Source organism: Streptococcus varani (assembly GCF_001375655.1).
GTDB lineage: Bacteria > Bacillota > Bacilli > Lactobacillales > Streptococcaceae > Streptococcus > Streptococcus varani.
On record NZ_CTEN01000003.1, the window covers coordinates 230,686 to 288,356 of the forward strand.

Annotated in this window: 57 protein-coding genes and 9 pseudogenes (2 of these 66 only partly in view); 17 read left to right on the forward strand and 49 right to left on the reverse strand. The window is 39.2% G+C overall.

From position 1 onward, the window contains the following. The 13 genes and pseudogenes from BN1356_RS07180 to BN1356_RS07245 all read right to left on the reverse strand — a co-directional run. Window positions 1-2,220, reverse strand: partial view of a PBECR4 domain-containing protein gene (locus BN1356_RS07180; RefSeq protein WP_245620318.1) — the 5' portion only. 2,250 nt of this gene lie to the left of the window's left edge; 2,220 of the gene's 4,470 nt are visible here — the first part of the coding sequence; the start codon lies at window positions 2,218-2,220; the stop codon falls past the left edge of the window. 132 nt (window positions 2,221-2,352) lie between these two features. Then, window positions 2,353-4,122 carry a group II intron reverse transcriptase/maturase gene (ltrA, locus tag BN1356_RS07185; protein WP_245620319.1) on the reverse strand — a complete coding sequence of 590 codons (1,770 nt, stop codon included), beginning with the start codon at window positions 4,120-4,122 and terminating at the stop codon, window positions 2,353-2,355. Window positions 4,123-4,853: 731 nt separating this feature from the next. Then, window positions 4,854-5,888, reverse strand: a pseudogene (locus BN1356_RS07195) (CHC2 zinc finger domain-containing protein); the annotation flags it as partial. 18 nt (window positions 5,889-5,906) lie between these two features. Continuing rightward, complete coding sequence (locus BN1356_RS07200; protein ID WP_093650727.1) at window positions 5,907-6,164, reverse strand: hypothetical protein; 258 nt, start codon at window positions 6,162-6,164, stop codon at window positions 5,907-5,909. A 123-nt stretch (window positions 6,165-6,287) separates the two neighbouring features. Then, window positions 6,288-8,654: a MobP2 family relaxase gene (gene mobP2 / locus BN1356_RS07205; RefSeq protein WP_093650728.1), complete on the reverse strand. Its 2,367-nt coding sequence runs from the start codon at window positions 8,652-8,654 to the stop codon at window positions 6,288-6,290. Window positions 8,655-8,673: 19 nt separating this feature from the next. Beyond that, on the reverse strand, window positions 8,674-9,234 hold the full coding sequence (locus BN1356_RS07210) for a hypothetical protein (protein ID WP_093650729.1): 561 nt from the start codon (window positions 9,232-9,234) through the stop codon (window positions 8,674-8,676). Between the two features lie 10 nt (window positions 9,235-9,244). Next, a complete protein-coding gene (locus tag BN1356_RS07215) occupies window positions 9,245-9,700 on the reverse strand; it encodes a hypothetical protein (protein WP_093650730.1) in 456 nt (151 codons plus the stop codon). 12 nt (window positions 9,701-9,712) lie between these two features. Continuing rightward, window positions 9,713-10,504, reverse strand: coding sequence for a DNA/RNA non-specific endonuclease (locus BN1356_RS07220; protein WP_093650731.1), 792 nt, complete (start codon window positions 10,502-10,504; stop codon window positions 9,713-9,715). Then, a complete protein-coding gene (locus tag BN1356_RS07225; RefSeq protein WP_093650732.1) occupies window positions 10,501-10,851 on the reverse strand; it encodes a hypothetical protein in 351 nt (116 codons plus the stop codon). The genes BN1356_RS07220 and BN1356_RS07225 overlap by 4 nt, the downstream gene beginning before the upstream one ends. Continuing rightward, window positions 10,844-11,179 (reverse strand): hypothetical protein, encoded by a 336-nt coding sequence (locus BN1356_RS07230; RefSeq protein WP_093650985.1) that lies wholly within the window; start codon window positions 11,177-11,179, stop codon window positions 10,844-10,846. Before BN1356_RS07230 ends, BN1356_RS07225 begins: the two co-directional genes overlap by 8 nt. Window positions 11,180-11,606: 427 nt before the next feature. Beyond that, a complete protein-coding gene (locus BN1356_RS07235; RefSeq protein WP_093650733.1) occupies window positions 11,607-11,873 on the reverse strand; it encodes a hypothetical protein in 267 nt (88 codons plus the stop codon). 57 nt (window positions 11,874-11,930) lie between these two features. Next, window positions 11,931-12,886, reverse strand: a pseudogene (locus BN1356_RS07240) (transposase). A gap of 270 nt (window positions 12,887-13,156) precedes the next feature. After that, window positions 13,157-14,161 carry a hypothetical protein gene (locus tag BN1356_RS07245; protein WP_093650734.1) on the reverse strand — a complete coding sequence of 335 codons (1,005 nt, stop codon included), beginning with the start codon at window positions 14,159-14,161 and terminating at the stop codon, window positions 13,157-13,159. A gap of 78 nt (window positions 14,162-14,239) precedes the next feature. Between BN1356_RS07245 and BN1356_RS12880 the strand changes: the two genes are divergently transcribed. Then, on the forward strand, window positions 14,240-14,620 hold the full coding sequence (locus BN1356_RS12880; RefSeq protein ID WP_245620320.1) for a hypothetical protein: 381 nt from the start codon (window positions 14,240-14,242) through the stop codon (window positions 14,618-14,620). 506 nt (window positions 14,621-15,126) lie between these two features. On the opposite strand, the gene BN1356_RS07255 is transcribed toward BN1356_RS12880, so the two are convergent. From BN1356_RS07255 to yghU, 14 genes and pseudogenes are all read right to left on the reverse strand, one after another. After that, on the reverse strand, window positions 15,127-15,480 hold the full coding sequence (locus tag BN1356_RS07255; protein ID WP_093650735.1) for a hypothetical protein: 354 nt from the start codon (window positions 15,478-15,480) through the stop codon (window positions 15,127-15,129). Window positions 15,481-15,491: 11 nt separating this feature from the next. Continuing rightward, a complete protein-coding gene (locus BN1356_RS07260; RefSeq protein ID WP_093650736.1) occupies window positions 15,492-15,722 on the reverse strand; it encodes a hypothetical protein in 231 nt (76 codons plus the stop codon). Beyond that, entirely contained in the window at window positions 15,706-16,161 is a 456-nt protein-coding gene (locus BN1356_RS07265) for a thioredoxin domain-containing protein (RefSeq protein WP_093650737.1), read from the reverse strand. The genes BN1356_RS07260 and BN1356_RS07265 overlap by 17 nt, the downstream gene beginning before the upstream one ends. Then, a complete protein-coding gene (locus tag BN1356_RS07270) occupies window positions 16,161-16,571 on the reverse strand; it encodes a hypothetical protein (RefSeq protein WP_093650738.1) in 411 nt (136 codons plus the stop codon). The genes BN1356_RS07265 and BN1356_RS07270 overlap by 1 nt, the downstream gene beginning before the upstream one ends. Before the next feature lie 10 nt (window positions 16,572-16,581). Then, complete coding sequence (locus BN1356_RS12885) at window positions 16,582-16,785, reverse strand: hypothetical protein (RefSeq protein WP_093650739.1); 204 nt, start codon at window positions 16,783-16,785, stop codon at window positions 16,582-16,584. A gap of 301 nt (window positions 16,786-17,086) precedes the next feature. After that, window positions 17,087-18,580: a primase C-terminal domain-containing protein gene (locus BN1356_RS07280; protein WP_093650740.1), complete on the reverse strand. Its 1,494-nt coding sequence runs from the start codon at window positions 18,578-18,580 to the stop codon at window positions 17,087-17,089. 38 nt (window positions 18,581-18,618) lie between these two features. Next, window positions 18,619-18,801, reverse strand: a complete 183-nt coding sequence (locus BN1356_RS07285; protein WP_093650741.1) for a hypothetical protein — start codon at window positions 18,799-18,801, stop codon at window positions 18,619-18,621. Then, window positions 18,798-19,466: pseudogene (locus BN1356_RS07290) on the reverse strand (DUF2786 domain-containing protein). Before BN1356_RS07290 ends, BN1356_RS07285 begins: the two are co-directional and overlap by 4 nt. Beyond that, window positions 19,459-19,623 carry a paraquat-inducible protein A gene (locus BN1356_RS07295; protein WP_093650742.1) on the reverse strand — a complete coding sequence of 55 codons (165 nt, stop codon included), beginning with the start codon at window positions 19,621-19,623 and terminating at the stop codon, window positions 19,459-19,461. Before BN1356_RS07295 ends, BN1356_RS07290 begins: the two are co-directional and overlap by 8 nt. A gap of 10 nt (window positions 19,624-19,633) precedes the next feature. Beyond that, window positions 19,634-20,122 carry a modification methylase Sau96I gene (locus BN1356_RS07300; protein WP_093650743.1) on the reverse strand — a complete coding sequence of 163 codons (489 nt, stop codon included), beginning with the start codon at window positions 20,120-20,122 and terminating at the stop codon, window positions 19,634-19,636. Window positions 20,123-20,357: 235 nt separating this feature from the next. Then, the gene (locus BN1356_RS12630) at window positions 20,358-20,519 is read right to left on the reverse strand and encodes a hypothetical protein (RefSeq protein ID WP_176694250.1); all 162 of its coding nucleotides are present in this window, start codon (window positions 20,517-20,519) and stop codon (window positions 20,358-20,360) included. 12 nt (window positions 20,520-20,531) lie between these two features. Continuing rightward, window positions 20,532-21,461, reverse strand: coding sequence for an FAD:protein FMN transferase (locus tag BN1356_RS07305; RefSeq protein WP_093650744.1), 930 nt, complete (start codon window positions 21,459-21,461; stop codon window positions 20,532-20,534). Continuing rightward, window positions 21,445-22,392 carry a DHH family phosphoesterase gene (locus tag BN1356_RS07310; RefSeq protein ID WP_093650745.1) on the reverse strand — a complete coding sequence of 316 codons (948 nt, stop codon included), beginning with the start codon at window positions 22,390-22,392 and terminating at the stop codon, window positions 21,445-21,447. The genes BN1356_RS07305 and BN1356_RS07310 overlap by 17 nt, the downstream gene beginning before the upstream one ends. A 76-nt stretch (window positions 22,393-22,468) precedes the next feature. Next, window positions 22,469-23,260: a glutathione-dependent disulfide-bond oxidoreductase gene (gene yghU, locus BN1356_RS07315; RefSeq protein WP_093650746.1), complete on the reverse strand. Its 792-nt coding sequence runs from the start codon at window positions 23,258-23,260 to the stop codon at window positions 22,469-22,471. A gap of 230 nt (window positions 23,261-23,490) precedes the next feature. On the opposite strand from yghU, the gene BN1356_RS07320 reads away from it, so the two are divergent. The 6 genes from BN1356_RS07320 (at window position 23,491) to rplS (ending at window position 28,182) form a co-directional block, all read left to right on the forward strand. Further along, window positions 23,491-23,943, forward strand: a complete 453-nt coding sequence (locus BN1356_RS07320; RefSeq protein ID WP_093650747.1) for a flavodoxin — start codon at window positions 23,491-23,493, stop codon at window positions 23,941-23,943. 112 nt (window positions 23,944-24,055) lie between these two features. Next, window positions 24,056-24,325 carry a 30S ribosomal protein S14 gene (gene rpsN, locus BN1356_RS07325; protein ID WP_093650748.1) on the forward strand — a complete coding sequence of 90 codons (270 nt, stop codon included), beginning with the start codon at window positions 24,056-24,058 and terminating at the stop codon, window positions 24,323-24,325. 117 nt (window positions 24,326-24,442) lie between these two features. Further along, entirely contained in the window at window positions 24,443-25,906 is a 1,464-nt protein-coding gene (locus BN1356_RS07330; protein WP_093650749.1) for an IS1182 family transposase, read from the forward strand. 26 nt (window positions 25,907-25,932) lie between these two features. Next, window positions 25,933-26,223, forward strand: coding sequence for a chorismate mutase (locus BN1356_RS07335; protein ID WP_093650750.1), 291 nt, complete (start codon window positions 25,933-25,935; stop codon window positions 26,221-26,223). Then, complete coding sequence (locus BN1356_RS07340) at window positions 26,210-27,406, forward strand: chloride channel protein (RefSeq protein ID WP_093650751.1); 1,197 nt, start codon at window positions 26,210-26,212, stop codon at window positions 27,404-27,406. Before BN1356_RS07335 ends, BN1356_RS07340 begins: the two co-directional genes overlap by 14 nt. 428 nt (window positions 27,407-27,834) lie before the next feature. After that, window positions 27,835-28,182 (forward strand): 50S ribosomal protein L19, encoded by a 348-nt coding sequence (rplS, locus tag BN1356_RS07350; RefSeq protein WP_093650752.1) that lies wholly within the window; start codon window positions 27,835-27,837, stop codon window positions 28,180-28,182. 919 nt (window positions 28,183-29,101) lie between these two features. Here rplS and tnpA read toward each other — a convergent pair. After that, window positions 29,102-29,535: pseudogene (gene tnpA, locus BN1356_RS07355) on the reverse strand (IS200/IS605 family transposase). Window positions 29,536-29,669: 134 nt separating this feature from the next. Between tnpA and BN1356_RS07360 the strand changes: the two are divergent. Beyond that, window positions 29,670-30,389: pseudogene (locus tag BN1356_RS07360) on the forward strand (IS982 family transposase); the annotation flags it as partial. A 55-nt stretch (window positions 30,390-30,444) separates the two neighbouring features. On the opposite strand, the gene BN1356_RS12635 reads toward BN1356_RS07360, so the two are convergent. The 11 genes and pseudogenes from BN1356_RS12635 to BN1356_RS07415 form a co-directional block, all read right to left on the reverse strand. Beyond that, window positions 30,445-30,774, reverse strand: coding sequence for a hypothetical protein (locus BN1356_RS12635; protein ID WP_093650754.1), 330 nt, complete (start codon window positions 30,772-30,774; stop codon window positions 30,445-30,447). Window positions 30,775-30,982: 208 nt separating this feature from the next. Beyond that, window positions 30,983-31,894, reverse strand: coding sequence for a DNA-binding protein WhiA (gene whiA / locus BN1356_RS07370; RefSeq protein WP_093650755.1), 912 nt, complete (start codon window positions 31,892-31,894; stop codon window positions 30,983-30,985). Continuing rightward, on the reverse strand, window positions 31,891-32,865 hold the full coding sequence (locus BN1356_RS07375; protein ID WP_093650756.1) for a YvcK family protein: 975 nt from the start codon (window positions 32,863-32,865) through the stop codon (window positions 31,891-31,893). Before BN1356_RS07375 ends, whiA begins: the two co-directional genes overlap by 4 nt. After that, window positions 32,862-33,749, reverse strand: coding sequence for an RNase adapter RapZ (gene rapZ / locus BN1356_RS07380; RefSeq protein ID WP_093650757.1), 888 nt, complete (start codon window positions 33,747-33,749; stop codon window positions 32,862-32,864). The genes BN1356_RS07375 and rapZ overlap by 4 nt, the downstream gene beginning before the upstream one ends. A 34-nt stretch (window positions 33,750-33,783) precedes the next feature. Then, the gene (locus BN1356_RS07385; protein WP_093650758.1) at window positions 33,784-34,506 is read right to left on the reverse strand and encodes a DUF1003 domain-containing protein; all 723 of its coding nucleotides are present in this window, start codon (window positions 34,504-34,506) and stop codon (window positions 33,784-33,786) included. Window positions 34,507-34,840: 334 nt separating this feature from the next. Continuing rightward, the gene (locus BN1356_RS07390; protein WP_093650759.1) at window positions 34,841-35,218 is read right to left on the reverse strand and encodes a RidA family protein; all 378 of its coding nucleotides are present in this window, start codon (window positions 35,216-35,218) and stop codon (window positions 34,841-34,843) included. A 13-nt stretch (window positions 35,219-35,231) separates the two neighbouring features. After that, window positions 35,232-36,329 carry an iron-containing alcohol dehydrogenase family protein gene (locus BN1356_RS07395; protein WP_093650760.1) on the reverse strand — a complete coding sequence of 366 codons (1,098 nt, stop codon included), beginning with the start codon at window positions 36,327-36,329 and terminating at the stop codon, window positions 35,232-35,234. A 247-nt stretch (window positions 36,330-36,576) separates the two neighbouring features. Further along, on the reverse strand, window positions 36,577-37,920 hold the full coding sequence (gene asnS, locus BN1356_RS07400; protein ID WP_093650761.1) for an asparagine--tRNA ligase: 1,344 nt from the start codon (window positions 37,918-37,920) through the stop codon (window positions 36,577-36,579). A 24-nt stretch (window positions 37,921-37,944) separates the two neighbouring features. Next, window positions 37,945-38,316, reverse strand: a pseudogene (locus BN1356_RS07405) (VOC family protein). A 1-nt stretch (window position 38,317) separates the two neighbouring features. Continuing rightward, window positions 38,318-39,499: a pyridoxal phosphate-dependent aminotransferase gene (locus BN1356_RS07410; RefSeq protein ID WP_093650762.1), complete on the reverse strand. Its 1,182-nt coding sequence runs from the start codon at window positions 39,497-39,499 to the stop codon at window positions 38,318-38,320. Further along, on the reverse strand, window positions 39,496-39,831 hold the full coding sequence (locus BN1356_RS07415; protein ID WP_245620321.1) for a cell wall elongation regulator TseB-like domain-containing protein: 336 nt from the start codon (window positions 39,829-39,831) through the stop codon (window positions 39,496-39,498). Before BN1356_RS07415 ends, BN1356_RS07410 begins: the two co-directional genes overlap by 4 nt. A gap of 303 nt (window positions 39,832-40,134) precedes the next feature. Here BN1356_RS07415 and BN1356_RS07420 point away from each other — a divergent pair, with 303 nt between their 5' ends. The 3 genes from BN1356_RS07420 (at window position 40,135) to BN1356_RS07430 (ending at window position 42,041) form a co-directional block, all read left to right on the forward strand. After that, window positions 40,135-40,578 (forward strand): MarR family winged helix-turn-helix transcriptional regulator, encoded by a 444-nt coding sequence (locus BN1356_RS07420; protein ID WP_093650764.1) that lies wholly within the window; start codon window positions 40,135-40,137, stop codon window positions 40,576-40,578. A gap of 111 nt (window positions 40,579-40,689) precedes the next feature. Beyond that, the gene (locus BN1356_RS07425) at window positions 40,690-41,241 is read left to right on the forward strand and encodes an NAD(P)H-dependent oxidoreductase (protein WP_093650765.1); all 552 of its coding nucleotides are present in this window, start codon (window positions 40,690-40,692) and stop codon (window positions 41,239-41,241) included. Window positions 41,242-41,495: 254 nt separating this feature from the next. After that, entirely contained in the window at window positions 41,496-42,041 is a 546-nt protein-coding gene (locus BN1356_RS07430) for an NADPH-dependent FMN reductase (RefSeq protein WP_093650766.1), read from the forward strand. Window positions 42,042-42,076: 35 nt separating this feature from the next. Here BN1356_RS07430 and BN1356_RS12890 read toward each other — a convergent pair. The 4 genes and pseudogenes from BN1356_RS12890 to yaaA all read right to left on the reverse strand — a co-directional run. After that, window positions 42,077-42,255 (reverse strand): annotated as a pseudogene (locus BN1356_RS12890) (IS5/IS1182 family transposase); the annotation flags it as partial. Beyond that, window positions 42,247-42,771 (reverse strand): annotated as a pseudogene (locus BN1356_RS07435) (ECF-type riboflavin transporter substrate-binding protein); the annotation flags it as partial. The pseudogenes BN1356_RS07435 and BN1356_RS12890, both read right to left, overlap by 9 nt. 20 nt (window positions 42,772-42,791) lie before the next feature. After that, window positions 42,792-43,640: an SAM hydrolase/SAM-dependent halogenase family protein gene (locus BN1356_RS07440; RefSeq protein WP_093650768.1), complete on the reverse strand. Its 849-nt coding sequence runs from the start codon at window positions 43,638-43,640 to the stop codon at window positions 42,792-42,794. Window positions 43,641-43,793: 153 nt separating this feature from the next. Continuing rightward, on the reverse strand, window positions 43,794-44,525 hold the full coding sequence (gene yaaA / locus BN1356_RS07445; protein ID WP_093650769.1) for a peroxide stress protein YaaA: 732 nt from the start codon (window positions 44,523-44,525) through the stop codon (window positions 43,794-43,796). An 89-nt stretch (window positions 44,526-44,614) separates the two neighbouring features. Here yaaA and BN1356_RS07450 point away from each other — a divergent pair, with 89 nt between their 5' ends. From BN1356_RS07450 to BN1356_RS07465, 4 genes are all read left to right on the forward strand, one after another. Further along, window positions 44,615-45,052 (forward strand): DUF1836 domain-containing protein, encoded by a 438-nt coding sequence (locus tag BN1356_RS07450; RefSeq protein ID WP_093650770.1) that lies wholly within the window; start codon window positions 44,615-44,617, stop codon window positions 45,050-45,052. A 1-nt stretch (window position 45,053) separates the two neighbouring features. Further along, complete coding sequence (gene trhA / locus BN1356_RS07455) at window positions 45,054-45,704, forward strand: PAQR family membrane homeostasis protein TrhA (protein ID WP_093650771.1); 651 nt, start codon at window positions 45,054-45,056, stop codon at window positions 45,702-45,704. Between the two features lie 204 nt (window positions 45,705-45,908). Further along, window positions 45,909-46,748, forward strand: coding sequence for a Cof-type HAD-IIB family hydrolase (locus BN1356_RS07460; RefSeq protein WP_093650772.1), 840 nt, complete (start codon window positions 45,909-45,911; stop codon window positions 46,746-46,748). Continuing rightward, entirely contained in the window at window positions 46,735-47,991 is a 1,257-nt protein-coding gene (locus tag BN1356_RS07465) for an aminotransferase-like domain-containing protein (RefSeq protein ID WP_093650773.1), read from the forward strand. The genes BN1356_RS07460 and BN1356_RS07465 overlap by 14 nt, the downstream gene beginning before the upstream one ends. 396 nt (window positions 47,992-48,387) lie before the next feature. Here BN1356_RS07465 and BN1356_RS07470 read toward each other — a convergent pair whose 3' ends face one another. The 4 genes from BN1356_RS07470 to BN1356_RS07485 all read right to left on the reverse strand — a co-directional run bounded on the left by BN1356_RS07470 (window position 48,388) and on the right by BN1356_RS07485 (window position 53,612). Beyond that, on the reverse strand, window positions 48,388-50,127 hold the full coding sequence (locus BN1356_RS07470; protein ID WP_093650774.1) for an ABC transporter ATP-binding protein: 1,740 nt from the start codon (window positions 50,125-50,127) through the stop codon (window positions 48,388-48,390). Next, window positions 50,124-51,881 (reverse strand): ABC transporter ATP-binding protein, encoded by a 1,758-nt coding sequence (locus BN1356_RS07475; RefSeq protein WP_093650775.1) that lies wholly within the window; start codon window positions 51,879-51,881, stop codon window positions 50,124-50,126. Before BN1356_RS07475 ends, BN1356_RS07470 begins: the two co-directional genes overlap by 4 nt. A 375-nt stretch (window positions 51,882-52,256) precedes the next feature. After that, a complete protein-coding gene (locus BN1356_RS07480; protein WP_245620322.1) occupies window positions 52,257-52,538 on the reverse strand; it encodes a transposase in 282 nt (93 codons plus the stop codon). 225 nt (window positions 52,539-52,763) lie between these two features. After that, on the reverse strand, window positions 52,764-53,612 hold the full coding sequence (locus BN1356_RS07485; protein WP_093650776.1) for a DegV family protein: 849 nt from the start codon (window positions 53,610-53,612) through the stop codon (window positions 52,764-52,766). A gap of 185 nt (window positions 53,613-53,797) precedes the next feature. Between BN1356_RS07485 and BN1356_RS13115 the strand changes: the two are divergent. After that, window positions 53,798-54,055: pseudogene (locus BN1356_RS13115) on the forward strand (TetR/AcrR family transcriptional regulator); the annotation flags it as partial. Window positions 54,056-54,422: 367 nt separating this feature from the next. Here BN1356_RS13115 and BN1356_RS07495 read toward each other — a convergent pair. Further along, a complete protein-coding gene (locus BN1356_RS07495) occupies window positions 54,423-56,027 on the reverse strand; it encodes a hypothetical protein (RefSeq protein ID WP_093650778.1) in 1,605 nt (534 codons plus the stop codon). Further along, entirely contained in the window at window positions 56,024-56,770 is a 747-nt protein-coding gene (locus tag BN1356_RS07500; protein ID WP_093650779.1) for an ABC transporter ATP-binding protein, read from the reverse strand. The genes BN1356_RS07495 and BN1356_RS07500 overlap by 4 nt, the downstream gene beginning before the upstream one ends. A 217-nt stretch (window positions 56,771-56,987) precedes the next feature. On the opposite strand from BN1356_RS07500, the gene BN1356_RS07505 reads away from it, so the two are divergent. Continuing rightward, on the forward strand, window positions 56,988-57,671 hold the 5' portion of the coding sequence (locus tag BN1356_RS07505) for a transporter substrate-binding domain-containing protein (RefSeq protein WP_425423528.1). 132 nt of this gene lie beyond the right edge of the window; the window shows 684 of its 816 coding nt (coding positions 1-684); its start codon is at window positions 56,988-56,990; its stop codon lies beyond the right edge, outside the window.

A 57,671-nucleotide genomic window follows, 5' to 3' on the forward strand; every position in this document is an offset into this window, starting at 1 on the left:
ATCCTCATCTCCAGACTTAATAGCTTTATCCAAATCTAAAGAATGAAGTTTTGGAACTTCAGACAGATCTCCAAAATAGAATGAATCCGATTCTACAATTGCTGGCAATTCAGGCAAGACTTTTAACTTATCAAATGCTGCACCTTTATTGGCTAAGAGAATTGTGTCAAAAGCACCATTACCATTAGCAAAATCTTCCAATGTTTGCTCTGCTGACTGACCTTCCTTATATGGAAATACGCCTGTTAAGTGCTGAAATTTATCTTTATCAAATGACACTTGAAGTGTCTGTATAGAAGCATTTTCTTGATAAAAGTAGTATATTTTACTATCTGCTAATTCATTCAGATACCAGTTAGCAACTTGTTGTAGCGTACCAGCATAGCGATTCAATTTCACTAAATCCTTATTACTAACAGCATGATAATGACGCTTATTAATTGACTTCCCATCCTCATTTATGCTAAAATGCAGTAAAGGCTGAGGCTGAGTTTGGCTTGGTGACAAGTCATTCAAAGGTTGCGATACGTTCGCTTCAGGTAGAGGTGCTGCCTCCTGATTTTCAGGAAAATCCCCGATTGTACCCTCAGCGTTTTTTTGTTGTCCAAAAATACTATCCGTCTCTTGAGTCATTTCAAGGGGGTTTTCTTTTGCTTCTGAAACAGAAACCTCCTCTTGGGTGGATTCTACTATCTGATAAGACTGTGATTCAATACGAGATATCAACATTTCTACGCCAGATCGACTAAGAACCACTTCACCGTCTTGTTCCATCAGGTAATGATAAAAAGCATTGGGAGTTGTCACAAAACCATAAGTATAATCCTTGATACCTGCTTCATTCAAGGGGTATTCTAGCATTCGTTCTATAGACTGCGACAGATTATTGAATGTTCTAGTGCCATAATAAGCTCCGAACTGTTCAGCTGATAGACTTTCAAGTTGTTTATTTGTTAAGTACGCAGCGACAGCGAGTTCTCCAATAAATCGGGTTGAAATATCTACTCCTAGCGTGCGTTGGTGCGGTTTCAAAGCTTGGTATAGGGAATCTTGTTCCACCGTGCCTTTGTTTTTATACAGATCAACGGTCTTATCATCGATAGAAGATAAAATTGGTCGAAGTGGCCCTAAAACCTCTAGTCGCTTATCAGTCATGTATTTGAGTGGGTGGCTATTCCCTAGATTGCCAAAGACATTATACAGGTAAAAATCTGTGTCAAAAGTGATAGATATTTCTCCTGCTTTTATACGAGTTTCTAATTGCTTCACTAATTCTTCATTTCCTTGTTTAAGAACATCATAGGTCACAATTTTTGGTTCACTCGCTAAGGATTCTGTATCTTTATGTTGGATCAAAGGAGAATCAGAGGATTTTAGTTCGTATTTATCAACAATTACTTTAAATGTATCTTCATAGTAATCAAGGACCTTTTCCCAAATTTCAGGAAGATTGGTTTGTAGTTTTGTTAGAAATTCCACTTTTTCCAAATCCGAAAACTCTTGATCAGAAAGATAATCAAGAATACCGTCTCTATCGAGTACATGACCTTCAAGCGAGAGATAACCTGTTGCACCATCATTGCTTGAGTCTTCAACATAGAGTTCTGCTCCAGCTACTCGATATTTTCTATCTTCAAGCATGCCGTGGAACTCCTCTAAAACAAAATCTTCAGCATCCCGATTATGAAGCTCTTCATCATGCCACAAATAATATCCAGTATCATCTTTGATAATATCAGCAATAATCTCTTCCACTTGACGCAGATAGTCATTTGGTTGCGTAGATTGATGGGACAACTCTGGTATCATCTGGTATTCTGTTTCCAACCTCTGGACAATTTCGTCGTAGGTATTGTAGAGTTTCTCCCCAGCAGAACCATTAATTTTTATATAGTCTTCTCGAGGTATTCTCTCATAACCACCTAACAAATAGTACAGCGTACGTAACTCTGTCCCGGTTCCACTGTACAAATGAATCAGCGAGTGATCACTATTGTTATAAAGACCGTTAGTGAAGTTTTCTGATTTGCCTAGATAAATACTTCTGTTTCTATCTTCGTTATGCAGTAAAACAAGATGGTCTGGATAGATCGCTTGTAAAACACGAGGGGAATCTATCGCATCAACTAGCGGATGAGTTGCAAGTGAAGGATCAGTATTCGGGTTATCTAATTTCTGATCTCCCTGACCTAAACGACTCGTGTCAGAGAAATTTTTCAAAATATATAGCGATAGGTAACCCTTTAAATCTTATTTCCTTTGCAATTGAAAATAAGTATTTTCTCTAGGTTTTCCCCCGCTCCACACCGTACGTGCGACTTTCATCGCATACGGCGTTCCAACTTGTTCTAATTAATTAATTTTAGTTAAATTACATGTTTCACGATATTTATTGAGCTTCTCCATCTGAACCTTAGTTAGATGGAGAAGCTTTTTATAACGTTCAATCGTTCTTTCATCTTTGGCATGGATAAGTTTATGAACCCATTGATGGACAATGATCAGATTAGAAAAATCATCTCCTCCACCTAACCTTCTTGGAAGTATATGATGACAATGGACCTCGGCAGCTGTTAGAAATACACCACTCACCGCACATTTCCCTTTTTGCATGGAATACTTTGAAATGCGATTATCTTCATATTCAAGTGAAAAGCCAATATTCTCAGAACTTTGTAGTTTCTGTATTTCGTTGAAAATGGATTGGTCTAATTGCTTATATGCTTTCATACGACCCTGTAAGGTATAATCGCTGATTTCTTGGTTCATAGGGACTTTCAGTCGCCATTGAATATCTGCAAGAGGGTAGAGATATAAACCTGCAATTTTATAGGTTCGCAAATTATTCTTATAGAATTTACGATAAACAGGCGGTGGATGTCGAGCTGTTTCATATTTCCCGACATTTTGTAAACGATTGAAGTGGGTAAATGAGAGAGAATAGGCAATTTTTGAAAAGTCGATATTGACGCATGTAGCCATTCTGTAATAATTATGAATGCCTAAAATGTAAGAATTATAAGCTTTGACATTCTGCCAGCTCGGACTTTTCTGCAATAGTTTCAAGTGTTCTTTCACTGTTTGTTTAATTCTTGCCTTATTCTTTTTGGAAACATGTGTGCTTGCCACATACTTTCCTTTATTTTGTATGGCTCTTAATTCAAAACCTAAGAATTCCGAACGTCGCCTCTTCAAATTAGTAACTTTAGATTTTTCTGGTGAAATTTCTAATTTGAGATGGTTATTCAAATACCCTTTGACTGCTTGAAATATCTTCCAAGCTTCTTTATAAGTTTTCGCAAAGATTTTAAAATCATCTGCGTAGCGTACAATATACATTTCCTTGAGGTTGGAATGTTTTCTGAGCTGACGCAGCCCATTCCATTTGCTTTTGTATGGGTATTGCGTCGGAAAGTTCTCCCACTGGCTACTTATCCATTGGTCTAAATCATTCAAGACAACATTAGATAGCAAAGGAGATAGAATACCTCCCTGAGGTGTTCCTTTGGTCGGAATCCCATGTTTATCTATAGGCGCTTTTAACATCTTTCCAATAATAGCCAGTACACGTCTATCCTTTATCCCTATCGTATAAAGTTGACTCAAAAGTTTCTTATGATTGACATTATCAAAGAAACTCTTAATATCGACATCTACAACATAGTGGAAGGTTGACTGATTCATCAGGAAAGAACACCTCGTGATAGCATCCTGAGCAGACCGATTAGGACGAAAACCATAAGAATGGTTGTAAAATTTTGCTTCACAAATTGGCTCCAACACTTGCTTGAACATCTGTTGTATTAGGCGGTCTTGCATCGTTGGTATCCCTAATGGTCGAGTTTTCCCATTTGCTTTGGGGATTTCCACTCGTTTTACAGGCTGAGGGCTATAGTTCTGCAAAGCTTTTCTAATTTCTTTGATAAAGCATTGTTTATCTTTCAGTTTAAACTCTGAAATGGTTTGTCCATCTACTCCAGCAGTTTTTGAGCCTGTATTCGCCTTTATCATCCGATAGGCTAGTAGGATATTATTTTCCGAAATGATGTGGTCATAGAGATTCAATCCTTTTCTACAACCTTGTTTACTCCGCTCATACAACCAATCAAAAGTATATTGCATATTGTAATATTCGAAATATCGCAATTTCGTACTCACCGATAGATTACTTCTCCTAACTTTTGTTAGTCCTATCCTCTTACTCGACCCTGTGAGTTCATTTAACTATTATTAATTTTTCAATGAACAAGTCTTGAGGCTATCCCCCCACTCATTTTCATGAGTTTCAACAGTACTGTGCCTCTACTCTCACGAGAATTAAGAAATTTCAGCGTTTGCCTTATACTCAACACTCCGTTAACAGACGTTTCATTAAGTGTTTCTCGCTTTCCACGTTCCAATGATTCTAGCTGTACATCAATCCTTAGGTGCTTACTATGAGCCTGAACATTTATCACATCATTGTTTGTGATTCCGAATTTCATGGGAACGACGCTTACTTTTCGGTAATGTTCTTTGCACACGCAACCCTCTATCTTTCGAGTAGAGTCGACTTATAGACCCGTACATTCGCAAGTTCGTCAGTTTCTCAATAGAAACATTCTCACCATAGATTGTTTTTAGCATTCCGACATATCCGCAACCGTATAGAATGCGCATTCTACTTAGGTTTTGTTCTGCCGACTTTACCTGGCTTCACACCTTCATGTGCTGTTACGCATGAACGCATGCAGGAGTATCAAATCAGTTGTTTCAGCCAACATGACGGCTTTCATTCCAACTGTCAAATCATTAGTTGTCATTCACTTTTTTTGCGTGAATCCTCTCTTTTTGCGTTAAGCACTTATAGAGAAACGTGTCGCACCATTCCAATCTGATTTTTCTTGGCCAGGTTGCAAGTTCGGCATGGCCTCTATGACAGCTGCTCCTTTGTCACGTAAAGAAGAAATAAAGTTACGCCCGCCTTCGTCATTGTCTACTGCTAGAGTGATCCAGTCTGCATGTTTTCCATCCGCAAAAAAGTTATTATCAATCGCCGTCTGCAATCCTTCAGCTAATTCATCATGACTCCACCGTAGCGGTCGTCCTGAAACATCCGACTGTAGTTGCGCTACGTGTCGACCTACGACTGCTTCCTTCAAACCATCCATTGAGATTAGCCGCACATCTTGGAGGCTGTTTCGATGCAATTCATAGTAAGACATGAGATCAATAGCACTCTCCGCAAAGATAAGACGGTTAGGCTGACCAATATCCACGTGCATACCCGTAATACCATCTGAATTTCTGACAATATTCTTAGCATAGCCACGCTCAGGCCACTTCTCCCAATTTTCTTCAATCCCTTGTAGAGTTGCCCCAACAATCTCTCCTGAGAAATCAAAGGACTTAAAAACAACAACTGGTTCAATACTGCCATTGACTTTAGCATTGGCTTGGGCTAGTACTCCTTTTTCTAGGAAAAAATCAATCGTTTCATCTGAAAGACCACGTTGCTCTTTTAGATAGCTTCTACCCGCTTCAAATGGCTGTTCATAAGGTTTCAGATAGTAGTTAAAAGATTCCTGTACTCGCTCGGCTATTGTAAATTCCTTGAAAGTCCCATCATTGAGATAATCGATCGCCTGATTAAAATTAATCTCTTTCATGGTCTGGACCAAAGCAATGACATCGCCGCCTTGATGACGTGAGAACCAGTTCCACATGTTCTTGTCAGGTGAAATAACCATCGAATCATGTTCTTTCCAACGATAATCTCTCCCTGATTGAAACAACTCCATGTTCAATTCACTAGCAACGTCTAAAATATCCCGAGATCTAGCGTGCTCTACTCTCTCTCGACGACTCTTTCCACGTGACCATGGTTGGTTTGTGTGTTCTTCTACCATAAAAATTCCTTTCATTCATTAAAAACACTCATAATTTGATTGATAAGGCGTTGTTTCAGAAATCCTAAACATTTCTTTTGGTAGTTGAACGAGTTCTCCCACCGAAAGATTTTCAAACTGCTCTGGATTATCCTGATAGCTGAGTTCCAACTCCAAATCACCATTTTTTCCTTGTCCTGCGAAAAGAATATTCTTCTGACTGTCGTCCATGGCTTTAACCAACCAGCACGCTTCAAAATCAAATTTTTCCTCTGAGACACCTGGGAAATGTAACATTATCTTCACCTCCTTTACTACAGTTACTTCTAGTGTAAGAGATAATTAAAATTCATGCGTTAAGGGGATAAATCAAAGGAGTTTTTCATCAAAAAAAGCCATTGATAGCTTATCAATGACTAATTAGCGATGTGCTTGTCTGTGTTCCTCTTGTTCCTCCCGTTCATCACTACGTGCACGTTCCATTAGTGCTCTTTTGCTTGCCTGCTGCGAACGGGTGAGGGAAGCCGTCAATTGTCGCATGAAGTCGGTATTGATTCTACTGCTTCCTTGTGACTGTTGAAGTTGAGTCTTTTTAATGACTCTACGCGCTTGTAATTGCTTCGAAACAGCTTGAGTAATCTGATTTTGAGTATCTTCAGTCGGTTGTAGTTTGGTGTACAAACGTTTCAACTCCGCAAAACTCTGGGAATTGGCCAATTTCATCTCTTTAATAGCCGATTCATCCGACAGCTGTTCCATCTGTTGGTTTCGATTATTAATCTGATATTTCAGCTGAAAAATAGAGACTTTTGTTTGGAGTTCCTCAATGTAAGCTTGTTTGGTAATTGTGGTTCCCTTCAGCAAGCTGAGAATACTATCGTCTTGAATTTGGTTGACCAGGCCTATCTCTGCCCGTAATTGTCTGATAGGAAGCTGTATCGCACCAGCGGTTGCTTTATCGATGGGTAGAGCAACGCTATCCTCAAACTGACTCGTTAAGCGTTGCTTCAACAGCTGATTATCTTCTGAGAGCTTGTAGTTAGGGATTAATTGTAACTCTATAGCTTGTAGCTCCTGAGTTATCGCTTGTTTCTTAAAGTCCACAAATGGTTGATCAGAAACCAGTGGCTGAATCTGTTCTAACAGTTTTTGACGAACTTGTAATTCCTTCTGACTAGCTTCTAACATACTGAATTTCAAGGCATAACGGAAGGTCCCTAACTCCCGACGTTCTTTTTCTGTTAAATCCGTTTTCAATTTAGCAGCATCCACTAACTCTTTTAACTCACTTGATGATAATAAGGACAAGTCTTTCAGAGTTAATATCTTCATCTGAATATTTTCTGTCAGCTGACTGATATCATACACATAGTCTGTTACAAACTCTGGCTGACCAATTCCAGTGCCGTGCTTGTCATAGGCTTCATAAACAGGCTTTACAATTTCGATAGGCTTACCCCCTTCTTTTACAAAGTAGCCTAATTTTTTCCAGGCATTTAAACTTTTTACCACGCTTGCTTCAGGGAACTGTTCTAAGATTTTTCTCTGATTCAAACTAGAAAAGCTTTCCAAATTTTTTTCCAGCTGAATGTCTTGAATCTGAGGAGAGGCCTCCCTGAAGGATTTTAAGATAGTGTTGGCCAAACGTTCCCTTAGATTCATCACACGACGGGCCAGATGATGTTCCAAATCATACCCCTTTGATTCAGCTAAGGTTCGAATCGTTTTTCCATCGACCTTTCGGATTTTTTCATAGATTTGATTTTTTTCAGATGAATAAACACCTTGATAAGTTTTTAGAAACTCCCTGGTCTCTTGTAAAAATTCTTGGTAGGCAGCATGCCCTTCATTCTGTAAGTAGGAATCTAGGTAACGATCAAGAAAAAATTTACTCACCGCAAAATCTCTAGCATGAGAAGCATAACGCCATTTCTTACCCGATGGCAGGTGATTGTAGGCCTGTTCCAAAAAATTTTTTTCAGCGGAAGACGTAATTTTATCTTCCTGGTAGACAGAAGCCATCAAATTAGCCTTCAGATTAGCCAGAACCTGTTCTTTTCGAATCAAATTTGACCGTATTTCCTCTTTGAGAAGTCCGTGATAAACACCACTTTTAAAACGGTTGATCGTCTTCTGAGAAAAATTCCCCTTATATTCCATACGGCCACGTGGGCGATAAAATATCTTCTCACGGTTTGATTCAACTTCAGAAAGGCCAAAATGAATATGGATGTTATCTGTATTGAGATGAATATTTCCCCACCAAAATGCAGAATCTGAAAGGCCTTCTTTCTGAATCAGTGTAGGCATCATGTCACGCATAACGGCTTTAATTGCCTTTTGATCAACCTGTCCAGTCGCAGTATCATAGAGGCCTTGTTCAGCTAGAAAAGCATTATCAAATGAAATGACACCCTGCCAGAGAAGGGAGCCATTTTGATAAGCAGATTCTAACTTATTTTTGAGATCTGTTAATCGTCGTTTCTGAAGATAATCTGCTTCCTGAGTAAAGATAGCTGTTAGTTCTTCTGATTGATTTTCCGTCGCATATGAGCGGTTCATATAGTCAATATACTCACGAAAATTTAACTGTGTTTCAGGAACAGCTTCTTGAATCCGATTCATTTCCTCTTCAGTCAATCCCTCTACCATTTGACGATTCATTTCTAAGGATAACTCCTCCTCGATCTTGACGGCTTCATCACGGTTTGTGTAATCCACATATTGGCTATTGGCTTCAGTGTATTGAAGCATAAAGGTAATATTAGGGCTAGAAGATAGACTCATCTTTCCTCCTCTCTCTTGATCAATATAAACCATCTTTTCTTAATTGAGCATAATCCTTTAACAAGGGCTGTAACTCTTCCGCTTCAACTTGAAAAGCATTTAACCACGGCCCTGACTGGGAAATATGTAGCTCTTTTTGATCCTCAATAAATTGCATAGGAACTAATAGGACAATAGGATCTTGCAATTCTAAGCCATATTCTTTTTCTAAGAAAGCCACAATAAAATCTTGATCGCCTTTAGTACGAATCTGCCAATGTTGAGAATTCCCATTTTTCTTTTTGTGCAAGGAACTATACTTCACATCAATCATCAATCCTTCAAACCAAAAATCATAAACGGGATTATTTTTCTTGAAATATTTATTAGCATCAGTTGCTTCTGGAACATACTTTTGAAAAAGCTCTTCGGCCATTCCACCAAGTCTAGCATTCCTAGAACCATATTGAATTTTATCTTGTATTTTCAGACAACCACTCTGTATCAACTTTAAGTGGGCGATATGAGTTGGTAGGCCAGACCGTTTCACGGCCTCATGAAAATCTCCTGTTTCTAAATAGATATCAACAATATCTGCCATTTATCTAACCTCAATGAGAGTGTTTCATCGTTTGTCCTCGACTAACATCCTCTTTAATAATATCTTCAATACGTGCAATCAGTTCATTTTGTTTTGGATCAAAATGAGAGTGAATGGATTCCAGGTCTTGAATATCAAAATGACTTCCCTTTGTCCCTACATGAAAATTCGTTAATTCCAAATAGAACATTTGATCCAGCTGATGACGAATGGATTTCAAGAGTTTTTGTTCATCTGAATTGGCCAAATTTTTTTCCAGACGAGACAGTCTTTCGGAGAACGATTGTCTGTCTCCCGTTTCTAAAAAGAGTTTATGAAAAGTATGAATGACCTTAACCACTGTCGCTGAATTATTCGGACTCTGCCGATTCAAACTTCCACCGATTTCTTCTTCCAGGTAGGCTTTAATTTCCATAAACTTCTGTAGTGTCTCTTCGTTAAAATAGACGTTGATTCTTTTAGTCATTCTATTTTCTCCTTACTGTAATTTTTTTGACGTTCCTGTTAAATAGTTAATATCATACCCTGGTTGGATATTAAAAATATAAATATCAAACGATATGGTATCATCTTCTACACTCTGTGCTTCCATACGGATACCACGAGCAACTAATTCCACATTTTTAAAAATCGGTGTCACACGATAGCGGACATGATGGTTTGTTTCTTTAACATAGTTTGCGACCATATTTTCATAATAAACCATAGATGATTGTTCTTTATCAAAGTTTGCATTAAGGGCACGTGTTCCTATAAAAAGATTTTTCATATTGGCATTCTCACCACTTAATTGAAAACCAATCAAATGAGAACGATTATACAAATAATCTTCTTTTCCATTGAACAGGATTTTTTTATTTTTCCAGCCAGTCGGTTTGACTGATGAAATATCCTCACGTTCATTTGTTGGCATCAACTCTTGACCCAACATCGCCTCCGCAATCCCAACCCTATTTAAAAAATCTAGGTTACTGTATTTTTCCCATGAGCCATTCTTTAAACTCAATTCCTCTGCCGTAAATTGTGCCCTGTCATTCACTACAATGACTTGATTTTTACCATCAAATACTTTTGTTTTCAGTTCTTCGTTTTGTGTATGATGAGTATTACCCAATTCACCATTTTTTTCTTCAGGTGAACTGGATATGTTCAATTGACTAGCTAAATCATTTTGGGTAAAGGCACTTTTTAAAAATTGAAAATTTTGTGGCTGAACTAGAAAAATGGTAATGAAGCAAAGGCTGACCAATAAGAATTTATTTTTCTTCATGAACGCCCTCCTGCTCCTCTCTCCGCAGCAAGTGCATCCACATCATCCATAAATCGTAACCAGTCAATGGTCAACTCTTCTACAATATCTTGCTTGGCACTATAAGCCAGTAACTTAATCTCATTTTTAAGTAAATGATCCAAAATATTGGCTTGTTGTTCTTTAATATCTGCCAATGTCTCCGCAAACTTATTATCATATAAATCCAATCCATCATTCTCTACAATTCGTTGAAGTTGAGCAAGCATAAATTCATTGAAGGATGGATACTCATATTTCTCTGCTATCATATGTAGCTGTGCCCATGTTTTTTCTGGAATGGATCTAATTTTAATTTCTTTAGTCACTACTTTCCACCTCTCCTTCATATTCTAACCAGCGTGAAATATGATCAGCATATCGAGCCATTTTTGACTCAAAATCAGATAATAGTTCTGTCTGTTTTTGAGTCAAAAACAAAACATGGTCCGACGTTAATTTCATATTTTCTAAATGTGCCAAATAGTTTGATTCAACCAAATTGAATTTTCCCTTTTCAATTTTTTCACGACACATCCTCAGTAAAAATTCATTAAATGATTTTGCTTGAGTTTCTTTCGCAAGTGCCTTTAAGTATTCTACCTCTTGATCAGATAGTCCTCGAATTTCAATTCTTGTTTGATGACCTTTTGCCACTTTAATTACCTCACTTTCTACAAAATAGAGTGCCCTTCTTCTTTCTTTTGACGAGGCAAAAGCTAAAAGAAGCAAAAAAGAAAACCTCAACCTCGCAACGTCACGAACCAAAATGGTTCTACTTTTGCGGTTTTTCCACACACAAAGACACACTACTGCGGCTAATGCCTTTTGGGGTGTCTTGTGCTAGAAAAGAGCATAAGGGAAACTGTCCCCACGTACCGTATGGAGTTGATAGTATCAACGTTTCCCGTACCGGTAATTTTCTCGGCTACGCCTACTTACACACACATGGGTTACACACCTATACACACTAAAAACAGTTGCATCCACACTTAAACACACTATAATAACCACGAACACACACAAGGCTTGACCGCCAAATTGAGAGGTTTATTCAGCTGAAAAGGGAGCGATTTTAACTACTTTAAGCTCCTTCTTCATCTTCTTTTTTAGCAGCTGCACGTCTTGCCTTTTCCTCTTCCTTAATAATCGCAAGTTCGGTTTTTAGATCATCTAGGATGGTTTCATAGGACTGCTTCTTGTCCTTTTTCAATTGGATCTGAACGTAGATTTTGCCAATTTGCTTTTGAAGATTTTCTTCGGCAAGCTTCCGTTCATTTTCGAGTAAAGCAACTTTTTTCTTTGCCTCTTCTAGTTCCAAATCAATTTTTGTAAGATCCTTTTTTGCCATAAAATAGCCTCCTTCATTTTTATAATTTCAGTATAAGGGATAATCAAAATTCCTGCGTTAAGGGAAAAATGATAACCAAAAGAAAAAAGAGGCTGGGCAAAAAGTAGCTTCAAATAAAACCACACGGTGATTTCTGTCTTGAAAACAATCAAGATGAAAAAATCACTGTGTGGTTTTTGAGTATGTGAAGTTTTAGAGGCTAGATTCTTGGCCAATTTCGTGAGATTCATACTCATGAAGAGGAATCCAACCTCCGTTTGGACGGCTCGATTGCCTCTGACATGAACCCTGCGCACGCCAAAAACACTCTTTAATCGGCCAAAAACGGGTTCAACATCGATTTTCCGTTTGGCATAGATTCGAGAGCCTTCTTCGCTATGTAATTCTTCCTTGATGAGTTCTTTAAAGTAATTCCAAGTTGGATTGTAATGGATTTGTTTCTGGCGACCACTTTCTGTTTTGGAAAGTTTTTCTAACTCTTCTGTGCCTTGTATGTTATCCGCCTCATAGATTTTCCCATTTAGGGCATCTTCATATTTATCAACAGCTCTTTTCCAAGTGAAAGAGTAGAGATTAGCATCAGCTTCTAGCTTGGTGCCATCGATAAAGAGAGCCTCGTCTTCAATCATGCCATTTTCACGCATGAGGAGGGTGAAGTAAATAAAGGCAGTCTTAATCAGGTTGTTGGCATGCTTACTGGAACGAAAATTATTGATGGTTTTGTAGCTGACGTAGGTATCCTGGCTCAACCATTTCATGGGAATGACTTCCTCATTCATCTGAACCATTTTGCGACCAGAAAAGACCTGACGAGCGTAGGCGAAGAGCGTCATCTTCATGAGCATAGCCGGATGGAAGGCAGGACGGCCAGTGTGTGATTTATCTTCCAATAAAACATGATTAGGGATACTGTCCACAAAAAGACTGATCAATCTAACTTCATGATTCATAGGAATATCGTAGGCAAGATTTAGTTCCAAACTGAGTTGATTTGTGTTATACTCTTTATACATGATCATGGCTTTCTAGTTGTTTTGTCGTTATTATAATTATAAACCATGACATAGGGAAACGAGCATCTCCAACTGCGGAAATGCTCGTTTTTTCTATTCTGAAGCTACTTTTTGCCCAGCCTCAGCATCACATATTAAAAATCTCTCTTTAGTAAACCGTCACCGTTTTTCATAAAAGCTGCTTTTCGACTGAGTTTGAATTTCATTAGTGTGTGATAAAAGTCTAAACTGGCTGTTAGCAATAAACTTTCATAAGAATTTTCCTCCTAGTTATTTCATTTCTACTGTTTCAATTGAGTTCGAAAATTCAAAGGTTCCATCCTTGATAGCGAGCTCTTTTTTCTCTAAACTATCAATTTTAATTTGGACCTTTTCAATATTTTGAGTAGCTGTTTCAATGGATCTATTCTTAGTTTCGATGTTACTCTCAATGGTCGCAATATCCTTTTGGTTCGATTCCAAATCATCTCCTGAAAGATATTCTGCTTCTTTGAGTAGTCCAGATTTTCGAGACTCATCATCCTCAATTGAAACTTTTAATTGTTCAATAGAGTGATTCAATTTTTCAATTTGACCCTCTTGGAAAGACTTCTCTTCTATGATTTCTGATAGGGCAAATTCCTCACGAGAAACACTTTTTATCTTTTCTTTTTTAAGCTTACTATTTTGAGTCGTGACATAGAACTGAACAACATTATTATCATCAGTATCTTCTGCTTTCATAGGCTTCTCTTGTTCATCTGAAGGGCTAGAAATATCTATATCAATTGAACTGGTAACAACAGTCAAATTCGTAATATCAATCGCATAAGCTCCAAAATTTTCGGGAACATTTCGGATAATGACAGAGATTTTATTATCTACAATTGGAACAATCTCCATTTTGGTCTCTGTTGTTTTTTTCTGAGCATATAGGTCCCATTTGAGACGTTTGGTATCAATCCCACGATCAACTGGAGAGGTGGAATCTTTCGTTTCAAACTGTAAAACAATAATGCCTGTTTCAGGAGAATAGGTTTGACTAGACAGTCTAATTTCACCTGTTCCATTGACAAACGTTCTCTTTGTTTTGAGCTGTTCATCGGTATAGGTTTGTCTCTGCGGAGAATAAATAGCTCCTAATAATAAGCTTATCCAAGCTGTAAATAATACTGAAAAAATAACTAGCTTACGCTTAATAACATTGTCCTGAAACCATCTCTTGATTTCTATAAATGGTCTAGCAATTGAACTGGATTTTATAATTTCAATCCAACTGTTTATTTTGTTTATCATAAAATGATATGTCCTTTCTAATTTAGGATGATAAATGGTAAAATGTAGATAGTAATAGCAATTTGTGAGGTGACTAGTTTGAAACATGACCACGCTTATTCAAAACACTTTAAGAACGATATTTCACCAGAAAAAGCCTATGCTTATTTTCATACTAAGCCCATTGAGCCTGGTGAATTTAGATGCGATGAGAACTGTCCTGTTCCTGTAATATTAGTCAATGTAAGAAATACTCCTGACAAATGGAAAGTCCCTCCTTACTTCAAATATCATAAGGGCTATGATAACAAGCACTCCTCACACTGTCCAAATGTTTTGGAAATCAATAAAACACCTAAACACTCCTCTAAAAAAGAAGCAGGTTATGGTTACAAACCGTCTGGTGAAATTATTATTGAATTATCTACGAGTAATCCAGTGGCTTATGAAGACGTTGGAGTTTTTCAGCTAGCTTCCTAAGCTGGAAAAGTTTCACAATCTAGTCAATCCGATTTTGAACTTCCAGTAGTTAAGAAACGCTCTACACGTCTGTCAAAATTATCGTCAACCATTAATCGTTTCCGCTCTCATCCAGATGATGTTGTTAATTTTAATGGTATAGTTGCACCTTTAAACACTTTCTTTCACGAGTTACGGTATGGGAATTATAAGTTATCTTCAGACCAGAAAATTTATCATGGTAAAGCCTTTGCTAAAAAGGTTAAGAATAAAAACGGAAAAGATCTGATATTGTTAGAGTTTAATCAAAAATGTCAACTTGAAAATGCTTATTTTGAAAAATCTGCTGTTTTTATTGAAACCACTGCTCTAACGAATACTTCTCAACAACATAGAAAACTATTAAAGTATTTTCAAACTGGTGAGGCTTTTCATCTTTATGTTTGGGGAAATTTTTTTGTAACCTCTAGTTTAAAAATTCGAGTTTATAAAACAGATAAGTCTGATCAGATCTTGTTAAGGAATCTCTACTTTGAAGATTGGTCCGAGTAATAGGCCTCCCTTAGTTTATCAAAATATTTTTCCCAAATATCATAATCATCATTAAAGCAAAATCGCTCATGGTATTGTGTCCCAAGCGAAACCATGATGAAATCGTCTACAGACATATCTAAATAACCTTCTAACCCCTCAGCCACTGATACCAATGAATCTGCATGGACAATCCATGCTTTTTCTTTATTCAGAATAAGAAAACTTTTTTCCTCACCAGGTGTCAAAAAATCATCTGGATAATCTTTTCCAATTATTTCTGTCACTTTATATGGTGCTGTTTTACCTAAGTTCACAAAAAATTCAGGATCTAGTTCATAATGTTCCATTTCTCATCCTCCTAAATACAATTCATCTTCTCTGGTGCTAACTCCAACGTCAGCCACAAGGCTTCACTTTCTGAGATATGAGTCAACTGGCCACCCTCATCGTTAAAACGGAGCAAGGTAAAAATACCATCAGGAAGTTTCCCTAGGACAACCATGCCTTCAGTTGTTTTAGATCGCCATAGTTCAGTATCAAATTGAAAGGCTGTTTCTGCCCATTTACTAAGTTTAGTTTTTCGTGTCATGTAAAGCCTCCTTAATGCTCTCTTCGTCAGCGATAATCTTGCCCTTTTTATCCTTAGTAGCATACAAATAAAGCTTCGATTCTCCCTCTCTTATCGTGATCAATGTCGCTGCTTTGTCAATCTGGTATTTCTTCACAAGATCTTGGCCATCTTCTGTCTCTACATCGATATAAAACGTCGGATAAAGACTCTTTTCTACTACCTCAATAACAGCTTTCTTTCCTTTCTCGCAGTAAGGACAGCCTGTCTTATAAAAGACTAAATTGGCGTTCTGATTGACCGCAACATCCACATAAACTTGTTCCGTAAGGTGCTTATCGTAATCTTTGGTCACATACTCAGTCCAAAGGGGCTGCACACCAAAAACTGCAAAGAATAACATTCCAACAACTACTAATGTACCTAAAACCAGTTTAGGCATCTTAAATCTATCATCCATTATCCTTCTCCTCCCTGTATAAACTCGAACAAATCTCCTTGAACGTAGTTCACTTTAGCCAAACATTTAATTTCTGCTTTTAAACCTTCAAAGACCGTCATCATAGTATTGAATCGTAATGGGTCGAAATGTTCATATACACCAACTAATGGCAACATCGGAAAATGGTCCTTCTTTTCACTTTTAAGAAATTCAAGGACCTGCTTTTCCAGCTCGATGACACCATCCACTCTTATCAATGCAGGTATACTGGTAATGGCCTCTCCATTCTGATAAAAGGTCAAAGCGACATCTCCAGCTTTTATCGTCCTAAACTCTGGAAAATCCTCTGTTATCTTAAAATAATAAGCCAGTGGTTCCTGTCCTAAACCTGTCAAATAGTATCCACGTACAATCTTAATATTAACCATTTCATCCCTCCTAACAAACCTTCTGAACTCTAAAAGGAGCCTGATAGTACTTCGGGTAATGAATAATCCTTTTCGTTCTCTGAACGGGTAACGGGTTATGGTAATGTACCTGCATATATTGACAAGCTAATCCCCTACTCTCAAAAATCAATAAACGCCCCTGATTATCACAAATATAGTCTCCATCTTGAAAACTAAAAATAACGTATTTCATCTATACCCCTCTCTTTCTCATTTGTTCTACAAATTCTTTATAGTCTCTTTCAAGCTCTATATCATAGCCATTGATATATCTCATTCTATGACTACAACTAAGCCATCCTAAGACAAACAATACTGATCCTAGAACAGCTAAAGCTACACTAGATACTATAATCACGTTCCACATTTATTTTCACCTCATCTTTTTATTTATTACTGTTGATTGGCATTACTATTTTTCCTCTCTGATTTGCTTGTCAGTATCAGAGATATAAATGTAATGGCAGTTTGCGGGTTTAGAATTTTTCAGATTATCAACCAATATCTGCTTCAAATAAGGACACTTGTTTTGTTTGTTTAAGGCCATTTCTAACCCTTTCCATTACCGATTTAATGAACCCTAGGCTTTCTTCAAAGAAAGCAGCAATATTGTCAAAATAAGCCTCCTGACGTTCTTTTTTCACCTGGATAAGAGAAAGGACGATAGCTTTTACAGAAGCTAGTCTAATACCTCCACCACGGCCAGACTTAACCACAAAGAAAATCTTGTTGTCTGCTTTAAGAGCTTTGAGGACTTTATCTAGTGATCGCTCAGGGATATTTATCGCTTCCCTGATCGCTTTTTTAGTTGTCTGAATAAAAGGATCTTCAGATTGATAAAATCCGTCTAAATAAGCCATCACATCAGCTTTCCACTCATGTAAGTGACTATGTTTACGTTCAGCACGTTTCTTCTTGAATTTATACCATCTTTGCTTCACGAATAAATCGGAGGCTTTCAGATTCTTGTTAACCCATGCTTTACAAAGAAGAATGACAAAATCTCGACTAGCTGCCTCATACTTTCCTGAATAAGCCGAAGCAATGATTTTGAAGAACTCGTCCTGAGTAAGCGGTTCGGCCAAGTGTCCATTAAAATCTGCCAAAACGTTCTCACAATCGCTCTGAGAGACACCACTAGAGAAGTTGGCTAAGGCTAGTGTGAAGAGAACGTTGTTTCGTCCCATTAAGGCCTTAGCTCCCCTGATATTTGCTTCGCTCATCAGTAATCGATACCAGGGTTCGTCAATCTGCTTTACGCCTTCAGAGCCAGCAATAACCGTTAAATTAGGTTTCTTACTTGGAAACGGTAAATCTGGCTGTTTCATGGACCAATCTAACCACTCCTGGAAGGAATAGGTATAGTCAGCATGAAAGAACTCTACATTTTCCGTTCGTGGCATACGTGCAATACCAAAATGGTTACAGGTCATATCTACTGGCAAGGTCTGATTGAAATAATTTCTCAAGTTTTGAGAGATAGCCTTAGCCACTTTGACCACTCGAAACTGTGAATGAGTCGTTACATAGGCAGGTTCATCGAGAACGAAATAAGCCTGGTATCCCTTATCTGATTTTAGGATCAGCGTAGGCATAAACCCTAGATCGATGGCTGCTGTAAAAATATCTCCAGAAGTCATCTCTTCAGCTGAAGAGGTAATATCAAAGTCAATATAAAACGTATTGACCTGTCTCAGATTCTCTTCAGCATGACCACGTGTAATTTGTCGTTTCTCGTCACTATAGGAGCCATAACGGTAGACGTTTGGTGTCCAGTGAGTAAAGCTATCTTGATTCTCAGAAACAGCTTCCATCGATGTCAGAACAATGCCACGTGCCTTAATCATATTGGCTTTAGAACGATAGGCAAAGATTGCCCCTCGTTTACCTTCATCAGCTGAAGGCTCCAGTTTGAGATGACTATTTCTGAATTTATAGTTCCTTAAACCATCTTTTAAAATCAATCTGTAAATATTATTTAAGTTCATCTGTTTCCTTTTATTCAATGATTTTTCTGAAATATACCTTATTCCTTCTTAAAAATCGCCACTGACCCCTTTAGATCATTCAAAAAATCTTCAAAATCTGATATTTTGGCATTGGTCCGTTTCAGAAGATAATGCTGGCTCTTTGACAATTCCGAAAGGGAACTATTGTAATTTCCCAACTCAGCAATACAGTCTTCAATTTGTTCTTTGATTGTTTTCATTCTACTAATTCCTCTGACATCAATTTTGTTTCTTTGGCATGTTCTAAACCAGCAATATACGCCTCATGATCAAGTTCAACTGTTATATTAACAGCTCTACTTTTCAACTCACCCATGCGAAGTCTCTGCTCTTCTAGTACTTCTGCCGGTACTTGTACCATTAGGGCAAACTCTTCTGATGCTTGGACTTGGTTTTTGAATCGTTGATCAAGACCTTCTAAGAAACCAAGTAAATACGATTTTTTATAATTGTTGTAATCACTTGTCCACGCTGTTCTATAAAGGTGCTTCAATCGATACTCTAAATACAAAATCGCTCCTTCATACACTCTAGTACAAAGTTCTGTATCAGACAGATAACCAAAAAATATGATCTCGGTGATTCCTTCTTTTCTATTTCGCTTCCTAATTGCTTGACATCTAAAGTTTTTACTTAAGATAGCAGCTAATTTTTCCTGCCATCAGGGCATTCTGTACGCTCATGTACCTACAGTCTCATCAATATTTTCGTTCTTCTGCTTGGCGCTAACTTCCTTCAGGGATAGATTATGCTTGACCATAAGTTTTTGAGCCATCAGAAGAGCTGTCTGTCCCTCTTCATCGTTTGGTGCATCATAAGCTAACTCCAAAAGATTTTGGATTTTTTTAATGATTTTTTCAGACATCCACTTCCTCCATATTCAAACCATAAAAACAATGACTACACAAATTTTGATTCTTATCCATCCACCAGCAAGAACCAAACTTTTGATCAATACATGGTGTTGTCAAGGTACAACCACACTCCTTGCAAATTCCTACCTCTGTTTCCTCGTATCTCATAACTTCTCCTTTAATTAACTTTCATACTCTTAGGGAGAGAAGATTTTGGCATACAGTAACCATCTTGTAAGTCTCTTTTCAAATAAAATTCAGGGCTTACGGCGGTTACAAAATCACTTCTTTTCCGTCCCCGTATCAGCTGTTTATAAGATAATGGAAGCCGCTTTTCAATCTCTTTGAATTTAAAGCCCAAAGCCAAATAAGTGGTAACAATTTTGTGGACATATTCCTTAGATTCTTTGTTTCTAACTCTATGGCGAATACTCTCATCCTCTAACTTTATACTTTTCTGATACTGGATATAGAGTCCCCTCATCTGTTCAATCTTATTCTGCCAGGTAGGATTATAAGGTTGATCAGAGTACTTATTAATCAACTGATGAACAGGCTCTTTGAACTTCATCTGAACAAAATCAAAGTCTCCCAGATCGGTCAGAGGATCAATAAAACCCAATGGCTCACTGTTGATTAACTGATTGTAAAATTCATTTCTAGTCATTATATCCTCCTGATTGTGTCATTTATTAACCACGACTCAAGAATTGTTAAATGAATTTATAAAACTCTAACGTCCCAATATCTATCAAAATTTTCAATTTCTCCATGATATCCCCTCCCTCTTACAAGATTTTAAGCGAACAAAAAGGAGAACAGATTTCTCCGTTCTCCTCATAAATACAGGATTATTTTCTATTCTAAAAACTCTTACCACTTACCTACCTTTTTTCAAAAAATTAGATAGCTGAAGCACCCGATAGAGCGTCTGGTGATACGACTTGACCTAGATAACCTTCTGTTGCTCCAGAATCCGCATCGGTTTCTTGGAGGATTTTTTCTGATTCGATATTCTTGATTGGCAATTCTTCTGCAGAAGAGACTTGGTTTTCTTTTGTCATATCTGCTCCTGTCTATAAAATCCTATCCGTCAAACCTGGTGTCACAATCATCTGGTCCTGCTTGGTGATGATAATGGCTTCTATGCCCTCTTGACTGACAACAGTATTGTAAATTTCTAAGATATCACACCCAAAAAGGCGCGTGGTCCAAATTTCCCCATCAACTGATTTCTTAGAAACGATAGTTAGACTAGCCAAATTTGTCGCAACTGGATAGCCGGTCTTGCTGTCAAAAATATGATGGTAGGTTTGACCTTGGTAATCAAAAGTTCTCTCATAAATACCTGATGTCACAACCGATCCTTCAGGAATCTTGACAATAGACACATTATTTCCTCGGAGCAATTTGGGGTTTTGAATACCAATCCGCCAGAGACCGTCATCATGATGAGGTGCTTTCCCCATCGTTAAGACATTACCGCCAAGATTAATCAGAGCTGCTACTGCTCCCATACGGGTCAGGTGTTCCATGATTTTATCTGCGATAAAGCCCTTGGCTAAAGCACCTAAGTCAATAGCCATACCTTCTTTTTTCAAATAAACAGTTTGCTCATCTGGATTCAGTTCAATATCCTGGGGATTGATGACTTTCAACTTTTCATCAATAATAGTTTGTTCTGGAAGTTTGGCATCGGAAAAACCGATGCGCCAAGTTTGTACCAAGGGGCCAATAGTAATATTGAGATAGCTTCCTGTTGCACAGGAATGCTCCTTGCCCAGTTCAATCAATTCATAAAGGTCAGGAGCAACTGGTACCGGCTGAATACCCGCATTGAGATTGACTTCCATGAGTTCAGACGTTAAATCATTGGCTGAGAAACGGTCCTTATAGAGATAGAGAAGATTTTCAACCTGGTCCAAAACATGTTCTGGATTATCATGCCATATTGCGGTGTCGATGGTGGTTCCCATGAGCCGAAGGGATCTACTTGCCTTTTGCATGAGCCACTGCCTCTTGAATTTCTTGGTAAATAATGTCATTTTCAGCTAAAGCAGATGAATTAGCACCGCTAGCTAGAGGATGTCCACCACCATCATGTTTCTTAGCAATTTCATTGATAATCACTGTCTTGCTCCGGAGTCGTACCCGATAACTTCCATCGGATTGCTCTACAAAAATTGCCCAGGATTCAACCCTGTCAATCTTACCAGGAGTCCCAACAATAGCCGCTGTTTCTGCTTCTGTTACTTGGAATTGTTTCATAACTTCTTGGGTCAAGGTGACACGGGCTGCCCCATTTCTGTCGACTTCTAGGTTATCAAAAACATACCCCTGTAATTTGGCAATTTCGAAAGGAAAGGAATCCATCTGACGAGAAATAGCCGCAAAATCAAAAGCGTATTGGCGTAATTGACTCGCAATTTCCATGGTTTTGCTGGTAGTAGCTGGATAAAGGAAACGACCTGTATCTCCGACGATACCTGTATAGAGGAGTCGTGCTGCTTGGTCTGAAAGGCACAAACCAGTTTCCAAAGCAAAATCTGTAATGATTTCACTGGCACTAGATGCTCCTGTGTCCACATGAACAAGATCACCATAGACATCTTCATTTGGATGGTGGTCAATTTTGATTAAAAAGTCACCCATATCATAGCGGTCATCATCAATACGTGGTCTGTTAGCTGTATCGGTCACAATAACCAGAGCTCCCTCATAAAGACTATCTGCGACCTGATCCATCTCCGTCATCCATGCCAAGCTCGGTTCGTCTACTCCAACTGCTAGAACCTTCTTATCAGGAAAATTGTGACGGATGATTTCACGCAAACCAGCTTGACTACCTAAGGCATCCGGATCTGGCCTTTGATGACGGTGGATGATGATGGTATCGTAAGCCTTGATTTTTTCTAAAATATCTTGAAATACTGACATGTTCTTCCTCAATCTCATTGATTTATCTTTCCATTATAACATGAAAAAGCCAATCCTGTGGGAGACTGGCCTTTCCTTATTTGATGGCTTTGTGTTCGACCGTTAGACCTCGCTGAACTGCAGGGCGTTGAGCAATCTTCTGCGTCCAGGCTTGTAAGTATTTGTATTCTTTAAGATTGAGAAATGCTGCAGCATTTTTCCACAATTTATCTTGAGCCAACTGACCATACCACGACCAGATAGCGATATCCGCAATGCTATATTCCTCTCCTGCTATATAAGCTTTCTTAGCCAATTCCTTATCCAGTAAATCTAGCTGACGTTTGGCTTCCATGGCAAAGCGGTTGATAGGGTACTCGATTTTTTCAGGTGCATAATGGAAGAAATGTCCAAAACCACCTCCTAAAAATGGTGCCGCCCCTGTCGACCAAAAGAGCCAGTTAAGAACCTCCGTTCGTTTGGCAAAATCAGTTGGAATAAAAGCATGGAATTTATCAGCCAAATAGAGGAGAATACTGGCTGATTCAAAAACTCGAACATCTTGGTCACCGGATTTATCTAAGAGGGCTGGAATCTTCGAATTAGGATTGAGGTGAACGAAATCAGATCCAAACTGATCACCCTCGCTAATAGAAATTTTAAAGAGGTCATAATTGGCCTGACTAAAACCAAGTTCTTTGAGTTCCTCCAAAAAAATGGTGACTTTGACACCATTTGGTGTGCCCAGTGAGTAGACTTGGAGAGGATTACTACCAACTGGCAATTGTTGCTCAAAACGGGATCCAGCTGTCGGCTGGTTAAGGCTTCCCCAAGCTCCACCCATAGAACTTGGATTTTCCCAAACTTCAGGTAATGTATAATCAGACATAGAAGACTCCTTTTTCTTTTTCTAGTTTCATACTACCAAATGATTGGGAATATTTCAAAAATTGGCTATAAGAACAAACAACCTCTTACTAGACTTTCTTAACTAAGAACCAGCTCCCTAGAAAAAATTTTCTCCCAGATAGGTGTTTTTTCTGTCTGAAAAATCATATTTATTAAGCCATTATTAAAAAAATATGCTAAAATAATAATAGTTGATTTTGGGAGGAAATTATGGCTTTAGCTAAAATTGTTTATGCCAGTATGACTGGTAATACAGAAGAGATTGCGGATATCGTCGCTAATAAATTGCAAGAACTTGGCATCGAGGTCCATACGGATGAGTGTACCACTATCGAGACTGAGGAGATTTTAGAGGCAGATATTATTGTGGTAGCTACTTATACTTATTCTTATGGTGGTGATGGTGAGTTACCAGATGAAATCGTTGATTTCTATACTGATTTGGCTGATTTAGACCTAAGTGGTAAAATTTATGGTGTTTGTGGTTCAGGCGATACCTTCTACGATGACTTCTGTAGCGCCGTCGATGACTTTGATGTCATGCTTGGCTCTCGCGGCGCTCAAAAAGGAGCGGAAAACGTCAAGGTTGACTTGGCTGCTGAAGATGATGATATCGAAAATCTTGAAAAATTTGCTAGCGATTTAGTGGCAAGTTTGGGATAAAACGAAAGGATGGATTTTTCCATTCTTTTCTTGTAAAATTTATTTTTTATGTTATACTTAACTAGTTAAGTTTTAATTTAACCACTGACTTATTTTACAAAGGAGTATTCTAATGGCAAAAAAATCAAAAATCGCCAAGTACAGAAAGCAAGTAAAACTCATTGAGCGTTATGCAGACCTTCGTCGCGAATTGAAGGCTAAGGGGGATTACGAGGGATTGCGTAAGTTACCACTGGATTCCAATCCTAATCGTTTGAAGAACCGTGATATGATTGATGGACGCCCCCACGCTTACATGCGTAAGTTTGGCGTCAGCCGGATCAACTTCCGAGATTTGGCTCATAAGGGACAATTACCTGGCGTGAAGAAAGCCAGCTGGTAAGGAGTGGTCAGACCACTCCTTTCAGACTGAAGACAAAGTCCTTGGAATTAGGTTTCTAAGGGCTTTTCTTTGTGAATAGGAGTATAATTAAAGTATCTAGTATGAGGAGGTTTGGCTATGCTTCATAAGGAAAAACCAGATTACAACCGCAATCAATATGGTTTCTATACACTTGATGGCCTTGTTCCAATTGATCATTTCCTTCGTCAAGTTGATGAGGTGATTGATTTTAACTTCATTTATGAGTTGGTAGAGGACACCTACTCAACCGATAATGGTCGTCCGAGTTTAGATCCTGTCATGCTGGTTAAAATCCCTCTTATTCAGTGCCTCTATGGTATTCGGTCCATGCGTCAAACTATCAAGGAAATCGAAGTCAATATGGCTTATCGTTGGTTTCTCGGTCTTACTCTCGATGACAGGGTCCCCCACTTCACTACTTATGGGAAGAATTACAGTAGACGATTTCAAGAAAAAGAGCTTATCTCTGAGATTTTCTCTCGAATTCTCAATCAAGCCTTAAGAGCTGGTTTGATTGACCCTTCTGAAATTTTCGTGGATGGAACTCATATCAAAGCTGCGGCGAATAATCACAAGTACACCAAGCAATTAGTGGAACAACAAGCCAAGTTTATGAGTGACCAACTGGAACTTGAGATTGATTTAGATAGGAAAAAACAGGCAAAAAAGTCGCTAAAGCCCGCAGAAAGCGAGGCTAAGGAAAAGAAAATTTCAACCACAGACCCAGAGAGCGGTTGGTTTCATAAGGGCGAACATAAGGAAGTATTTGCCTATTCTGCTCAGGTAGCTTGTGATAAGCACGGTTGGGCACTGGCTTATACAGTTGAGGCAGGCAATATTCATGATAGCCAAGCTTTCCCTACTCTATTTTCTAAAATTGAACCCTTTCAACCACACTACCTGATTGCGGATGCCGGCTATAAAACACCAAGTATTGCCAAGTTTCTTCTAGACCAAAATATTACTCCTGTTTTTCCATACACTAGACCTAGAGGAAAGAAAGGGAAACTACGACCAAAAGATTTTATCTACGATGAGTATTTCGACTGTTACCTTTGTCCAGAAAATCAAGAACTAACCTATCGAACAACAACCCGTGAGGGCTATCGTGAATACAAGAGTGATCCTAAAATTTGTGCACAATGTCCTTTACTATCTGTCTGTACAGAAAGCAGAAACCATCAGAAGGTTGTGACGCGTCATATATGGAAAGAGGCCCTTGAGATTTGTGAAGATATCCGACATCAAAAAGGAATGAAGGAGCTCTATCAGAAGCGTAAGGAAACGATTGAACGGCTCTTTGGAACAGCCAAAGAGTACCATAATTTGCGCTATACAAGAGAAAGAGGAAAGTCAAAAATGGAAGACAAGGTTGGACTGACTTTGGCATGTCTCAATATCAAAAAACTGGTGAAAATGATGGCTGGGAAGCCTTTTTATTTTGTCCAAATCTGCCGATTTACACCATATTTCGGCAATATACAAAAAAAGACAAACCTCAAAAATGAAGTTTGTCTACAATCTGTAAGGAGTGGTCAGACCACTCCTTTTCTGGTATAATCAAATCAAGTTTTGGAGGTTAGAAAATGATTTTAAATTTAGATGACATCCGTCAGGACATTGATTGTATCGATAAAAAAATTGTGCAACTTTTAGAAAAACGCATGGACGTGGTCAATCAGGTCGTTGCCTATAAAAAAGAAACTGGTAAAGCTATTTTGGATACTAGCCGTGAAGCAGCTGTTCTCGATAAGGTAGAAAGCCTGGTTAAAAAACCTGACTATCAAGCCAGCATTCGGGCAACTTTTTCTGATATAATGGCTCAATCACGTGCCTATCAGGAGAAAATATTGGACTTATCAGATGAGAAAAATTGATTTCAAAAGAATCGGTTTGATTCTATTTTTTTCTATGGCCATTGGTCTAGTCGTGGGTTCCATAGACTTTCTATTTGGTGAGATTTTGTTGCAGATTGGTCAAGTGAGGAATCCTAACTTTTACAAAATAATTCCATTTCTTGCTCCAATTGGGCTCTTTATCATTTTCCTCTATCAAAAGTGGGGGAAAAATGCCCACAAGGGCCTCTCTCTCATTTTTGAGGTAGGCCACGGCAGCCAAGAAGCCATCCCTAAACGCTTAATTCCTCTAGTCATGGTCACTACTTGGTTGACTCATCTCTTTGGAGGGTCGGCTGGTCGGGAGGGAGTGGCTGTTCAGATTGGTGCCACTACAGCCCATCATTTTGAAAAGTATTTCCCTGAAGAAAGAACTTCTAATCTCTTTCTTCTAATAGGAATGTCTGCTGGGTTTGCGGGTCTTTTTCAAACACCATTAGCAGCCAGTTTTTTTGCCATCGAGGTGTTAATTGTTGGACATTATTCTTGGACTGCCTTTATACCTGCCATCCTAGCAGCCTATGCTGCTTCTTGGACATCTCATTTTTTAGGATTAGAAAAGTTTCAGCATCTATTAACTAACCAACTTGATTTTTCCCTCTTTCTTCTTCTAAAATTATTGTTATTGAGTGCGGCCTTAGCTTTTATAGGGAATGCGTTCGCACTGTTACTCAAAAAAATCAAGGATTTTCTTGCAAAGACTTGTCCCAATCCCTATTACAGGATCTTCTTAGTTGGTCTCTTACTATCACTGGTCATGTTTTTCTTACCAGAGGGACGGTATGCAGGTTTAGGAACAAACTTGATTGAGGCCAGCTTAAAGGGGGAGTTCATCTCCTCCTACGATTGGTTGTTCAAACTGCTTTTGACAGTTTTAACCCTCGCAGCCGGTTTCCAAGGTGGTGAGGTAACACCACTCTTTTCCATTGGAGCTAGTGCTGGCGTTGTTTTGGCTGGCATAGTAGGACTTCCTTTTGAGGTTACTGCCGCTTTGGGCTATATCACAGTTTTCGCTTCCGCTACGAATACTCTTTTAGCCCCTATTTTCATTGGCATAGAGGTCTTTGGATGGACTCATAGCCCTATCTACGTCTTTGTTATCGCCATCGCTTATTTTCTTAATCGGAAGCAGAGTATCTATGGCGGGCAAAGAGTCCCCTACTAGTTGACCTCTATATTGAAAAAAAGCTTGGTAGTCAAGCTTTTTTCGTATTTCTATCTTCCCTGCCGGAATCGAACCAGCAACTAATTCTTAGGAGGAACTTGTTATATCCATTTAACTAAGGGAAGTTCTTTTTCTATTGTATCTCAGCTGAGCAAAGATTGCAAGTTTTGAAAATATTTAAATCAAGACAAATTTACTTTCAACATTCTCAGGCACAATGCTGTTGTAAAGACTAAGTTTCCGTTTAAAGATGAATTGAAAGAACTTTGGAAAATTACTATTACTAGATTCTAAGGTTTTCAATGATTTTTGCTTTACAAAGGAGCCAGACTTTAGTATAATACTCTTTGTGTGTAATGGACATACAAAAATACAGTTTATCCGCTGGGTTTAAAAGCACCTATGATTGACAAAGATAGGAGAAAAAAATGAATCCATTAATCCAAAGTTTGACTGAAGGTCAACTTCGTACTGACATCCCGTCATTCCGTCCTGGTGACACTGTTCGCGTTCACGCGAAAGTTGTCGAAGGTACTCGCGAACGTATCCAGATTTTCGAAGGCGTTGTTATCGCTCGTAAAGGTCAAGGTATCTCAGAAATGTACACTGTTCGTAAAATTTCTGGCGGTATCGGTGTAGAACGTACATTCCCAATCCACACTCCACGTGTTGACAAGATTGAGGTTGTTCGTTACGGTAAAGTACGTCGTGCTAAATTGTACTACTTGCGTGCTCTTCAAGGTAAAGCAGCTCGTATCAAAGAAATCCGTCGTTAATCTAAGATGCAAAAACCGTAAAGCGAGATAAGCAAAAATAGGAGTTTTGATGAAGAACGATTACGTTCTAGGATAAATTATCTTTTTTGCAGAGCTCGTAGGTTTTGCTCAATTAATAGATAGGATATAGAGCTAAGGCTCATAACAAAACTCTTTGGCTACCGCCAGAGAGTTTTTATTCTGTTGAAGATAAAATCCAAAAATCGTAAAGTGCTTCAACAGTCTGGGGGACTGTTGAAGTCGATGACCTAGAAATAAGAAAGTCATCGGAGCAAAAATAAGCGGTAAGTCAGAAATCTTTGATTTCGTAGACAAATCCTCGTCAGGACGACTAGGTTTTTGAAAAAAGTTCAGACGTCTTCGACGCAACCATGACGAAGAAGGTTATATTCTTCGAGAAACAATCATTTTTGCACAGCCAGCTGGTTGTAATCAATTAATAGTTAGATGAGATTCATACCCAGTTTGGTTTTTTTTTAAAATAGCAAAAATTGATAATCTAAGACTAATTTCCTATTTGGCTGGAAGAGTAACCACTACAGTACAAACGGATACAAATATCTTTGAAAGTAAGTGGTGAGTTTTACAGAAACAATTCGTCCTATTGCAAGTCGAAGAATTATAATACCAATAGCTAGTAAAAAGTATTCAAAAATACTTGTATTAGTCTTAATACCAATCAAATTATATAGGTGGTGCTAGTTAAAATCGACTAACAAAAAAAGTTCATTTGGATTATACTGTAAATGACAAAACCAACAGAGGTACTCCAAATAAACCACCCGTGAAAACGGGTGGCTTATACACCGGTGTACACCGGCTATAAGCCGTTAAACTCCAGCGACGTCTAAAGACGCTCGCTGAACTTACGTTCAGGTTATGCTTTGATTACTTGACTAATGCCCGTAACAACGGGCTTTTATCTTGTTCTAAAGCCTCCATCCGAGAATGGATCTTCATATTCTTTTACACTTAGCTTATCAAGTGCAATGTCATCCTTCTCTTGCTCACGAATATATTTCGCAACAGTTTTCTCGTTTAATCCAACCGTACTGACGTAGTATCCCCGTACCCCAAATTTGCGATTTCCATATTTATACTTTAAATTGGCATACTTATCGAATATCATTAGAGCACTTTTACTTTTTAGATATCCCATGAAATCGGAAATCGCAAGTTTTTGTGGAATCAGAACAAGCATGTGAACATGATCCGCCATCATATGACCTTCTACTATTTCAACGCTTTTATAGTGACATAGATGACGGAAAATTTCGATTAAGTCCTGTCTAATTTTGTAGTAAATGGACTTGCGACGATACTTTGGTGTGAAAACAATGTGATAGAGCACATCCATCTGGTGTGTTATAAACTATAGCTGGTTTTAGCCATTTATTTTCCCTCCTTTATCTAACCTGAACAATTAGATTATACATGGAAAAATAAATGGAAGCTAGAAGCCTTGTTAGCCACCAGCATAACTGGTGGTTTCAGACATTTCTATTTTAGTTCTATTAGTCCTTCAAGCAGAAGTCGGAATTAAGTCACAACGAAAGTTCTATCGGATCTGTCAACTTTTCATTGGTGATACAGGTTTGGTGCGAACTCGTTTTTATCGCAGAGCTCGCTATCTTATTCCCCTATTGAAACTGATTCATCAGTGGAGGGCAGACCACTTTCTTCACGATGATACCGCCATTATAGATAGTTTTCCTCTCTCTTTGTATCTGCCTATTAGGAATTTGAAAGCAAAGGTCTTCAAGGAAGAGGCAGATATTTCATATAATCCGTCAAAACGTATGTGGTTTTATGGTTTTAAGGTACACATGTTAGTCACATTATCGGGATTCATAGTGAATTATGTTGTCACACCTGCTTCTGTCCATGATAGTCAGGTAGTAGAGGAACTGGTGGAAAATAGCCGATATCCGTATGCTTTAGCGGTTCTTGGTTATTCGAGTGAATCATTAAAACAGAAGTTAAGTCAAAGTGGCTATTGTCTCTGGACACCATTGCGCCAGAACATGTCATAGGCTCAGAAGCATAACCATTGGAAACTTTTGGCGCAAATAAGAAATATTGAGACTAGATTTTCAATCCTTTGCTCAGTTTTTGACATTGAGAAACCTTTGGCGAGAAGTTCGAGGGGACTAGAGCTGTGGGTGGAACAAGTCATTTGGGCCTATAACCTAAGGTTTTTTAACTAGCACCACGGGTATGAAACATATTTTTTTTGGAAATATGTTGCAAATAATTTCATTTTTACGAGAACAATGTGAAAACATAAGCAATTATCAATAATAACAATATAATAATAACCATGTATCTCCCAATGGGTGTATGGATATTGATTCCCAAGCCATAATCAAATCTACGTTCGATAAATATTGGACTGTTGGTATCACTAGGTTCAGTTGGAGTAAACAGTACTCGAATAAATGTATTTAAAATATATATAGGAAATAAAAATTTTATTGCAGTATTAATGAAATCATGATTAGATTTATTTATAGAAAATATCATAGCTAATAGCATAGCAACAATCATGACTATACTAATTATTTTTGTAGCAAAAATAATAATATTCTTCATTCTATTCTTCTTTCTATTCTCCAGCAGTTGCCTTAGTTTTTTTAGTAGCTTGATTTACTCTAGTAAATAGTTCGTTTACTGTACACCTCCCTCACAAGTTATATGAACAGTCAATTACATAACTGACTGAAATTATATAAAAATTGCAGTCAAAAGTCCACTTAAAATTTCCAAATTTAAAAACCCAACTTTCGCCGGGCTAATTTTGTTATAAATCATCCGCTATCTTATTGATTTTACGTAGTCTATGATTGACACCTGATTTACTGATAACCTGTGTTAGGTTGTCAGCCAACTGTTGGATGGAATAATCCGGATGCTGAATCCGTAACTGGGCCACTTCTTGTAGATCTCCTGGAAGTTGATCTAGGCCGATCGTTTCCATGATTTTAGCGATATTATTGATGGTTTTCATGCTAGCCGTGACAGTTCTAGCAATATTAGCTGTTTCCGCGTTATTTGCCCGGTTGAGATCATTTCTAGCTTCTCGCAAGAGTTTCACATTTTCAAATTCTGTCTTAGCTTCTTCTGCTCCAATAACTAGAAGAAAATCCATGATGTCTTCAGCTCGCTGCAGGTAGGTAACCGTTCCTTTAGGACGTTCAATAACCTTAGCATCTAGCAGAAACTTCTGAAGCAAGGCTGCTAAATCATGGGCATGGTCGCTATAAACAGAAGCGATTTCCAATTGGTATCTACCTTTTTCAGGATCTTTGACAGATCCACTTGCTAAAAATGCACCACGTAGATAAGCCTGACTCCACTGGTCATTTTCCAAAATAGCAGGGGCAATGCCTGTTTCAATGCCGAAAAAATTATCTGCCAGATAGAGGTCATTTAAGATAGCATTAACACCCTCATTCAAAAACACTGTATAAACGCGATTTTTGCGTAAGTTCGTTTTTTGGTGATGGCGAATATCGGCCTTAACTTGGTAGAAATGCAAGACCAGTTCATAGATATGACGAGCAACCTTAGCATTTTCTGTTGAAATAGATAGAGTCAAGCCTGAAGAGGCTAGTCCCAAACTACCGGATAATTTAATGATGGCTGCTAGTTCCGTCTTTTCGGCATGGAGTTGACTGAGGATTTCCTCTTTCACGTGGACGGTAAAACTCATGTCCGTACCTCGATAATCTTGAGCAATTCATCGACCACCAAGTCTCCATCGTGAAAGGCTCCGCCTTTTTCCAGATTCAAAAAATTAGAGGATATGACCCGTTTAGCTTGGTCTTGAAGTCCTAGAAAATCATGTTTAACCTGAACCAAGTATTCGTCAAATTGATTGATATCCATATATTCTTTGGAAACTGGTTCGATATTGACCAAAACAGTATCGATAAATTTTTGACCCAAATGTTCATTAAGTACTTTGACATGATCCGCATCACTAAAAAATTCGGTTTCTCCACGCTGCGTCATGATATTGCAGACGTAAGTTACCTGAGCCTTGGTTTCTCGTAACGCCTGACTAATTTCAGAAATTACAAGATTCGGCAAAATAGAGGTAAAGAGAGATCCAGGTCCCAGAACAATCATATCGCTCTCCATGATGGACTCTACGACTTTTCGGCTGGCTGTCGGTTCTTCCTCATTGTATGAATTGGTCACGTAAACATGGTCAATCATCCCCTTATGTTTGGCAATCTTACTCTCTCCGACCACTTCAAAACCATCTGTAAAAACGGCATGAAGAGTTAGGGCATTGTCGCTTGACGGATAAATCTTGCCTGTTGTATGGAAAAACTTGGTCAACAATTGCATGGCATTATAAGTAGATCCTTGCATCTCGGAGATTCCTGCAATGAGCAGATTACCAAGAGGATGTCCTGCCAAGGCGCCATCTGAATCCGCAAAACGATACTGAAAAATCTGTTCGTAGAGCTTGGGCATATCAGATAGTGCCAAGAGGACATTGCGTAAATCTCCTGGCGGTGTTACCTGTAAGGCTTGGCGGATTTCACCAGAGGATCCGCCATCATCTGCTACGGTTACAATGGCCGTGATGTCTACTTGCTTGTCACGGAGACTTTTAAGAATAACGGGAATGCCTGTACCACCGCCGATAACTGTAATTCTAGGCTTTCTCATGAGCGATTAACGGTCTCCTTTCGCTTATCCTTGTCACGATGACTACGGTTGACCACCCAATTTTTTTCCAAATCATCCGCCAAACGTCGTGCAAAGGATACGCTGCGGTGTTGTCCACCCGTACAACCGATAGCGATGGTCAAAAGCGATTTCCCTTCCTTTTGATAGCCAGGTAAAATAGGCTCAATCAAACTCAATAAATGATTATAGAAAGCCTCTGATTCTTCATGTTCCATAACATAGTGGTACACTTCGTCATCCAAACCAGTTAAATTTCTCAATTCTGGTTTGTAATAGGGGTTCGGCAAAAAGCGGACGTCAAATACTAGATCTGCATCCAGAGGTAGACCATATTTGAAACCAAAAGAAACAACTTCAACACGAAAACCAGGCTTGTCATCTAGGCTAGCAAACTGATCGGATATTTCTTTTCGTAACATACGAGGGGTCAAGTCTGTGGTATCTATAACATTCTGACTCATATTTTTGAGAGGGGCTAAGAGTTCACGCTCTAAGTTGATCCCATCCATCACTCTACCGTCATGGGCTAGAGGATGGCTCCGTCTAGTTTCCTTATAGCGAGCAACCAACTCATTATCCGTTGCATCTAAAAAGAGAATCTTAAAATCCAATTCTTGAGTCGATTCAACCTGATCGAGGACTTCTCTAATTTCTGCAAAGAAGGAACGACTGCGCATATCGACTACCATGGCAATCTTATCATTGTCCTGACTATGTTGGATTAGTTCAATAAATTTCGGAACCAGTGTCGGAGGCATATTGTCAATGGTAAAATAACCCAAATCTTCAAAGGATTGGATGGCGACGGTCTTTCCTGCTCCACTCATCCCCGTTACGATAACCAAGTGAATCTTTTCTTCCATATTGTTCTCTTTTCTATTCTTTCTTTTCCACTAACTACTTGCGATGCTGTTTTTGCAATTCTGCCAGTTGGATACTAATCGATACCAGCATCTCCGACTGCAACTTTTGGATTTCCAAAAAATCAGCCTGGTCCTGATTTAGAAGATGATCTAATTTTTCATTGAGAGCCCTTACTTCTGCTTCCGACTTGAGGTTGACATCATAATCATTTTTAGCTTGAAAACGGTCATAATCTGAAGCCCGGTTCTGACTCATCATAATCAAGGGAGCTTGGATAGCAGCAACCGTTGACAGAACTAGATTGAGCAAGATAAAGGGGTAGGGATCAAAACCTACGCCAAAAAGATGGATACCATTGACAAAAGTCCAAACAGCTAAAATCAGGATAAAGGAAATGATAAAAGTCCAAGATCCTCCAAATCTAGCTACATTATCGGCAACTTTTTGACCAAAGGTTAATTTTTCATTCCACTGGCTATGCATATCCATAGCAGAAATGGTCTCCTGCATTTTGGAAGCATGTACTGTGTCTTGAATTTTCTTATTTTGATCATTAGCTTTTTCAATCATCCGCTTAAGATGAGTCATGCGATAATTGGTCAAGCCCTCATAGGAAATAAAATCAGACTCCTTTGCCTGCGGATAGTCTGTTTGGATCAGTTTAAAAATAGAATCGTCTAGTTCCGAAAGAAAAACACCTTCTAAAATAGTATATGATTTCTGTGAAATCAAATCTTGATATAACTGATCTGTCATGGTCTTTCCTCCTTGAAATTCTTATCTCATTATACCATAAAGGATAGAGCCTGACCCTTTTTGAAATATATAGTCATTGAACCTTGACACCTTGTCACTATCGGATGAACTTACTCCAATTGAGAGAAACTTTATTTCTTCTATTTCAAACCTCAAGCAGTCTATTCTCAGACTGTAAGGTGAACTGACTGTCGTCAGTTTTTATTTCCCGCTTCCAACAGTCACTCCCCTGACTGTTGGAGCTACCTGCACCTCAGTTCCTAGTCCTAAAGCTAATTCATTCAATTATAAAAAACTTGAAGACTGGCTTCAAGTTGATATTCTATTATTGGGCTTAATCTATTGAAGCAATGACTTCAATTTCAATCTTTACATCGCGTGGCAAACGAGCGACTTCAACGGCCGAACGTGCTGGAAAATCCGTTTTAAAGGCGGTTGCATAAACTTCATTGAAAGCAAGAAAATCATCCATGTCTTTTAAGAAGCAAGTTGTTTTCACTACATGATCAAAATCTGTTCCTGCTTGGGCTAAGATTGCAGCGATATTTTTAAGAACCTGCTCTGTCTGCTCCTGAATAGTTTCCCCCACCACTTGACCCGTTTCAGGTGAGAGAGGAACCTGACCGCTAGCAAAGAGCAGATTTCCTACTAACTTAGCTTGAACATAAGGCCCAATTGCCGCTGGAGCTTTGTCTGTATGTATCGTTTTCATATGATCCAACTTTCTATTCTTCCTTGATAGCTTGACCAAACTGATCAGCTTTTTCGATAGCTTGAGCCAAACGACCTGTATCAAATGGTGTGTTGCGGTACTCTGCTGTTGATTTAGTGTATTCAACAATACTTGCTATATCCTCCTTACTCAAACTCATATCACTTAAAGTAAGGGGTAAGTGTAATTTTTTGTTAAAATCGGCTACTCGGGCTAACTGGCTTTCTTCATCGAAGTAGGCATGCAAAACCATAACACCAAAGGCCACAATGGACCCATGTAAATGCTTACGACTAGCACGGATGGCCGTCGTCCCATTGTAAAAAGCATGGGCATGGCAGGTTGTCAGATCAAAGGTTGGCTGGACTACCATATTTGAAGCGTAGGCGGTTGAGATGATAATGGCTAGAATGACTTCTTCTAGGGCTGGACTGACTCGGTTTTCCTGAACATCTTCCATAGCCTGCTCACCATATTTGTAAAGAGCATCAAGTGAAGATTGAGCAATCGCCCGACCTAAAAGAGCAATATGAGGCGGTTCAAAACCACGACCAATCGCCTCCTGGATAGCTCTAGTAACCTCTGGCCCTTTTGAGATACCATCCCCAATGCCTGCCCAAAAATACTCACTTGGAGCCTCGGCAATGACTTGAGTATTAATAAAGGTATGCAAGGGTGGACCAGTTACTTCATAAAAATCAAAGGAATGATCTTCCTTGTAGATGACGGACAAGCCTGTTCCAGCAGCACAGGTTGCACAGATAGTCGGAATCGTCAGCAAGCCCTTCCCAGCTTTTTTAGCTACCATCTTACTGGTATCCAAAGCCTGGCCACCGCCAATTCCTAAGATAACGTCCGCGACATCTACCTCTTCTAACTGCAATAAAGAGTCCACATTGGCCATAGTGGCAGCTTTGCCATAAACAAAGCTCCCTGTAACAGAAATCCCAGCCTCTTCTAGAATAGCCAAGATGTCCGACTCAACGGCTGCCAGAGCTTTCTCTCCACCGATTAAAACAAGGGACTGAAAGCCATAACTAGCAAGAACAGAGGGTAATTCTAGGAAGGCATCAGGACCATATGAATAATTACTTAATTTTTGAGTTGGCAAATCGCTCGTTCCTTTCCTAAGACAGATAATCAAAAACTCGCACGGCTTTCATTTACAGTGCGAGTTCTGATAAGTTGACTATCAAAACAAGATAGTTGTAACAGCAATAATTTAATTATTGTGCAAAACCAATCCTACTCAGACTGGACCTGTTGAAGCCAAGTAAAGTGGTTTACTAAACTCAACCGACTCTAAGATACTTTTCCTTACTAGCTACTCGTTAAACAAATAGTATGGAAGGAAGTGTCTATGGTCTAATACGGTGCAACATCCGTGGGAAAGGAATTGCCTCACGAATGTGTTTTGTACCCGCTACGAAGGTTACCATACGCTCAATACCGATCCCAAAACCACCGTGTGGTACTGAACCATATTTACGGAGGTCAAGGTAAAAATCATATTCCGATTTATCCATACCAAGCTCATCCATTTTAGCAACGAGTGCATCATAGTTGTCTTCACGCATGGATCCACCGATGATTTCACCATAGCCTTCTGGAGCCAAGAGATCTGCACAGAGCACGCGCTCAGGGTTGTCTGGAACTGGTTTCATGTAGAAAGCCTTGAAGCTAGCTGGATAGTTGACAACGAAGGTCGGTACACCAAAGTAGTTTGAAATCCAAGTCTCATGTGGTGAACCGAAGTCATCTCCATGCTCCAAATGTTCGTAGTCTGTATCTTCATCTGCTTCATGCTCTTGTAAAAGGCTGATAGCATCATCATAAGAGACACGTTTGAAGGGTTCGGCGATGTAGCGTTTAAGAGCATCCACATCACGTTCCAAGGTTTCAAGTGCTTGAGGAACGCGGTCGATGACACCTTGAATGAGGGCTTTAACATATGCTTCTTGCAAATCAAGGGATTGGTCATGGTTTAAGAAAGAATACTCCGCATCCATCATCCAGAATTCTGTCAAGTGACGGCGTGTTTTTGATTTTTCCGCACGGAAAACTGGACCAAAGTCAAATACACGACCGAGCGCCATAGCACCTGCCTCTAAGTAAAGCTGACCTGATTGGGTCAAGTAGGCAGGAGTTCCAAAATAGTCTGTTTCAAAGAGTTCTGTTGAATCTTCCGCCGCATTTTCTGATAAGATTGGACTATCAAACTTGATGAAGCCATTTTTTTCAAAGAATTCGTAGGTGGCATAAATAATGGCGTTACGAACTTGTTGAATGGCAACTTGTTTGCGAGAACGCAACCAGAGATGACGGTTGTCCATCAGGAAGTCAGTTCCGTGCTCTTTTGGTGTAATCGGATAATCGTGAGATTCACCGATGATTTCGATATCTGTCACATCCAACTCATAACCAAACTTTGAACGCTCGTCTTCTTTGACGATACCTGTTACATAGACAGAAGTTTCTTGACTGAGGCGCTTAACCGTATCAAACTTAGCAGTTCCTTCTTCTTCACCAAATTTTTCGATGAAGTTTGGTTTGAAAGCTACCGCCTGAAAAAAGGCTGTTCCATCACGCAATTGGAGGAAAGCAATCTTACCTTTACCTGATTTATTCGCAACCCAGCTACCTATGGTCACTTCCTCATTCACATGCTTTGGTACATCAAAAATTGTTACTAATTTTTTCATTCTTTACAAAATCTCTTTTCTACTTTATTTATTTTGGTGGCAAACAGCTTCGATATTATTGCTGTCTGGATCTATCACATGGGCAGCATAGTAACCAGGATGATAGTGACTACGTTCACCTGGAGCACCGTTGTCTTTTCATCCAGCAGCCAGGGCTGCTGGATGAAAAGCTTCCACTTCTTGAAAAGTCTCAGCACTAAAAGCAAAATACTCGGGTTCTTGCTGACCTTGACTTAACCAAAAATCACCACCTGGATCTGCGTTCCTCGGTTCTGCAAAACTCACTGCCCACTCTGTATCAAATTGAAGGTGATAGTTCAACGGAGCTAAAGTTGCTTGATAAAAAGTTTTAGCAACCTCTAAATCCTTTACTTTAATACCGAAATGATCAATCATTCTACTTCTCCATGAAAGCCTTGATTCGTCTCACCGCTTCTTTTAAGGTCTCCATGTCACTAGCATAGCTTAGACGAATATTATTTGGAGCACCAAAACCAGCCCCTGTAACCAAAGCGACTTGCGCTTCTTCTAAGATAGCATTGGTAAAGTCAGTCACATCCGTGAAGCCTTTCATGGCCATAGCCTTCTTAACATTAGGAAAGAGATAAAAAGCTCCCTGAGGTTTGATGACCTCAAAACCTGGAACCTCAGCTAAGAGTGGGTAGATAGTATTGAGTCTTTCCTCAAAGGCTTGACGCATGATCTCAATGGAACTTTGGTCACCTGTCAAAGCTTCAATGGCTGCATACTGAGAAACGGCTGTTAAATTTGAAGTGGTTTGACTGACAATTTTAGCAATCCCTGCGATAATCTCTGGTTCTGCCACTGCAAAGCCAACTCGCCAGCCAGTCATGGCATAGGTCTTAGAAACGCCATTGACCACAATCGTTTGCTTGCGGAGGGCTTCTGACAAGCTTGAGATAGCTGTAAATTCATTGCCATTGTAGACCAGACGACCATAAATATCATCCGCCAAAATCAGGATATCATGCTCTAAAGCCCAGTTTCCAATGGCTTCTAATTCATCTCGACTATAAATCATACCAGTCGGATTTGATGGAGAATTGAGCAAGATAAGTTTAGTCTTATCCGTACGAGCTGCCTCTAATTGTGCAACTGTAGCCTTGAAATCATTCTCTTCTGTCGTTTGGAAGGTAACGGGTACTCCATCCAGCATCTTAACTTGATCTACATAGGAGACCCAACAAGGAGTTGGAATAATGACCTCATCACCTGGGTCAATCAAGGTAGCAAAAGCTGCATAAAGAATAAATTTAGCGCCAGTTGCTACCACCACTTGATTGCGGGGAACTGCATAACCATAGAAGTTCTCCATGTAAGTAGAAATAGCATCTTTGAGTTCCGGCAGGCCCGATGCGGCAGTGTAAAAACTTGCTTTCCCGTTTTTGATAGAAGAAAGAGCTGCATCTTGAATATTTTCTGGTGTCACAAAATCAGGCTCCCCCAAGGTCAAGGACAAGATATCCCGTCCCTCAGCTTTCAATGCCATTGCACGCGCACTAGCAGCCAAGGTGACACTTTCTTCCATTTCTAAAACTCGTCTTGATAACTTGGTCATATGCCCTCCTTCTTAAGCAGTTCTCCTGTTTTAAAATCAATGAGATAGTAGGCTCTGCCAGATTTCACTTCCCAGATAGCATGCCCCTCATGAAAACCGAAAACACTTCTATCAATCTGCCCAGCTCCATTATCAGTAGCTCTTTGCTCCGCAGCGATTTTAGAAATCCCTTCATCTACTTGATAAACGTAAATCTCGGAGGATTTCTCTGGAACCAAAACGAAAACAGCTTGTCCGGTAGCATCCTTAGCTTTAACAGCAAAGTAGCTTTCTTTTCCATTATAAATGGTAACTTGAGAAACATCCGTCACATGAGCGTATTCTTTAGCCACTCGAATTGCTTGATCTTTCGCATTTACAAAAGGTTTGCTTGCAGATTCCAAAACGTAAATTGTTGAAAAAGTTAAGACAGAGAACAAAACAAAAAAACCAATCAAATATTGTTTCCATATACTTAGTGGTTGTCTGTCTCTTTTGTAACTTCTCAGAGTTCTTCGTCTTAAATTTGCCATAATAGGTACATTATACTACATATTGACCTATAATGCTAGAAATCCAACAAAAATCTCTTGAATTTTTCGAGATTTTCAAGGGTAAAATTTGAATATTTTCTCCTTTCTTGCTAAACTATTTTCATGGAAAAGAAGATTGAAGAAATATTAAAAGAAAATGAATCAGCCTTACATAGTTTGGTTGTTTTTCATCGTGCAACCAACGCAATTAGCCGCCAAGAAATACAGACCATTAAAAAACACAATTTGACAGTGTCTCAATTTGGTGTCTTGGAAGCTCTCTACAACAAAGGAAATCTCCGTATTCAGGACCTGATCGATAAATTGCTCAGTACTTCTGGTAATATGACAGTGGTTATCCGCAATATGATCCGCGATGGTTATATTTTTAAAGTTCCAGATGAAAAAGACAAGCGTTCCTTCTTAATCGGTTTAACCCCCCTTGGTCAAGAAAGAATAGAAAAGATTCTTCCGGAACATTATGAAAATATTGGTAAAATTTTCTCGATTATCAGCCAAGAGGAACAAGAAACAATGGCTACTATTCTTAGAAAATTTAAATTGTAAGCTCTTTTTGCTATTTCATTCTGAGTATGGTATGCTCATTTCATCAAATCAATAAGAAAGTTTTGGCAATACATACTTTCTTAACCCTATTTTTTTATAAAGGAGTCATTTATGACAAAAGTATTGTTTGTAGTCGGTTCGCTTCGCAACGGTTCATTTAACCACCAATTGGCTGAAAAAGCTGAGAAAGCTTTAGAAGGCAAGGCTGAGATTGCTTACCTTGATTGGTCTCAAATTCCAGCTTTCTCAGAAGATGCAGAAGTTCCAACTCCAGCCTCCGTTCAAGCTGCTCGGGATGCTGTTGAAGCAGCAGACGCTATCTGGTTCTTTTCTCCCGTTTATAACTACGCTATCCCAGGTAGTCTGAAAAATGTCATCGACTGGCTCAGTCGTGCTCTTGATTTATCTAATCCAAAAGGTCCGTCCATTCTAGAAAATAAATTTACAACAGTATCTGCTGCCGCAAACGGTGGACAGGAGCAAATGTTCGCTCATTTTGCAGACCTGCTTCCGTTCGTCCGTACCCAAATGGTTGGCGACTTTACTGCAGTTGCCATCAATCCTGAAGCTTGGGCTACTGGAGAATTAGTGGTGACAGACGATAAATTAGTGGCTATCACTGCTCAAGCTGAAGCCTTGATCAATGCAATAAAACAAATTTAAAAAATCAATGCGAAATCCTGACTCCTATGTGAACTCAGGGTTTTTATTTTCTGCCCTATGCTCCTGGTCTTGACTTTTCTATCAAATAGAAACCTCTGAAAAGAATAGAATGATTGCAAACAAAATCCTTTACAAGTGATAAAAATTGTCATATAATTACTACATAGTGATAGTTCTCGTAGATTCCATCACAACCAACTCTCAAGAATGCTACTAGCATTTTTAAACTTATCATAGAAAAAGAGGAAAAAGAAATGAAAAACATTTTATTTGTAGTCGGTTCACTCCGCCAAGGTTCATTCAACCATCAATTGGCTGAGAAAGCTGAAAAAGCTTTAGAAGGTAAAGCAAGTGTTACTTACCTTAACTGGAAAGACGTCCCAGTATTCTCACAAGACCTTGAAGCAAATGCACCTGCTTCCGTTCAAACTGCACGTGAGGCTGTTCTTGCTGCGGATGCTATCTGGATTTTCTCTCCAGTTTACAATTTTGCTATTCCTGGTTCTGTGAAAAACTTACTTGACTGGCTCAGCCGTGCCTTAGACTTGTCTGACACAACTGGTGCTTCTGCACTCCAAGATAAAATTGTAACCATTTCATCTGTTGCAAATGGTGGACACGAGCCATTATTTGCTGCTTACAATGCACTTCTACCATTTATACGTACACAAGCTGTTGGTGATTTCACAGGTATATCTGTTAATCCAGAAGCTTGGGGAACTGGTGAGTTAGTCGTTGCGGAAGATAAATTGGCTGCAGTTGCTGCACAAGCTGATGCTTTATTGGAAGCAACAAAATAAATTTTACAAATTAAAACGTTCAAAAATATAGTAAAAGAGGCTGGGCAAAAAGTAGCTTCAAATAAAACCACACGGTGATTTCTGTCTTGAAAACAATCAAGATGAAAAAATCACTGTGTGGTTTTTGAGTATTTGAATTTTTAGGGTCGAGATTCTTAGTCAATTTTGTTAGATTCATGCTCATGAATAGGAAGCCGATCTCCGTTTGGACGCGGCTCTTTGCATAAATGGCTAGTAGAATTGTTCCACCAACAGCTACAGTCAGGCTATTGACGATTGCAGTCATTAAGCCCTGAGTATAAACTTTTGTAGAATCTTCAGAGTAGATCAATATATCTAAAAACGGTGCAATGAGACCCCAACCCAGAATATTGATAGCCACCTGTGTAAGGTTAAAAATAATGATATCCTTAAGGGACAAGCTGCCTTTTTCTAAGTTAATAAATTTAGATGCAAAACCAATCACTAAACCAAAGAGGGCGCTGACTAAAACCCAAGTCCACCAAACCGAACCATAACCAATCGCATCAATCAGTGTATGCCCGATAAAGGCTGAAAGAAAGCCGACAGTTGGACCAAAGATAATGGCTAAAAGGACTACGACTGCGTACTGTAACTGGATATTGGTATTGGGTACACCAGTTGGGATCCTCACCAACATACCGATGATGACAAAGAGGGCGGCCCCTACACCGATTGCAACAACTGATTTAATAGAATTATTTTTCATTTTTTCTCCTAACTGTGCTCTTAGTGAGCTATTTTTCTGATCTCAATGTGCCAGTTAGAACCGACACCAATATTGTAGGCTTTAGCAAAGGACCCTTGATTAATAGCTAGACCTACCCGGTAAAGAGAGTTGATATAAATCAAAGGTTGACCAATGCGAACATCTGCAAAAGATTTCCCATAAGTCACTTGATTCTGATAGACCAACATATCATTATTATAAATTGTCACTTCGAACCGATCACCAAATGCCGGTTCTAGTTGATAAAACTCATCTCTTGATACCGAAGTCCAGAGAGAACCAAAGCGGACATCCAAGATATCAATAGAGCCTTTAACAAAATCTGCTCCGAGTAGGGTGGCTACAGTTGGAATTTCAACAATATCTTCTACTTTTAAGAGAGGACCAACTTCTTCAAAAGAGATATGACCTGAAGCTAATTTGGCTCCTGTATAAGCATAGACATCACGACCATGGAAGGTATACGAATGCTCTGTATTTGCACGGCGATTGGCAACCTCTGAAATTTCACGAACAGCCTTAATACCAACTTCTTTCTTGATAAAAGAGAGTGTGCCATTATCAGGAGTCACGATATATTGGTTCTTCTCGGTCAGAGCAACCACACTTCGTCGTTTAGACCCGACACCCGGATCAACAACTGAGACAAAAGTTGTTCCCTCTGGCCAATACTCGACCGTTTGAAAGAGTCGATAAGAGCCTTCAAAAATATTGTAAGGCGTGATATCATGGGTCAAATGATGGACAACCAGTTCAGCGGACTCTTGTAGAGCAACACCAATCATAGCTGATACAGCTCCATCGACCAGACCAAAATCCGACTGAAGGACTAATAAATTATTAGACATAAAATCTCCTTATTTGCTACTCTTTTCATCTTAACAGAAAGACCGTTAGTAGGCAATTATCTATTTTTTATGAATAGCCATAGCTATTCTTTATAAGGCGAATACTATTTGTTGCAGACCTATGCCATTGATGGCAATGAAAGAGCAGTGACCCTAGCTAATGCTTCTGACAAAGACCAATTCCTTCTCACAGGACAAATCATCACGAAAGATGAAACCATCAAATTGTAAGGTCTTGATTTCTTCTATGGTATGAATCTTCTCTTTGGCCATTTGAGAAAGGATACGTCCACGTCCTTTTTTTGAAATAGTGGAATGTGTTTTGAGTTGGCCATCCTTGTCTTCCATAAAGATAATCTTGGTTAATCTTTTCTGAAGACTTGGTGAAAATACTGCCTCAAATTCTGAAGAAAGTAAGGAAATAATGAGTTCATCCTTTTCGACCAGATGATCATACTGCTCTCGCCAAAATTGTTTAAGACCCGTCTTACCAATCTTGAGATTTCCTTGGAAGTCCAAGCGGTGGGGAGAAATGAGATCAAACACATTGATGGCCCCATAAAAACCTGTCGTAATAAAGGCGTGTTTCTTCAGATAATCCACCTCTGCCTTAGACAAATCTCGCCGGTCCATATAGCGATACATGAGGCCATCATATAGTTGCCAAGCAGGATAAAGTCTAGCTTGACCTTGAGATAATCGTTGCCAGCGGTCCAACTCCAACTCTGCTTTATCCAACTTTATTTTATAGAACTTAGCCAGTTCTTCAATGGACATCTTTGTCAGAAGGACCAGAAGCTTTTGGCTAGTAGCAGGTAGTTGCTGAAAAGCTTGACTTTCCAAATTGGTATTCATTTCTTTTGCATTAGGAATAAGAATTTTCATAGCTTCATTGTATCATATCTGCTTTTTTCTTGACAAATATTTTATAAGATGATAATATCTAGTTATCAAAACTAGATAAAAAGGTGTTTATGATTATGTCTTTATCAAAATGGAATGAATTGCCCTCACTTGATCTTTATTTGGATCAAGTTCTTCTCTATGTTAATCAAGAGACGGAAACTTTTCTCAGCAAAAATGAGAAACCTTTGACGGCTTCCATGATTAACAACTATGTCAAAAACGGCTTTCTACCAAAGCCTGAAAAAAAGAAATACGGCCGTATCCAGTTGGCAAGGTTAATCGTGCTAAGTATTTGTAAGACAGTCTTTTCTATTTCAGACATTGCACAAATGATTGATGTTCATTATAAGGATCGGAATTCACAGCTTCTCTATGATACCTTTGTGGACTGCCTAGAAGGAAAGAGTCAACCGAACACACCAGAATTAATCAGCAAGGCCTGTCAGACTATTCTAGTCTATAAAGAAGCTATGGAGTTGATTGAACAGCTCAGGGAGGAAAAATAAAATGAATACCAGCTTTAAATTATCCAACCCACTAACATTCGGTGAGGAAATCGGAAATGCTGTTACGCATGCGGTCGCAGCTTTTGGCATGTTGCTGATTTTGCCCTATACCGCTATCCATACTTTCAATTTGCATGGAGCTTTGCAAGCCTTTGGGGCTTCAGTCTTTGTCATCAGCCTCTTCCTCATGTTTCTCTCCTCAACCATCTATCATTCCATGTCCTATGGCTCCACTCACAAGTACATCTTACGCATCATCGACCATAGCATGATTTACATCGCTATTGCTGGGTCTTATACACCAGTGGTCTTGACTATTATGAATAATTGGATCGGCTATGTTATTCTCTTCATCCAATGGGGCACTACTATTTTTGGTATACTCTACAAAATTTTCGCCAAAAGGGTTAATGAAAAATTTAGTCTGGCCCTTTATCTGATTATGGGTTGGTTGATTGTCTTTATCTTTCCAGCCATTATCCGACAAACTGGACTTGCTTTCTGGTTACTGATGCTGGGAGGCGGTCTCTCTTACACTATTGGTGCCATCTTTTACGCTAAGAAGAAGCCCTATTTCCATATGATTTGGCATTTCTTCATCATCCTAGCTTCTGCCCTCCAATATATGGCCATTATTTTTTATATGAACTAGTCGACTTTCAGGATTTAAAAAGTTTTTTGCCATTTGTTGCTTGTACAGTTGAGCAAGCTTCAAAAGCGAGTGCTGATTTCATTTTCACTAACATTCAACACACAAAGGTTTGGTTTTCCAAGCCTTTTCTTGCTATAAAAAATCGATTACGATACAATGAAACTAAGAAAACTGTGCTGGTACAGATAAAGAAAGTGAGTCACGATGATCAAACTAATCGCCATTGATATGGATGGAACCTTGCTCAATTCCCAAAAAGAAATTTCTGATTTAGACAAGAAAACCTTGCAAAAGGCTGCTAAAGCCGGTATTAAAATTGTTCTCTGTACAGGGCGTCCCAAATCAGGTATCACTCCCTATTTTGACCAACTCAATTTAAGCGATGAAGAATACGTTATTGGGAATAATGGCTGTCTAACCATGACAAATAAGGATTGGCAACTTCTTCATACCGAAGGAGTTGACGCAGAAGACTTAGAGGCTTTAGAAGCTCTCTTGGCTGATTTTCCTCAACTCAATCTGGTCCTCTTCACGCCAGAAGCCAACTATGTCTTGGGAAGGGAGATCAATGCCCAGACCAAGCGAGATGCGGAGATTGAGTTCTCTAAGATTTTTCACACTGATTTACCGTCATTCAAAGAGAAAAACATCCCAGTATTGGTTCCTATTTTCATTGGAGAACCAAGGATTCTAGATGCTTTTCAAGAGCGATTCGATAGTCAACTTACTGAAAAATACAACACCGTTCGCAGTCTGGACTATGCTTTTGAAGCCCTACCAATGGGAGTCAGCAAGGCGAAGGCTCTAGCTCGCTTGGCTCAAGATCTAGGTATTCAAACAGAGGAAATCATGGCCATCGGTGATGGCAACAACGACTTAGAAATGCTTGAATTCGCTGGTTTATCTGTGGCTATGGCCAATGCTAAGGCAGCTGTCAAAAAAATAGCCCAGGTTGAGACAAGTTCCAATGATCAATCTGGTGTTGCTCAGGCTATTCTCAAATATGCATTGAATTCATCGAGGCTAAGAGATGAACAAATATAAAATCATCATCCAGGATATTCTGCACAGCATTGAAAGGGGCGAGTTTAAGCGAGGGCAAAAACTGCCTTCCATTCGAAAACTCAGCACAGACTATCACTGTAGCAAGGATACTGTGCAAAAAGCCATGTTAGAGCTCAAGCACCAAAATGCCATTTATTCAGTTGAAAAGAGCGGTTATTATATCTTAGAAGACAAGGATTTTCAGCTAGAGACACTGGTGCTGAACCCTGAAGATTTTCAACAATTGCCTTATGAAGATTTCAGAACTTGCCTCAATGAAAGCCTGGTCGGACGAGAAAATTATCTCTTCAACTACTATCACCAACAAGAAGGACTCGAAGACTTACTTGCTTCGAGTCACCAGTTGCTGATGAACTATGATGTCTACAGTAAAAAAGAGCAACTAGTCATCACAGCTGGCACCCAGCAAGCCCTCTATGTTCTATCAAAAATGGACTTCCACAATGGAGGCCATAAAATTCTCTTAGAAAAACCAACCTATGAACGAATGCAAACATTGGTCGAAAAACAAGATCTACCATTTGAAACGATTGAACGTTCCTTTGCTGGTTTCAATCTAGCAGAATTGGAAAGAATCTTCCAGACTGGTCAGATTAAGTTTTTCTATACCATTCCCCGTCTCCATAATCCTCTGGGCATTTCTTACACTTTAGAAGAAAAAAAAGAGATTGTGCGCTTAGCTCAGCAATACGAGGTTTATATTGTGGAGGATGATTATCTTGCTGATTTTGATGCCAGCAAGTCCCTACCCTTTCATTATTTGGATATGGAAAGTCGCGTCATCTACCTCAAATCTTTCACTACAACCCTCTTTCCAGCTTTGCGAATCGGTTGCGTAGCCCTGCCCCAACCTCTAGTAGAATCCTTTTTAGAAGAAAAAAGCCTGATTGACTATGATACCAACCTCATTATGCAGAAGGCTTTGTCGCTCTATATTGATAACGGTATGTTCGCTCGTAACACACAGAACTTGCGAAATCTCCACCTAAAACAGGAAATGGATATGCAAAAGATAGTGGATGGGGTCCAATTGCAAACAGCTTATCGCATCAGCAAAGAAAAATTAATATTGGAACTAACTTCAAATCAACTCACTGCCCCCCTCAAGCACAGCAAGATTTCTTTTGAACTGCTGGAGACAAAGAAGTATGATTACCTGATTTTGACTTATGGAACAGACCTGGAAAGTAATCTTCAAAAGATTAATGATTACCTAAAATAAAAGAAGACCGAGAAAAAATCGAATCTCAGCCTTTCTTTTGAAAATTGAATACTTTAAATGGGTATCGAATCAATGTTAAGAATACGGATTCGATACTCCTTTTAGTTATTCCAATCTATTTTGCCAACTTTTTCTTTTGATTCTTTTATCTATCAACTCAACCAATCCATCCGCACTGTATCGAGAAAAACTTCCCTTTTCCCTATCTCCAACCTTCAACAGTCGTCTAAGACTGTGAGGAGGAAAACTTTCGATTTCCTAATCTCCCGACTTCAACAAGACATCAGTCTGCAAGGAGGGAAACGATGTTTCCTTTATTTCCCGACTCAACCAGTCTATCCCCAGACTGTTTTGACAGAATCTTCGATTCCTTCATTTCCAACCTCCAACAGTCGTCTAAGACTGTTGGAGCATACCAGCCTGTAACTGATACATTTTTTGGTAGGTGCCTTCTTGGGCTAGGAGTTGGTCATGACTGCCGGATTCGATGATGCGACCTTTGTCCAGTACATAGATACAGTTGGCATCTTGAATAGTGGATAGGCGATGGGCGATCGCAATTGTCGTCCTACCCTGCCGCATCTTCTTAAGAGATGTTTGAATGACTTCTTCTGTTTCCGAATCAATATTGGCGATAGCCTCATCTAAAATCAAGATCTTAGGCTGGGCTGCTACTGTTCTGGCAAAAGCAATCAACTGGCGTTGACCTGATGACAGAGTCGAGCCACGCTCGGTAACGGCCTGATCATACCCGTTCGGCAGATTTGTGATAAAGTCATCCGCATCCACAAATTCTGCAGCTGCAATAACATCTTGTCTGGTCAAATCATCCTGATACATCTTGATATTGGATTCAATTGTCCCATGATAGAGGAAGGGATCCTGTAAGACCAGTCCAACTGCCTTACGCAATTCAGCTTGGCTGTAATCTCGGATATTCACGCCATCAATCAAAATCTGACCACGTTCAAATTCATAAAAACGCATAAAGAGATTGATAATGGAAGATTTCCCAGACCCTGTATGGCCGACAAAGGCGATGGTCTCCCCTTGATTGACGGAGAAGGAAATATTTTTGAGCACATCATTTTCCCCATCATAGGAGAAAGAAACATTCTTAAATGCAATATTGCCAATTGCTACTTGTGCATCTGATTCGGACTGAACAGGCTCATAAGCAGTTTGATCCATCATGGTGAAGACGCGCTCGGCTGACACCATGGAGGTTTGTAAAGTGGCAAAGTTTTGAGTCACTTCAATCAGAGGATCAAAAAGCTGGTTAATGTATTGGATAAAAGCATACATGAGACCAGCCGTAAAGGTGGCAGTCTGCCAGTTGAGTCCAAAAAAGGTCAAAATCACTGCATAAGCTAGAACCTTGAGAACCGACATCGCTGGACGCAAAAATAGAGAGTTGACATTGACTGACCGATTGGCATAGTCCAGATGCTCTTGATTAATGGCTTCAAATTCGCCAATCAAGCGTTTTTCCTGACGAAAGGCCTGGATAATCCGCATACCCTCAATAGATTCAGACAACTTAACATTGATATCACTGAGCTTACTTCTGGTCATCATAACCAAATCATTGGACAGTTTGCGATAGAGCCAAACAGAACCCCAGATAATCGGTAAGAAGGGCAGGATATAAAGAGTTAACTGCCAATTGAGTTGCAACATGGTGATCAAGGTTGCCGTAAAGATAAAGAAAGAAGCGATGAAACTAGAGAAGACCGTTCCAAACATATCCGCTACGGCCTGACTATCATTGGTAATCCGCGATACAATAGAGCCGGCAGGCGTTTTGTCAAAATAAGACATGCCCAAAGACTGAACATTGGCAAAGGTTTCCTGCCGCATGTCACGAACGATACTATAGGCTACTCGAGAAAAAGTATAAGAGCCTAGGTAGGTAAAGAGCACCCGAAGTAGGAAGAGGAAATAATATCCGACTAAGAGAAGCAAACCCGACTGGGCCACTTCTTGGTTGACAAAATGATCAATATAATAGCGAGCCACCAGTGGAATCGCCGTTCTTGTCAAAGTAGTCAAGAGGATAAAAGCGAGTGCTGTCAGTGTCCACCACTTGTAACGCATAAGATAACCCATGAGTCGCATTAAAACTGATTTTTTCATGAGATACCTCCTTCTAGACTAGCTTCTAAGCTTTCTGTTAATTGTTGCGATTGGTAGGTTTCATAGTACCAGCCAGCCTGTTCCATTAGTTCTTGGTGGTTGCCGGCTTCCTTGATTCGGCCATTTTCCATGACTAAAATCAAATCTGCATGAACGATAGCCGACAAGCGATGAGCTGTGATAATGGTAGTTTTTCCATAGCGCTCATCTTTTAAATTTTCAACAATGTGGTGCTCAGTCTTGGCATCAACAGCCGACAGAGAATCGTCCAACATAAGAATCTCAGGGTTAGCAGCCAAGGCTCGACTCATAGCAATCCGTTGCTTCTGACCGCCAGACAGAGAAACTCCACGTTCCCCAATGATAGTACCAAAGCCCTCAGGCATAGCTATAATATCTTCATAAACACCACAGAGTTGTGCTGCTTTTTCAACCATTTTATCGGGTAGATCAGGGTTGGCAAAGCGGATATTATCCCGAATAGACATGGCAAAAAGAATCTGGTCCTGAGGGACATAGCCCATGAGACTGCGTAGGTCTTGCAAACTGTAATCACGGATATCATAACCATTCAAAGAAATTGAACCAGACTCTACATCTCGCTCGCGTAGAAGCAATTTAAGAAGCGTCGTTTTTCCAGAACCTGTCGGACCTACAATACCCAGAGTTTGTCCTTTTTTGAGAGCAAAATGAACATTGGATAAGGTTTCCTGTTCGTCATAAGAAAAGCTGTCAATAGCATAGTCCAAATTACCGTTTTTGATGCCAGGTAGAGGATTAGCAGTCTCTACAATGTCTGATTCCTGAGCTAGAAGATGATCTATCCGTTCATAGGAAACAGAGCCACGCTGGATGACATTGAAGAGGAAGCCCATGGCTTGCAGGGGCCAAACCAGCATATCCAGATAGGTAATAAAGGTAACTAACTCACCGATTGTTAACTCACCATTAGCGATAAAAATGCCACCAATGACCAAGGTCAAAACATAAGACAAGCCTACAAAGGTGATGGTCATAGGATCAAAGAGGGCATTAAACTTGGCTGCCCGCATATTTTTTTCAAAAACCTCTTGGTTAGTATGGGCAAAAGCTGCAACTTCTGCACCTTGGTAACCAAAGGATTTGGTCACTTTAATTCCTGAAACAGATTCCTGGACATGGTTGTTGAGTTTTGAAAAGGCTTCTTGAGATGCTTTAAAAGCCGTATGATTGCGTCGACCTAGGGCACTAGTTGCCATAGCCATAAGGGGTAGAGGCAGGATGGCAATAAGTGTCAAACGCCAATCCAGGACAAAGAACATCGTCGCCAAGGTCACAACAGCCGTTATGGATGCATCTACTGCCGACATAACACCACCACCAGCTGTCATCACCAAAGCATTGATATCATTGGTTGCATGGGCCATCAAATCACCCGTCCGAAAACGTTGGAAAAAGGAAGGCGACATCTTGGTAAAGTGTTCAAAAAGACGAAAACGTAAGATCTGTCCCAAGTGATTGGCTGTTCCAAAAATATACATCCGCCAAATATAACGCAAGCCATACATAGCAAAACCGGATACCACCAAGTAGAGGACATTGAGAAAGAGTTCTTGATTGGTCAAGGTTTGACCAGCAATCTTATCAATGATTTGCCCCATCACTCGAGGCGGAATCAAATTAAAAACACTTACTAGACCAAGTGCTATAATCCCCATACTATATCGTCGCTTTTCCATTCTGAAAAACCAGCCTAATTTTTTCAATAAATACATGCTTTCTCCTTTAGTCAGTCTTTCCATTATACGCTTGTGAAAAATCTTTTGCAAGGATTGGCTATGAAGAACCATTCCCCTTGTTGCCTTTTTCTCATAATTTCGTATATTTTTAAAAAGAATGGAGAGTGAACTTGTCCGCAGAATGGTATTTTTCTAACCTTGACTAGTCATTTCAAAGCTAATCTTGAAAAAAGGGCGCACTTGGCCCTTGTAAGTGGAGGGATTTTTTAAACAACCCAACTCGCCAGATGCGCTTGGTTTCCAGTCTTCAATTTTGCCAGGGCAAAGCCAATCATGACAAGAAAACTCATACTGATAGCTAACCTCATCTTCTTCAGGCCTCGAATGGTATGATTCTCAAAACGAAAATCCCTATCCAATCTTCCGTTGACCCGCTCCACATATTTGTCGAAGCTGACTATTCATATTCAGATGCCGAATCAATTGTTGGTCGGTTTCCAGCTGTAAAATAAATTTAGACACGTAGGCGATGAAGTAAGATTGAACACTATAATCTCGACGTCCATGACGACGTCTTTCTTCCAGACACTGGAAGAGGTTGGTTTCTGGCAAACCATCCAGAACAGTCAAAATTTTTTCTAAATCACCCATTTCATGGTCCTCAAAGAGGTTGAGTTGTGTTATAATTTTCATGTGAGACCTCGCTAATAGCTATAGTTTGCACTACTATTATAACGCTTTGACGTTGAATGATGGCTCATAAAGGGAAAAATCGCTACAGACCGTGGCGATTTTTCTTTTTAGGTGATCCTTAAACCTTGATAAATCTAAGTTCAAGAAAAAGGGGAATGATTCATGAAAATGAAAACTTCCTGATAGCATAGAAAAAAACTGACCCAAAAGTCAGCTTTCATTTTCTTATCCAATTTCATAGCCCATCAAAAGACCACCCTCTTCAGCATAGAAAGAGCACAGTCCAGATGTCGGAATCCATTCAATATCCGCTTGAGGATATGTACTTCTTACCAATTCTGAAAATTGTTGACAAAACTTATCGTTGTTGCGGTGGCCCAGAGCAATACGGCCACCCCTATAACCAGCTTTTTTCATCTCATCAAAAGCTGCAGTGACTGACTTCTTATGGCCACGCGCCTTTTGCAGAAGTTCCAACTTACCTTCTCCACTAGCTTCACCCACCATACGGATGTTCAAAAGACCAACCACAGTTCCCAACAGTTTGCTGAGACGACCATTTTTTACAAGATTATCCACTTTTGCTAAAACGAATAGCAATTTTGATTTTTCTTGGTAAGTTGTAATAGCCTCTACAATTTGATCAAATTCCAAACCTTGAGCAATGAGACGGTTAAGTTCCGCCACAATTAAGTCCATCTCACCACCAGCTGACAAACTATCAATCAAGTGAATGTTAACATTTGGATGCTCTTCTTGGAACATCTCCTTAGCAACACGGGAGCTATTAAAAGATCCTGACAAACCACCAGTAATAGTGATGACAAAGATATTTTCTGCCCCTTCATAGGCTGCTGCATAAGCTTGAGGGCTTGGGCAAGCTGAGGTCGCTGCTTTACTAGAAGCATACATAGCCTCCATAAACGTATCAATATTCAAGTTTGCATCATCAATGTAGTCAACACCGTCTACTTGAATAGAGAGGGGAACACTCTCAAACACTGTATCTGCTGCAATATTGGCCAATTCCTTATAGTCACAACCGGAGTCAGCAACAATTTTCCATTTAGTCATTATATTCCATCTTTCTAGTCATAAAGCAATTCTATTTGACAAGCACATTATCTTCTTTTACAATAATTATAACATGAAAACAATTCCAAGATAAATAAAATATCTTCGGATGTCACAGAAAGTCTATCCATTTTCATTATTTACTACTTGAAACAGAGACCTTCATTTCGAGCAAAGGAGAAACCATGTCCAAAAGAAACATTTCCCCTAAATCACTGAAAAATCTTTACCAGTCCAATAAAGAAGCCAATCAAATCACCCGTGAGTCCATTGAAACAGCGCTTCTGCATTTAATGGAGAAAAAAGAATTGCCACAAATTTCCATTTCAGAATTGGTAAAAAAAGCAGGGGTTTCTCGTAATGCCTTCTATCGCAACTACAAATCCAAGGAAGAAATTTTAGAACTAGCTTATGAACGAGCATCCCAACAATGGATGGATAAATGGAAAGAATTACAAAGTAAAATGCATAAAACGGGCGTTCCCCAAACTTTTTCTGATTTTCTACAGCAACAAAAAGAAAAAGTGGCTGACAATCCTGCCTTGGCTAATCTCAGTCAGTGGTTAAAAGAAAAAGTGGGTCATTAAAAAATACAAAGCAAAAAGAAAGCATTTAGAGTTCTGATAATCAGAAAAGAAAATGCTTTCTTTTTCGTTTACGCCACAAATTTTTTTATAAGGTTTGCTAATGTTCTTTCTTATTGGTATAGTTGAATGAATTAGCTTTAAGACTAGGAACTGAGGTGCAGGCAGTACTGGAGTACGGCAAACCGATAGTGACAACGTATCAAAGCTAATTCAAATGACTATACTAGAGCTTCTTCCAGAAACCTTTATAAAGCCAGAACTGCAGACCAGCTACCAAGGCCAAAATAAGCAAGAAAAGAATGATATTGATGACTAGCACATTGGTTGCAAGAGCCAGCATAACTGTCACTATTGTTAATAAAGCGCCGATTATCATCATGCCTACTGTTCCAAAAGCAATTAAGTATTGGCCTTTTCCTCTTGAGAAGAGCTGGTTGATATTCTGCCAATTAAGGTTCAGGAGTCTGTTATCACGCCAGTAGATAAATTGACTGCCCACTATGATAGAAAGCGCCAATCCCAGAAGAAAGAAGAGACTCAAGATCAGTGGAGCTTTGAATAAAAAGATCAGCAGAACCACGTAGACCAAGTAAGGTATTAAATGTTGTACCAGACTAACTACTAAAAACTTATCAATAATAAACTGTTTAAAGTTGAAAGGCAAGGTCTTGATGAAGTTATAACTATCCCGTTCCAGAGAAATAGCGACCCCCAAAAAACTATTTGGACTGGCAAAAAAGATACCAAATAAAGTACCAAGCAGAAATGCATTCCCAAAAAAACGAATATCAATAGTGGAAAGTGAGAAACCACCACTCAACATGGGACCAACCAAAATAAAGGCATAAAGAAGAGGCATTAAATAGGATTGCACAATCAAACTTCCGTCCAATAAGGTTGACAGATGGTGTTTGTGGAGGGCTTGCTTGAGACTTAGTGTCTTACTAGTCTTTGGCTTACCTTGCTTATTATTGGATTGGACCGTCTCCATCGCTAAAATTTGATGGAAGTAAGATGGAATGACCCTTTGGCTAACATAGAGAGCCAAGGCGACAATGACGAAGATAAGAAGACCAAAATTGAGAGCTGTTTCCCAGCTAAATGGCCTTGCCACCACATCATAAAAACCACGAATCAGGAAGATATTAGGCATATCCGTTGGATGTTTACTTCGTAGTTGGTTTTGACTGGTAAATTGAACAAAAAGAAGAACAACAATGACCAAGACTGTCGAGATCACCATCAGGATGGTCGAAACCATCTTTTTATAGGGGCTTTTGGTCAATATTTCTCCAATAAAATGAATCAGAGTTAAGCCGACTAAATTGATGAAAACAATAATCAGGATAGCAATCGGCAATACCCAAAGGAGACCTAAAGGTGAGCCCGTTACTTGCCAGTAAGAAATTCCTAAGAGGGGAAGGATAGGTGACAGATAGACCAACACAGAGCCTTGAGCTGATAGGAGCTTAGCCAGATAGACCTCCCCAGCCTTAAGAGGCAAAGGAAGATAGAGTTTGGTATCGTTACTATCATAAAAAATGGAAAAGAAACTAGTAAAACCATAGACCAGAGATATAAGCATGAACATAGTCAACTGAACTGTAAACATCCCCGGCATCATTCGGTAATCAATACCTATAAAAAGATAAGAATAAATAACTAACATGAGCACTGTTGAAAAAGCCTGTTGCCGTATCATGCTCTTATAGCCAGAAAATTGACCTTTGGGATTTTTGGCTCTTTTTTTCTTGATGGATTCTAGAAGCTGAGAGTTGGAATAGAGAATATTAATCTTCGTTAATTCCCAAATATTTGACCATTTCATTCATGCTCACCTACCTTTGCTTCCGTCTGACGACCTGCTAGTTCCAGATAGATAGTTTCCAAATCTTTATTTGGATGGAGAACTTTTAACTCTTCTAAGGTACCCACAAAGATGACTTGACCTTTCCTCAAAATACCAATCCGATCACAAAGCTGTTCTGCAACGGAGAGGACATGGGTAGAAAAGAGAACGGTCTTACCTTTTTGAGCATGTTCTTTCATCATTTGTTTAAGGTCAAAGGAAGCCTGGGGATCAAGACCTGTCAATGGTTCATCCAGTATCCAGATATCAGGATTTGGAATGAGGGCACCGATTACCATGGTTTTCTGTCGCATCCCATGTGAATAACTGTCAATGGTTTCATATTGACGATCCTTGATATCAAAGAGTGTTGATAGGGTGTCTATTCGTTCTTCAGCAGTTTTCTGATCCACACCATAGATATTGGCTAAAAACTGCCAATATTCACGTGCTGTCAAATTAAGAAAAATATCCGGTGAATCCGGTACATAAGCAATCTGTTTCTTGATAGCATCTCGATTCTGAGCTAGGTCTAAGCCATTGACAGAAATAGATCCCGTAGTTGGCTCGATGATGGAGGTCAAGAGACTGATTGTGGTTGTTTTCCCTGCACCATTGTGACCAATCAAACCAAAAATTTCCCCATTTTCTAAACTTAAATTCAAGTCTTTCAAAGCAGCAAAATCACCATAAAGTTTACTGACGTTGTCAAAAGTAATCATGAACTTCTCCTTTCTTATCATCCCATCAGATAATATAGATCTATTAATATATTTAGGGTCATTATACTCCTTTCTTACATTTTTTTCGAGAGAAAACTGGAAACTAGCTGAAAAAAATATCTTTTCACGATTTTCAGAATAAATATAAAACAAGACTTGACAAATTGTATATTTATACATTAAAATAAGTTTTATATTATTTTTTATTCAAAGGAGATTGAATATGTTGAAAAATTGGATCAAGATACTCTACCTGACTCTACTAGGCTTGACTTTAGTAGCTTGTGGCCAAAGTTCTTCTCAAGAAGATACTAGCCTAAGAGATGTGACAGAAGATGGCAAGTTGGTCGTTGCAACTGAAACAGGATTTGCACCTTTCGTTTTCAAAACGCTAGTTGATAGCAAAGATACGGTAGTTGGTTCCGATGTGGAAATGGTCAAAAAGATCGCTGAAGACTTGGGAGTGGAGCTTGATATTTCAGAGATGAGCTTCGACAATGTCCTCTCTACTGTCCAATCTGGAAAAGCGGATATCGGAATCTCAGGCATTTCTGTCACGGAGGAACGGAAAAAAGTCTTTGACTTCTCTATCCCTTACTATACTGCGACCAACAAACTCATTATCAAAAAAACGGATAGCCAGAAATTGATAGTTCTGGATGCATTTTCTGGATTGTCCGTAGCGGCTCAAAAGGGTTCCATTCAAGAAAGCGTCGTAAAGGAACAGCTAGCAGAGGCCCATCTCATTTCACTGACCCATACTGGCGAGATGATTAACCAATTGAAAAATGGTCAAGTCGCTGCTGTTGTTTTGGAAGAACCAATCGCCAAAGGCTATGTCGAAAAAAATCCTGATTTGATGATTGCGGATATTGAACTGGACTCTTCAGCCAGTGATGCT

Bases quoted from the DNA above. Each gene is read 5' to 3' on its own strand.
- rpsN (WP_093650748.1), top strand. From the start codon at position 24,056: ATGGCAAAAAAATCAAAAATCGCCAAGTACAGAAAGCAAGTAAAACTC.
- BN1356_RS07245 (WP_093650734.1), bottom strand. From the start codon at position 14,161: ATGATAAACAAAATAAACAGTTGGATTGAAATTATAAAATCCAGTTCA.
- BN1356_RS07220 (WP_093650731.1), bottom strand. From the start codon at position 10,504: ATGAAGAAAAATAAATTCTTATTGGTCAGCCTTTGCTTCATTACCATT.
- BN1356_RS07385 (WP_093650758.1), bottom strand. From the start codon at position 34,506: ATGACAGATCAGTTATATCAAGATTTGATTTCACAGAAATCATATACT.
- BN1356_RS07295 (WP_093650742.1), bottom strand. From the start codon at position 19,623: ATGAGATACGAGGAAACAGAGGTAGGAATTTGCAAGGAGTGTGGTTGT.
- BN1356_RS07465 (WP_093650773.1), top strand. From the start codon at position 46,735: ATGAACAAATATAAAATCATCATCCAGGATATTCTGCACAGCATTGAA.
- BN1356_RS07330 (WP_093650749.1), top strand. From the start codon at position 24,443: ATGCTTCATAAGGAAAAACCAGATTACAACCGCAATCAATATGGTTTC.
- yghU (WP_093650746.1), bottom strand. From the start codon at position 23,260: ATGTCTGATTATACATTACCTGAAGTTTGGGAAAATCCAAGTTCTATG.
- BN1356_RS07425 (WP_093650765.1), top strand. From the start codon at position 40,690: ATGACAAAAGTATTGTTTGTAGTCGGTTCGCTTCGCAACGGTTCATTT.
- BN1356_RS07255 (WP_093650735.1), bottom strand. From the start codon at position 15,480: ATGGAACATTATGAACTAGATCCTGAATTTTTTGTGAACTTAGGTAAA.
- BN1356_RS07280 (WP_093650740.1), bottom strand. From the start codon at position 18,580: ATGAACTTAAATAATATTTACAGATTGATTTTAAAAGATGGTTTAAGG.
- BN1356_RS07335 (WP_093650750.1), top strand. From the start codon at position 25,933: ATGATTTTAAATTTAGATGACATCCGTCAGGACATTGATTGTATCGAT.
- BN1356_RS07200 (WP_093650727.1), bottom strand. From the start codon at position 6,164: ATGTTACATTTCCCAGGTGTCTCAGAGGAAAAATTTGATTTTGAAGCG.
- BN1356_RS07340 (WP_093650751.1), top strand. From the start codon at position 26,210: ATGAGAAAAATTGATTTCAAAAGAATCGGTTTGATTCTATTTTTTTCT.
- BN1356_RS07495 (WP_093650778.1), bottom strand. From the start codon at position 56,027: ATGAAATGGTCAAATATTTGGGAATTAACGAAGATTAATATTCTCTAT.
- BN1356_RS07440 (WP_093650768.1), bottom strand. From the start codon at position 43,640: ATGTCTAATAATTTATTAGTCCTTCAGTCGGATTTTGGTCTGGTCGAT.
- BN1356_RS07500 (WP_093650779.1), bottom strand. From the start codon at position 56,770: ATGATTACTTTTGACAACGTCAGTAAACTTTATGGTGATTTTGCTGCT.
- rplS (WP_093650752.1), top strand. From the start codon at position 27,835: ATGAATCCATTAATCCAAAGTTTGACTGAAGGTCAACTTCGTACTGAC.
- BN1356_RS07475 (WP_093650775.1), bottom strand. From the start codon at position 51,881: ATGTATTTATTGAAAAAATTAGGCTGGTTTTTCAGAATGGAAAAGCGA.
- BN1356_RS07480 (WP_245620322.1), bottom strand. From the start codon at position 52,538: ATGAAAATTATAACACAACTCAACCTCTTTGAGGACCATGAAATGGGT.
- ltrA (WP_245620319.1), bottom strand. From the start codon at position 4,122: ATGCAATATACTTTTGATTGGTTGTATGAGCGGAGTAAACAAGGTTGT.
- BN1356_RS07260 (WP_093650736.1), bottom strand. From the start codon at position 15,722: ATGACACGAAAAACTAAACTTAGTAAATGGGCAGAAACAGCCTTTCAA.
- BN1356_RS07375 (WP_093650756.1), bottom strand. From the start codon at position 32,865: ATGAGAAAGCCTAGAATTACAGTTATCGGCGGTGGTACAGGCATTCCC.
- rapZ (WP_093650757.1), bottom strand. From the start codon at position 33,749: ATGGAAGAAAAGATTCACTTGGTTATCGTAACGGGGATGAGTGGAGCA.
- BN1356_RS07485 (WP_093650776.1), bottom strand. From the start codon at position 53,612: ATGACTAAATGGAAAATTGTTGCTGACTCCGGTTGTGACTATAAGGAA.
- mobP2 (WP_093650728.1), bottom strand. From the start codon at position 8,654: ATGAGTCTATCTTCTAGCCCTAATATTACCTTTATGCTTCAATACACT.
- BN1356_RS07430 (WP_093650766.1), top strand. From the start codon at position 41,496: ATGAAAAACATTTTATTTGTAGTCGGTTCACTCCGCCAAGGTTCATTC.
- whiA (WP_093650755.1), bottom strand. From the start codon at position 31,894: ATGAGTTTTACCGTCCACGTGAAAGAGGAAATCCTCAGTCAACTCCAT.
- BN1356_RS07420 (WP_093650764.1), top strand. From the start codon at position 40,135: ATGGAAAAGAAGATTGAAGAAATATTAAAAGAAAATGAATCAGCCTTA.
- trhA (WP_093650771.1), top strand. From the start codon at position 45,054: ATGAATACCAGCTTTAAATTATCCAACCCACTAACATTCGGTGAGGAA.
- BN1356_RS07300 (WP_093650743.1), bottom strand. From the start codon at position 20,122: ATGACTAGAAATGAATTTTACAATCAGTTAATCAACAGTGAGCCATTG.
- asnS (WP_093650761.1), bottom strand. From the start codon at position 37,920: ATGAAAAAATTAGTAACAATTTTTGATGTACCAAAGCATGTGAATGAG.
- BN1356_RS12630 (WP_176694250.1), bottom strand. From the start codon at position 20,519: ATGACAAAAGAAAACCAAGTCTCTTCTGCAGAAGAATTGCCAATCAAG.
- BN1356_RS07410 (WP_093650762.1), bottom strand. From the start codon at position 39,499: ATGACCAAGTTATCAAGACGAGTTTTAGAAATGGAAGAAAGTGTCACC.
- BN1356_RS07450 (WP_093650770.1), top strand. From the start codon at position 44,615: ATGATTATGTCTTTATCAAAATGGAATGAATTGCCCTCACTTGATCTT.
- BN1356_RS07235 (WP_093650733.1), bottom strand. From the start codon at position 11,873: ATGGCAAAAAAGGATCTTACAAAAATTGATTTGGAACTAGAAGAGGCA.
- BN1356_RS07310 (WP_093650745.1), bottom strand. From the start codon at position 22,392: ATGTCAGTATTTCAAGATATTTTAGAAAAAATCAAGGCTTACGATACC.
- BN1356_RS07210 (WP_093650729.1), bottom strand. From the start codon at position 9,234: ATGGCAGATATTGTTGATATCTATTTAGAAACAGGAGATTTTCATGAG.
- BN1356_RS07460 (WP_093650772.1), top strand. From the start codon at position 45,909: ATGATCAAACTAATCGCCATTGATATGGATGGAACCTTGCTCAATTCC.
- BN1356_RS07305 (WP_093650744.1), bottom strand. From the start codon at position 21,461: ATGCAAAAGGCAAGTAGATCCCTTCGGCTCATGGGAACCACCATCGAC.
- BN1356_RS12885 (WP_093650739.1), bottom strand. From the start codon at position 16,785: ATGAAATACGTTATTTTTAGTTTTCAAGATGGAGACTATATTTGTGAT.
- BN1356_RS07390 (WP_093650759.1), bottom strand. From the start codon at position 35,218: ATGAAAACGATACATACAGACAAAGCTCCAGCGGCAATTGGGCCTTAT.
- BN1356_RS07285 (WP_093650741.1), bottom strand. From the start codon at position 18,801: ATGAAAACAATCAAAGAACAAATTGAAGACTGTATTGCTGAGTTGGGA.
- BN1356_RS07270 (WP_093650738.1), bottom strand. From the start codon at position 16,571: ATGGTTAATATTAAGATTGTACGTGGATACTATTTGACAGGTTTAGGA.
- BN1356_RS12635 (WP_093650754.1), bottom strand. From the start codon at position 30,774: ATGAAGAATATTATTATTTTTGCTACAAAAATAATTAGTATAGTCATG.
- BN1356_RS07470 (WP_093650774.1), bottom strand. From the start codon at position 50,127: ATGAAAAAATCAGTTTTAATGCGACTCATGGGTTATCTTATGCGTTAC.
- BN1356_RS07215 (WP_093650730.1), bottom strand. From the start codon at position 9,700: ATGACTAAAAGAATCAACGTCTATTTTAACGAAGAGACACTACAGAAG.
- yaaA (WP_093650769.1), bottom strand. From the start codon at position 44,525: ATGAAAATTCTTATTCCTAATGCAAAAGAAATGAATACCAATTTGGAA.
- BN1356_RS07265 (WP_093650737.1), bottom strand. From the start codon at position 16,161: ATGGATGATAGATTTAAGATGCCTAAACTGGTTTTAGGTACATTAGTA.
- BN1356_RS07320 (WP_093650747.1), top strand. From the start codon at position 23,491: ATGGCTTTAGCTAAAATTGTTTATGCCAGTATGACTGGTAATACAGAA.